49 protein-coding genes, 3 tRNA genes, 1 pseudogene and 1 riboswitch are annotated in these 48022 nt (G+C 71.7%); of the genes and pseudogenes, 27 read left to right on the top strand and 26 right to left on the bottom strand.

What is annotated here, in order from left to right; translation table 11 throughout:
* The first annotated feature begins 194 nt into the window (after positions 1 to 194).
* A complete protein-coding gene (locus tag ACIGXJ_RS05885) occupies positions 195 to 596 on the top strand; it encodes a hypothetical protein (protein ID WP_399641944.1) in 402 nt (133 codons plus the stop codon).
* Positions 597 to 648: 52 nt separating this feature from the next.
* Complete coding sequence (rdgB, locus tag ACIGXJ_RS05880; RefSeq protein WP_399641942.1) at positions 649 to 1254, top strand: RdgB/HAM1 family non-canonical purine NTP pyrophosphatase; 606 nt, start codon at positions 649 to 651, stop codon at positions 1252 to 1254.
* Positions 1255 to 1313: 59 nt separating this feature from the next.
* On the opposite strand, the gene ACIGXJ_RS05875 is transcribed toward rdgB, so the two are convergent.
* The 4 genes from ACIGXJ_RS05875 to bcp all read right to left on the bottom strand — a co-directional run bounded on the left by ACIGXJ_RS05875 (position 1314) and on the right by bcp (position 3425).
* Positions 1314 to 1388: transfer RNA gene (locus ACIGXJ_RS05875), tRNA-Leu, on the bottom strand.
* A gap of 12 nt (positions 1389 to 1400) precedes the next feature.
* Positions 1401 to 2246, bottom strand: coding sequence for an HNH endonuclease (locus ACIGXJ_RS05870; protein ID WP_399641941.1), 846 nt, complete (start codon positions 2244 to 2246; stop codon positions 1401 to 1403).
* Positions 2243 to 2863 carry an HNH endonuclease signature motif containing protein gene (locus tag ACIGXJ_RS05865; protein ID WP_399641939.1) on the bottom strand — a complete coding sequence of 207 codons (621 nt, stop codon included), beginning with the start codon at positions 2861 to 2863 and terminating at the stop codon, positions 2243 to 2245. The genes ACIGXJ_RS05870 and ACIGXJ_RS05865 overlap by 4 nt, the downstream gene beginning before the upstream one ends.
* A 94-nt stretch (positions 2864 to 2957) precedes the next feature.
* Positions 2958 to 3425: a thioredoxin-dependent thiol peroxidase gene (bcp, locus tag ACIGXJ_RS05860; protein WP_399641937.1), complete on the bottom strand. Its 468-nt coding sequence runs from the start codon at positions 3423 to 3425 to the stop codon at positions 2958 to 2960.
* 93 nt (positions 3426 to 3518) lie between these two features.
* On the opposite strand from bcp, the gene ACIGXJ_RS05855 reads away from it, so the two are divergent.
* The 3 genes from ACIGXJ_RS05855 to sugE all read left to right on the top strand — a co-directional run bounded on the left by ACIGXJ_RS05855 (position 3519) and on the right by sugE (position 4732).
* Positions 3519 to 3848: a DUF3618 domain-containing protein gene (locus tag ACIGXJ_RS05855; RefSeq protein WP_399641935.1), complete on the top strand. Its 330-nt coding sequence runs from the start codon at positions 3519 to 3521 to the stop codon at positions 3846 to 3848.
* A gap of 110 nt (positions 3849 to 3958) precedes the next feature.
* The gene (locus ACIGXJ_RS05850) at positions 3959 to 4261 is read left to right on the top strand and encodes a co-chaperone GroES (protein ID WP_203634995.1); all 303 of its coding nucleotides are present in this window, start codon (positions 3959 to 3961) and stop codon (positions 4259 to 4261) included.
* Between the two features lie 49 nt (positions 4262 to 4310).
* Positions 4311 to 4378: riboswitch (guanidine-III (ykkC-III) riboswitch) on the top strand.
* 33 nt (positions 4379 to 4411) lie between these two features.
* Positions 4412 to 4732: a quaternary ammonium compound efflux SMR transporter SugE gene (gene sugE, locus ACIGXJ_RS05845; protein ID WP_399641934.1), complete on the top strand. Its 321-nt coding sequence runs from the start codon at positions 4412 to 4414 to the stop codon at positions 4730 to 4732.
* A gap of 23 nt (positions 4733 to 4755) precedes the next feature.
* Here sugE and ACIGXJ_RS05840 read toward each other — a convergent pair whose 3' ends face one another.
* A complete protein-coding gene (locus tag ACIGXJ_RS05840; protein WP_399641932.1) occupies positions 4756 to 7158 on the bottom strand; it encodes a transglycosylase domain-containing protein in 2403 nt (800 codons plus the stop codon).
* 207 nt (positions 7159 to 7365) lie between these two features.
* Here ACIGXJ_RS05840 and ACIGXJ_RS05835 point away from each other — a divergent pair, with 207 nt between their 5' ends.
* The 4 genes from ACIGXJ_RS05835 to ACIGXJ_RS05820 all read left to right on the top strand — a co-directional run bounded on the left by ACIGXJ_RS05835 (position 7366) and on the right by ACIGXJ_RS05820 (position 10773).
* Positions 7366 to 8166 (top strand): ABC transporter permease, encoded by an 801-nt coding sequence (locus ACIGXJ_RS05835; RefSeq protein ID WP_399641930.1) that lies wholly within the window; start codon positions 7366 to 7368, stop codon positions 8164 to 8166.
* Positions 8167 to 8233: 67 nt separating this feature from the next.
* Positions 8234 to 8998, top strand: coding sequence for an ABC transporter permease (locus tag ACIGXJ_RS05830; RefSeq protein ID WP_399642154.1), 765 nt, complete (start codon positions 8234 to 8236; stop codon positions 8996 to 8998).
* A 6-nt stretch (positions 8999 to 9004) separates the two neighbouring features.
* Positions 9005 to 9982, top strand: a complete 978-nt coding sequence (locus tag ACIGXJ_RS05825) for an ATP-binding cassette domain-containing protein (protein WP_399641928.1) — start codon at positions 9005 to 9007, stop codon at positions 9980 to 9982.
* A 32-nt stretch (positions 9983 to 10014) separates the two neighbouring features.
* Entirely contained in the window at positions 10015 to 10773 is a 759-nt protein-coding gene (locus ACIGXJ_RS05820; RefSeq protein WP_399641926.1) for a DUF1707 domain-containing protein, read from the top strand.
* Positions 10774 to 10813: 40 nt separating this feature from the next.
* Here ACIGXJ_RS05820 and ACIGXJ_RS05815 read toward each other — a convergent pair whose 3' ends face one another.
* Complete coding sequence (locus ACIGXJ_RS05815; RefSeq protein ID WP_399641924.1) at positions 10814 to 12232, bottom strand: GDSL-type esterase/lipase family protein; 1419 nt, start codon at positions 12230 to 12232, stop codon at positions 10814 to 10816.
* 140 nt (positions 12233 to 12372) lie between these two features.
* On the opposite strand from ACIGXJ_RS05815, the gene ACIGXJ_RS05810 reads away from it, so the two are divergent.
* Positions 12373 to 13692 carry a DUF445 domain-containing protein gene (locus ACIGXJ_RS05810; protein WP_399641922.1) on the top strand — a complete coding sequence of 440 codons (1320 nt, stop codon included), beginning with the start codon at positions 12373 to 12375 and terminating at the stop codon, positions 13690 to 13692.
* Positions 13693 to 13767: 75 nt separating this feature from the next.
* A complete protein-coding gene (locus tag ACIGXJ_RS05805) occupies positions 13768 to 15258 on the top strand; it encodes an MFS transporter (RefSeq protein ID WP_399641921.1) in 1491 nt (496 codons plus the stop codon).
* Positions 15259 to 15270: 12 nt separating this feature from the next.
* Here ACIGXJ_RS05805 and ACIGXJ_RS05800 read toward each other — a convergent pair whose 3' ends face one another.
* A complete protein-coding gene (locus ACIGXJ_RS05800; protein ID WP_399641919.1) occupies positions 15271 to 15786 on the bottom strand; it encodes a hypothetical protein in 516 nt (171 codons plus the stop codon).
* Positions 15787 to 15884: 98 nt separating this feature from the next.
* On the opposite strand from ACIGXJ_RS05800, the gene ACIGXJ_RS05795 reads away from it, so the two are divergent.
* A complete protein-coding gene (locus tag ACIGXJ_RS05795) occupies positions 15885 to 16874 on the top strand; it encodes a GlxA family transcriptional regulator (RefSeq protein WP_399642153.1) in 990 nt (329 codons plus the stop codon).
* 436 nt (positions 16875 to 17310) lie between these two features.
* Here ACIGXJ_RS05795 and ACIGXJ_RS05790 read toward each other — a convergent pair whose 3' ends face one another.
* A complete protein-coding gene (locus tag ACIGXJ_RS05790) occupies positions 17311 to 17769 on the bottom strand; it encodes a DUF2267 domain-containing protein (RefSeq protein WP_399641917.1) in 459 nt (152 codons plus the stop codon).
* A 173-nt stretch (positions 17770 to 17942) separates the two neighbouring features.
* Positions 17943 to 18365, bottom strand: coding sequence for an Hsp20/alpha crystallin family protein (locus ACIGXJ_RS05785; RefSeq protein WP_399642152.1), 423 nt, complete (start codon positions 18363 to 18365; stop codon positions 17943 to 17945).
* Between the two features lie 159 nt (positions 18366 to 18524).
* Here ACIGXJ_RS05785 and ACIGXJ_RS05780 point away from each other — a divergent pair, with 159 nt between their 5' ends.
* On the top strand, positions 18525 to 18833 hold the full coding sequence (locus ACIGXJ_RS05780) for a hypothetical protein (protein WP_399641915.1): 309 nt from the start codon (positions 18525 to 18527) through the stop codon (positions 18831 to 18833).
* A gap of 55 nt (positions 18834 to 18888) precedes the next feature.
* Here ACIGXJ_RS05780 and ACIGXJ_RS05775 read toward each other — a convergent pair whose 3' ends face one another.
* The 3 genes and pseudogenes from ACIGXJ_RS05775 to ACIGXJ_RS05765 form a co-directional block, all read right to left on the bottom strand.
* On the bottom strand, positions 18889 to 19089 hold the full coding sequence (locus ACIGXJ_RS05775) for a DUF397 domain-containing protein (protein WP_399641913.1): 201 nt from the start codon (positions 19087 to 19089) through the stop codon (positions 18889 to 18891).
* Positions 19089 to 19862, bottom strand: coding sequence for a helix-turn-helix domain-containing protein (locus ACIGXJ_RS05770; protein WP_399641911.1), 774 nt, complete (start codon positions 19860 to 19862; stop codon positions 19089 to 19091). Before ACIGXJ_RS05770 ends, ACIGXJ_RS05775 begins: the two co-directional genes overlap by 1 nt.
* 484 nt (positions 19863 to 20346) lie before the next feature.
* A pseudogene (locus tag ACIGXJ_RS05765) lies at positions 20347 to 20661 on the bottom strand (DUF3427 domain-containing protein); the annotation flags it as partial.
* On the opposite strand from ACIGXJ_RS05765, the gene ACIGXJ_RS05760 reads away from it, so the two are divergent.
* Positions 20545 to 21615 (top strand): YDG/SRA domain-containing protein, encoded by a 1071-nt coding sequence (locus ACIGXJ_RS05760; protein WP_399641910.1) that lies wholly within the window; start codon positions 20545 to 20547, stop codon positions 21613 to 21615. The pseudogene ACIGXJ_RS05765 and the gene ACIGXJ_RS05760 overlap by 117 nt on opposite strands.
* Positions 21616 to 21654: 39 nt before the next feature.
* On the opposite strand, the gene ACIGXJ_RS05755 is transcribed toward ACIGXJ_RS05760, so the two are convergent.
* Positions 21655 to 22689: an SEC-C domain-containing protein gene (locus tag ACIGXJ_RS05755; protein ID WP_399641909.1), complete on the bottom strand. Its 1035-nt coding sequence runs from the start codon at positions 22687 to 22689 to the stop codon at positions 21655 to 21657.
* 406 nt (positions 22690 to 23095) lie between these two features.
* Here ACIGXJ_RS05755 and ACIGXJ_RS05750 point away from each other — a divergent pair, with 406 nt between their 5' ends.
* The 3 genes from ACIGXJ_RS05750 to ACIGXJ_RS05740 all read left to right on the top strand — a co-directional run bounded on the left by ACIGXJ_RS05750 (position 23096) and on the right by ACIGXJ_RS05740 (position 25157).
* Complete coding sequence (locus ACIGXJ_RS05750; protein ID WP_399641908.1) at positions 23096 to 23398, top strand: DUF6412 domain-containing protein; 303 nt, start codon at positions 23096 to 23098, stop codon at positions 23396 to 23398.
* An 81-nt stretch (positions 23399 to 23479) separates the two neighbouring features.
* On the top strand, positions 23480 to 24178 hold the full coding sequence (locus ACIGXJ_RS05745) for a YidC/Oxa1 family membrane protein insertase (protein WP_399641907.1): 699 nt from the start codon (positions 23480 to 23482) through the stop codon (positions 24176 to 24178).
* 121 nt (positions 24179 to 24299) lie between these two features.
* The gene (locus ACIGXJ_RS05740; protein ID WP_399641905.1) at positions 24300 to 25157 is read left to right on the top strand and encodes a fumarylacetoacetate hydrolase family protein; all 858 of its coding nucleotides are present in this window, start codon (positions 24300 to 24302) and stop codon (positions 25155 to 25157) included.
* Between the two features lie 45 nt (positions 25158 to 25202).
* Here the strand turns inward: ACIGXJ_RS05740 and ACIGXJ_RS05735 are convergent, their stop codons facing one another.
* The 3 genes from ACIGXJ_RS05735 to ACIGXJ_RS05725 all read right to left on the bottom strand — a co-directional run bounded on the left by ACIGXJ_RS05735 (position 25203) and on the right by ACIGXJ_RS05725 (position 27780).
* Positions 25203 to 26060 carry an LLM class F420-dependent oxidoreductase gene (locus ACIGXJ_RS05735; protein ID WP_399641904.1) on the bottom strand — a complete coding sequence of 286 codons (858 nt, stop codon included), beginning with the start codon at positions 26058 to 26060 and terminating at the stop codon, positions 25203 to 25205.
* A 101-nt stretch (positions 26061 to 26161) separates the two neighbouring features.
* The gene (locus ACIGXJ_RS05730) at positions 26162 to 26647 is read right to left on the bottom strand and encodes a heme-degrading domain-containing protein (RefSeq protein WP_399642151.1); all 486 of its coding nucleotides are present in this window, start codon (positions 26645 to 26647) and stop codon (positions 26162 to 26164) included.
* Positions 26648 to 26682: 35 nt separating this feature from the next.
* Positions 26683 to 27780 carry a Gfo/Idh/MocA family oxidoreductase gene (locus tag ACIGXJ_RS05725; protein ID WP_399641902.1) on the bottom strand — a complete coding sequence of 366 codons (1098 nt, stop codon included), beginning with the start codon at positions 27778 to 27780 and terminating at the stop codon, positions 26683 to 26685.
* A gap of 647 nt (positions 27781 to 28427) precedes the next feature.
* Here ACIGXJ_RS05725 and ACIGXJ_RS05720 point away from each other — a divergent pair.
* From ACIGXJ_RS05720 to ACIGXJ_RS05695, 6 genes are all read left to right on the top strand, one after another.
* Positions 28428 to 29516, top strand: a complete 1089-nt coding sequence (locus ACIGXJ_RS05720; RefSeq protein ID WP_399641900.1) for an ROK family transcriptional regulator — start codon at positions 28428 to 28430, stop codon at positions 29514 to 29516.
* 547 nt (positions 29517 to 30063) lie between these two features.
* Positions 30064 to 30915 (top strand): hypothetical protein, encoded by an 852-nt coding sequence (locus ACIGXJ_RS05715; RefSeq protein ID WP_399641898.1) that lies wholly within the window; start codon positions 30064 to 30066, stop codon positions 30913 to 30915.
* Between the two features lie 152 nt (positions 30916 to 31067).
* The gene (locus tag ACIGXJ_RS05710) at positions 31068 to 31847 is read left to right on the top strand and encodes an HAD-IIA family hydrolase (RefSeq protein WP_399641897.1); all 780 of its coding nucleotides are present in this window, start codon (positions 31068 to 31070) and stop codon (positions 31845 to 31847) included.
* 136 nt (positions 31848 to 31983) lie between these two features.
* Positions 31984 to 32547 carry a hypothetical protein gene (locus ACIGXJ_RS05705; protein ID WP_399641895.1) on the top strand — a complete coding sequence of 188 codons (564 nt, stop codon included), beginning with the start codon at positions 31984 to 31986 and terminating at the stop codon, positions 32545 to 32547.
* A 5-nt stretch (positions 32548 to 32552) separates the two neighbouring features.
* Positions 32553 to 33281: a class F sortase gene (locus ACIGXJ_RS05700; protein WP_399641893.1), complete on the top strand. Its 729-nt coding sequence runs from the start codon at positions 32553 to 32555 to the stop codon at positions 33279 to 33281.
* A gap of 83 nt (positions 33282 to 33364) precedes the next feature.
* The gene (locus ACIGXJ_RS05695) at positions 33365 to 34381 is read left to right on the top strand and encodes a glycoside hydrolase family 6 protein (protein WP_399641892.1); all 1017 of its coding nucleotides are present in this window, start codon (positions 33365 to 33367) and stop codon (positions 34379 to 34381) included.
* Positions 34382 to 34469: 88 nt separating this feature from the next.
* Here the strand turns inward: ACIGXJ_RS05695 and ACIGXJ_RS05690 are convergent, their stop codons facing one another.
* The 3 genes from ACIGXJ_RS05690 to ACIGXJ_RS05680 form a co-directional block, all read right to left on the bottom strand.
* Entirely contained in the window at positions 34470 to 36407 is a 1938-nt protein-coding gene (locus ACIGXJ_RS05690; protein ID WP_399641891.1) for a galactose oxidase-like domain-containing protein, read from the bottom strand.
* Positions 36404 to 38389 (bottom strand): glycosyltransferase family 2 protein, encoded by a 1986-nt coding sequence (locus tag ACIGXJ_RS05685; RefSeq protein WP_399641890.1) that lies wholly within the window; start codon positions 38387 to 38389, stop codon positions 36404 to 36406. Before ACIGXJ_RS05685 ends, ACIGXJ_RS05690 begins: the two co-directional genes overlap by 4 nt.
* A gap of 292 nt (positions 38390 to 38681) precedes the next feature.
* Positions 38682 to 38755 (bottom strand) — tRNA-Lys (locus ACIGXJ_RS05680).
* A 186-nt stretch (positions 38756 to 38941) separates the two neighbouring features.
* Between ACIGXJ_RS05680 and ACIGXJ_RS05675 the strand changes: the two genes are divergently transcribed.
* From ACIGXJ_RS05675 to ACIGXJ_RS05660, 4 genes are all read left to right on the top strand, one after another.
* Complete coding sequence (locus ACIGXJ_RS05675; protein WP_399641888.1) at positions 38942 to 40279, top strand: peptidoglycan-binding protein; 1338 nt, start codon at positions 38942 to 38944, stop codon at positions 40277 to 40279.
* Between the two features lie 137 nt (positions 40280 to 40416).
* Positions 40417 to 41520, top strand: a complete 1104-nt coding sequence (locus tag ACIGXJ_RS05670) for an SPFH domain-containing protein (protein ID WP_399641886.1) — start codon at positions 40417 to 40419, stop codon at positions 41518 to 41520.
* Positions 41521 to 41637: 117 nt separating this feature from the next.
* Entirely contained in the window at positions 41638 to 42243 is a 606-nt protein-coding gene (locus ACIGXJ_RS05665; protein ID WP_399641884.1) for a lytic polysaccharide monooxygenase, read from the top strand.
* A gap of 101 nt (positions 42244 to 42344) precedes the next feature.
* On the top strand, positions 42345 to 42800 hold the full coding sequence (locus ACIGXJ_RS05660; protein ID WP_399641882.1) for a hypothetical protein: 456 nt from the start codon (positions 42345 to 42347) through the stop codon (positions 42798 to 42800).
* A 57-nt stretch (positions 42801 to 42857) separates the two neighbouring features.
* Here the strand turns inward: ACIGXJ_RS05660 and ACIGXJ_RS05655 are convergent.
* From ACIGXJ_RS05655 to ACIGXJ_RS05625, 7 genes are all read right to left on the bottom strand, one after another.
* Positions 42858 to 42931 (bottom strand) — tRNA-Lys (locus tag ACIGXJ_RS05655).
* 101 nt (positions 42932 to 43032) lie between these two features.
* Complete coding sequence (locus ACIGXJ_RS05650; RefSeq protein WP_399641880.1) at positions 43033 to 43791, bottom strand: IclR family transcriptional regulator; 759 nt, start codon at positions 43789 to 43791, stop codon at positions 43033 to 43035.
* A gap of 220 nt (positions 43792 to 44011) precedes the next feature.
* On the bottom strand, positions 44012 to 44848 hold the full coding sequence (gene ehuA / locus ACIGXJ_RS05645; protein ID WP_399641878.1) for an ectoine/hydroxyectoine ABC transporter ATP-binding protein EhuA: 837 nt from the start codon (positions 44846 to 44848) through the stop codon (positions 44012 to 44014).
* Positions 44838 to 45482 carry an ectoine/hydroxyectoine ABC transporter permease subunit EhuD gene (ehuD, locus tag ACIGXJ_RS05640; protein WP_399641876.1) on the bottom strand — a complete coding sequence of 215 codons (645 nt, stop codon included), beginning with the start codon at positions 45480 to 45482 and terminating at the stop codon, positions 44838 to 44840. Before ehuD ends, ehuA begins: the two co-directional genes overlap by 11 nt.
* Entirely contained in the window at positions 45479 to 46201 is a 723-nt protein-coding gene (ehuC, locus tag ACIGXJ_RS05635; protein ID WP_399641875.1) for an ectoine/hydroxyectoine ABC transporter permease subunit EhuC, read from the bottom strand. Before ehuC ends, ehuD begins: the two co-directional genes overlap by 4 nt.
* Before the next feature lie 15 nt (positions 46202 to 46216).
* Positions 46217 to 47116 carry an ectoine/hydroxyectoine ABC transporter substrate-binding protein EhuB gene (gene ehuB, locus ACIGXJ_RS05630; RefSeq protein WP_399641873.1) on the bottom strand — a complete coding sequence of 300 codons (900 nt, stop codon included), beginning with the start codon at positions 47114 to 47116 and terminating at the stop codon, positions 46217 to 46219.
* 136 nt (positions 47117 to 47252) lie between these two features.
* The gene (locus ACIGXJ_RS05625) at positions 47253 to 47984 is read right to left on the bottom strand and encodes a decarboxylase (protein WP_399641872.1); all 732 of its coding nucleotides are present in this window, start codon (positions 47982 to 47984) and stop codon (positions 47253 to 47255) included.
* Positions 47985 to 48022: the final 38 nt, after the last annotated feature.

Genomic DNA, 48022 nt, shown 5'->3' with positions numbered 1-48022 from the left:
GCCCCCTCGCCCTGGCGCGCCCCCCCCCCCCGCCCCCCCCCCGGCCCCCCCCCCCCCGCCCCGCCCCGGCGCCCGCCCCCCCCCCCCCCCCCCCCCCCCCCGCCGCCGCGTCACTACGAATACGGGCGCACGGATCAACCCCTGTGCGCCCGGCCGTTGAGGGGCCGCAAGGCCCAGAGGGAGGGACCGTTTCCATGGCCGCGAGCCGCCGACGCCGCCGCACCGCAGCCGTCGCCGCCACCCTGGCGGCCGTCGTGCTGACAGCCGGACTGACCACCGGCTGCGACGCCGTCGGCAAGGCGCTGAACTGCGTCGAGACCGCCGACGCCGTCGCCGACGCCGTGACCGACCTGCAGCAGGCGGTCGAGAGCGCGGCCGACGACCCCGGCAAGACCCAGGAAGCCATCGACGCCGTCGGCGCCAGCCTGGACAAGATAGACAGCGAGACCGGCGACGCCGACCTCGACAAGGCCACCGAGGATCTGCGCGGCGCCCTCGTCGAGGTCACCGACGCCATCGAGAACGGCGACCGGACACCCGACATCAGCGGCGTCACCGACGCGGCCGGCGAACTCACCAAGGTCTGCACGCCGTAGGACACACCGGTCGCCGTCAGCGGGTCATGGCCGTCCCGCGATACTGGACGCCATGACCCGCCTGATCCTCGCCACCCGCAACGCCGGAAAGATCACCGAACTCAGGGCGATCCTCGCCGACGCAGGACTCCCGCACGAACTCGTCGGCGCCGACGCCTTCCCCGACGTCCCCGACGTCAAGGAAACCGGCGTCACCTTCGCCGAGAACGCCCTGCTCAAGGCACACGCCCTCGCCCAGGCCACCGGACTGCCCGCCGTCGCCGACGACTCCGGCCTCTGTGTCGACGTCCTGAACGGCGCCCCCGGCATCTTCTCCGCCCGCTGGGCCGGCCGGCACGGCGACGACAAGGCCAACCTCGACCTGCTCCTCGCCCAGCTCTCCGACATCGCCGACGAGCACCGCGGCGCCCACTTCGCCTGCGCCGCCGCCCTCGCCCTGCCCGACGGCACCGAGCGCGTCGTCGAGGGCCGCCTCCCCGGCACCCTGCGCCACACCTCCGCCGGCACCAACGGCTTCGGCTACGACCCGATCCTCCAGCCCGAGGGCGAGACCCGCACCTGCGCCGAACTCACCCCGGAGGAGAAGAACGCCATCAGCCACCGAGGCAAGGCGTTCCGGGCGCTGGTGCCCGTGGTGCGGGAGTTGCTGGGGGCCTGACCGACAGCGATCCCGGTGGCCGGCTTATGCCGACCGCCGGGATCGTCAAAGAGCGTGGGTGGGCCCGGTGGGACTCGAACCCACGACACACCGGACCTAAACCGGCGCCCTCTGGCCAGCTGGGGTACGGGCCCAACGCCGCTACTTTACTTGTCGCCGGGCGCGCTCACGCGACGTGGGCGGGAGTGCGTCCTCGTCTGGCTGTGGCACGACGGGCAGAGGTGGCGGAGGTTCTCCCGCCGGTCGTCCAGACGGTCGCCGTTGATGTGGTCGATCTCCAGCACCAGACGCCTTCCCTGCCAGCTCTCATCCAGGCCGCACGCTGCGCAGACCCGGGGTGTACCGAGGTCGTCCAGGGCGCGTCGCAGGAGGCTGGTCTTCGTCCGGGGCGAGCCCGGCGGGCGCCGGGCGAGAATCTCCGCAGCGGCCTTCCGCCGAGGTGAGGCGATGCCGCGGCGGTGCCCCTGCCCCGTGAAGTGATCGACAGGGATGCGGTGCTCCGCCAGGCTCTCCTTCACCCGCTTGCGGGTGGTGCCGTTGTCCGGCAGCCCGAGCGCGCCCAGGACGCCCGCCAGACTGGTCGAGCCGGCCGCGGCGGCTCTGAGGGGCTCGGCCGGTATGACCCGTGATCCGCCTCGCACGGCGGTGAAGTGCGAGGTGTCGATCTCCCACTGGGCGAGCTTCTTCTTGATGTGGCTGTAGAGACTGTCGCTGGGCGGAACGCCGAGATGCTCCAGCATCTCGCGGATTCCGGTCGAGCGGGCCGCCGCCTGCGCGAGCACCTCACGGGTGTACGTCCGCCTCTGCCGCGGGGGAAGCGGCTCGTCACGGAAGTGTGAGGTGTCGATCCCGTAATGTGCGAGCCTCGCGCCCACATAGCGCAGCGTCTGGCTGCCCAGGGGTGCGCCCAGGCGCCGCGCCAGGTCGACGACGCTGGTGGACACGGCGGCGGTGGACGCGAGGACGTCCCTGGGGTATCCCCTCCGGCTCATCCCCGCCTCCGCTTGCGGCCGCGGTAAGTGTCGGTCACGGAATGACAGTTCGGGCAGAGCAGCCGCAGGTTCCCCGGGCGGTTGTCCCACCAGTCGCCGTTGACGTGGTCGACTTCCAGGGTCAGGGGACGGCCGTTCCATTCGGTACCGGTGCCGCACATGGCGCATCGCTCGCTCACCCCGGTCCGCAACAGCTCACGCCGAAGGCGCTCGCCGGGCACCCGCCCGGCGTCCGGCGAGCGGAGCGTCAGACAGTCGCCGCGCGAGCCTTTCGGCCGCCTGCGGGACGGTGCGAAGTGCGAGGTGTCGATGCCGAACGCGGCGATCCGGCGGGCGATGTGGGACTGGTTGCCGCCGACCTGGCTGATGCCCAGGTGCCGTACGACATCCCTCATGCTGTTCGATGCGGCGACCGCCGCGCGCAGGCGCTCCTCGGAGTGCCGCACCTGCTTGGTCGCCAGATGGCCGAAGGCTATGCCCGCCTCGGCCATTCGTTGCCGCAGGTACCTGCGTGTGCCGGGTGTCGGAGTACCTCCGCACCACCTGACGGCGTCATCGATGTGCCGTGTCTCGCGGGCTGCTTCCTCCAGCAGCTCGCGGGTGTACCTGGCGCCCATTCCCCCTCCACCCCGACCGGACGTTCCCTTCTCGAACGGAGCAACGATCCGCCGAGCCGATGGTCACGCATGGCCGGGGCAGGGAGGTGCGGGGTCAGATACCCAGATCCTTGATGATCTTGGCGACGTGGCCGGTGGCGCGGACGTTGTAGAGGGCTCGTTCGACCTTGCCCTCCTCGTCCACGACGATCGTGGAGCGGATGACGCCCAAGTAGGTCTTGCCGTAGTTCTTCTTCTCGCCGTAGGCGCCGTAGGCCTCGGTGACCGTCTTCTCCGGGTCGGCGAGCAGCGTGACCCGCAGGGATTCCTTGTCGCGGAACCTGGCCAGCTTCTCGGGGGCGTCGGGGGAGATGCCGATGACGTCGTAGCCGGCGCCGGCCAGGAGGTCGAGGTTGTCGGTGAAGTCGCAGGCCTGCTTGGTGCAGCCGGGGGTGAGGGCGGCCGGGTAGAAGTAGACGATGACCTTGCGGCCCTTGTGGTCCGACAGGGAGACCTCGTTGCCGTCGGCGTCGGGGAGGGTGAAGGCGGGGGCCACGTCCCCGGGCTGAAGTCGTTCGCTCATGGCAACGAGACTAACCGGGGGTCCTGACAGTGCGGCCGGGGAAAGAGCTGACAGACTGTCCGGAACAGCATCAGCAGACACGGAGGCCGTACGGTGGCGGACACGTCGGACACCAGAACCCCGGCGCAGATCGAGGCGGACATCAGGCGCCGCCGTGAAGTGCTGGCCGAGACGCTCGACGAGATCGGTGTGCGGGTGCACCCCAAAACCATCGTCGGCGACGCCAAGGCCAAGGTCGTCGCCCATGTCGATCACACTCTCGGCAAGGCGTATGTGCAGGTCAACAAGGTCGTTACCGAGGTCAGGGAGCAGTTCGTGGACGACGAGGGAGCGCCGCGCCTCGAGCGTGTCCTGCCCGTCGCGCTCCTCGCCGTCGGGGTCGTCGGGCTCCTCGCCCTCGGCACCCGGCGCCGCAAGGGCTGACCCCGCGACCCCGCGACCCTCCCGTGCATCCGCGCGCTGAAGGCAGGTAGGTTCGAGGCGTGAGCGCCAACAGAAACGACAGCACCCATCACGACAAGCTGCCCATCCGCATGCTGCACGACCGGGTCCTCGTGCGGCAGGACACCAGCGAGGGCGAGCGGCGTTCCGGCGGCGGCATCCTGATCCCCGCCACGGCCGCCGTGGGCCGTCGGCTGGCGTGGGCGGAGGTCGTCGCGGTGGGGCAGAACGTACGGACCGTGGAGCCCGGGGACCGTGTCCTGTACGACCCGGAGGACCGTGCCGAGGTCGAGGTGCGCGGCACCGCGTACGTGCTGATGCGCGAGCGCGATCTGCACGCCGTCGCAGCCGACCGGTTCGAGGGGTCCGAGGACTCGACCGGGCTGTACCTGTAATTCAGTGGCCGAAAGGGGCAGGTGACCGCTGTCACCGGCCCCTTTCGCGGTGTTTCTGCTAGTTTTGAAGGAACCCGACGAGACGCGCCGTACCGGGACCCGCAAAGACGACGCACCCCCGTTCAGAAGTGGTCTTCCGGAGGTGCTCCCATGGCCTGGGTTCTGCTCGTCGTCGCCGGTCTGCTCGAGGTCGGCTGGTCGGTCGGGATGAAGTACACCGACGGCTTCACCCGTCTCGTCCCCAGTCTGCTCACCGGCGCCGGCATCGTCGCGAGCATGGTCCTGCTGTCCTACGCGGCCCGTACGCTGCCCATCGGCACCGCCTACGGGGTCTGGGTCGGCATCGGCGCGGCCGGTGCGGCGGTGCTCGGCATGGTGGTGCTCGGTGAGCCGGCCACCGCCGCCCGGATCTTCTTCATCTGTCTGCTGCTGGTCGCCGTGGTGGGACTGAAGGCGACCTCGGGTCACTGACCTCCCGGGTCAGCGCCCCCGGGTCACCCGTCCCCCAGGTCCCCGCCGCCCGTGACCAGGCCGCCGTCCCCGGTGGTGCCGCCGTCGGCCGTCCCGCCGTCCGTGGCGCCCCCGTCCCCGGTGGTGCCGCCGTCCGTCGTGCCGCCGTCGGTGGTGCCCCCGTCCCCGGTGGTGCCGCCGTCCGTCGTGCCGCCGGTGACGACGCCCCCGCCGCCGGTGATCAGGCCGCCGTCCCCGGTGGTCCCGCCGTCCGTGGGCGTACCGCTGGTCGTGTCACCCTGCGACGGCTCGTCGGAGGGCTCCTCGGTCGGCGCCTGCGTGGACGGCTCGTCCGTGGGCTCCTCCTCGGAGGGGTCGGGCGTGGGCAGGTCCCAGGTGCCCTCCTCCTCCTGCACCCACAGGTCGAAGTCGGTGACCGGGGTGCCCTCCAGGGCGTCCCGGGTGAACTGCGCCCAGATGTCGCCGGGCGGCCCGCCGCCGTTGATGCGGTCCAGCCCGAGCGCGTTGTACAGCGGCTCGTGCTCGGCCGTCTCCGGGTTCTGGCCCATCACGGCGACCACGGTGGCCAGCTCGGGGGTGTAGCCCGCGAACCAGGCGGCCTTGTCGTCCTCCGCCGTGCCGGTCTTGCCGGCGGCGGGGCGGCCCGCCTCCTGGGCGGCGTGCGCGGTGCCGTTCTCGACCACGCTCTGCAGGATCGAGGTGGTGGTGTCGGCGGCCTCCCGGCTGACGGCCTGCCTGGTGCTGCGGGCGGGCAGCAGGACCTCTTCGGTGCCGTCCTTGGTGATCTTCTCGACCAGGGTGTACGTGCCGTGCTTGCCGTGGTTGGCGAGCGTCGCGTACGCCTCCGCCATGTCCAGCACGCTGGCCTGGGCGACGCCGAGCGCGATGGAGGGCCCGGCCTCCTGCAGTTCGGGGGTGTCGGCGGGCAGGCCGAGGCCGATGGCGGTCTTCCTGACCCTGTCGACGCCGACGTCGACCGCCATCTGCGCGAACACGGAGTTCACGGACTTGTCGGTGGCCTCGCGGACGGTGATGTCGCCGTAGTCGACGTAGTCCTCGTTCTCGGGGGCGTAGTGGCCGCCGTCCCAGCCCTCGACGGGGCGCTCGTTGGTGCCGTCGTACACCGTGTTCGGGGTGATCGGGCGGCCGTCCTGGGTGGTGGACCCGTTCTGCGCGGCCGCGGTGAACACGAACGGCTTGAAGGTGGAGCCGACCTGGAAGTCCCGGCGGGTGGCGCCGTTGGTGTACTGCTTGACGTAGTCGATGCCGCCGTACATCGCGACGACCTCGCCGGTCTTGGGGTCGACGGAGGCGCCGCCCGCGCGGACGTAGTTGTCGACCTCGCGGTTCTTCTTGTCCAGCTTGGACATCAGCTGGTCGTTGACGGCCTTCACGAAGGCGTTCTGCTTGCTCTTCTGGAGCGTGGTGGTGATGCGGTAGCCGCCCCGCTCCAGCTCCTCGGTGGTGAGGATGTCGTGCTCGGCCAGGTACTGCTTGACCGCGTCGACGACGTACCCGCGCTGCCCGGACAGGCCGGTGGAGACGGTGGCCTCCTTCGGGGCGGGGAACTTCATGCCCTGCCGTTCGGCGGCGGACAGCCAGCCCTCGCCGACCATGCCGTCCAGGACGTAGTTCCAGCGGGCCTCGGCGGCCCGGCGGTTCTCCGGGTGCGCGACCACGTCGTACTCGCTGGGCGCGTTGAGCAGGGCCGCGAGGTAGGCGCCCTTCGCGGCGTCGAGTTCGGTGGCGTCGACGCCGTAGTAGGCCTGCGCGGCGGCCTGGATGCCGTAGGCGTTGCGGCCGAAGTAGCTGGTGTTGAGGTAGCCCTGGAGGATCTCGTCCTTGGACGTCTCGCGGTCCAGCTTGATCGCGATGAAGAACTCCTTCGCCTTGCGGGTGACCGTCTGCTCCTGGGCGAGGTAGTAGTTCTTCACGTACTGCTGGGTGATCGTCGAGCCGGACTGCTTGCCCTTGCCGGTGGCGGTGTTCCAGGCCGCGCGGACCATCGCCTTGGGGTCGACGGCCGACTCGGAGTAGAAGTCGCGGTCCTCGGCGGCCAGGACGGCGTGCTGGGCGTCCCTGGAGATCTGCGCGAGGGTCACGTTCTCCCGGTTGACCTCGCCGTCGCGGGCGAGCTGGCTGCCGTCGGCGTAGAGGTAGACGTTGCTCTGCTTGGTCGCGAGCGCGTTCGCCGGCGGGATCTTGACCAGGGAGTAGCCGAGGAAGAACAGCCCGGCGAGCAGGATGACGCCGACGACGAAGGTGCCCAGCACCATCCGCCAGGTCGGCACCAGCCGGCGCCATCCGGTGCGCTTGGGCCGCTTGGGCTTGCCCGCGTCGCCCGGCACCTCCCCCTGCGGAGCCCCCGGCTCGGTTCTCTGTGCCCCGCCCTCGGCCGGTCGCTGCGGCTGCGGCTCGTCGCTCATCTCGTGCACGGACTCCTGTGTCGCGTCGTACGTTCGTTCCCGTACGCCCTCGTACGCCTTCTTCGCCCCCAGATGAAGACTCTCGCACCGCGCGTTCCGTTCCCGGCGAGCGGCACGCGTTCGCCGAAAACTGCGTGGCAGGCCGCCGCGCACCCCCGCTAGGCTCCTGCGTTTCGCGTGGGCAGGCGGCCCGGAGGGAGGTGCGGTGTGGGCACGGCACGGTTGTACGCGACCGTTGCGGCGGGGGGATTCCGACGGTACGCCACTTATCGGGCGGCGACGGCCGCAGGGGTGTTCACGAACACCGTGTTCGGCGTGATCATCGTCTCCACCTATCTGGCGCTGTGGGACGAGAGACCTCACCTCGGAGGGTACGACCAGTCACAGGCGGTCACCTACGCGTGGCTGGGGCAGGCGCTGTACTCGACGCTGGCGATCCAGGGCGGGGGTGTCGAGAAGGACCTGATGGCGCGTATCCGCACGGGCGAGATCGCGATCGACCTCTACCGTCCGGTGGATCTCCAACTGTGGTGGCTGGCGACGGACTTGGGCCGGTCGCTGTTCCAGATGATCGGGCGCGGGGTGCTCCCGTTCGCCTTCGGTGCGCTGGTCTTCGACATGGCGCTGCCCACGGACGTCACCGTCTGGGCGGCGTTCCTCGTGGCGCTGCTGCTGGCGATGGTCGTCAGCTTCGGCATCCGCTACCTGGCCGCGCTGGGTGTGTTCTGGCTCATGGACGACCGGGGTATCTCCCAGGCGGTGATGGTCACGGGCGTCTTCTTCTCCGGGATGCTGCTGCCGCTGAACGCCTTCCCGGGCGTGCTCGGCGATGTGGCGCGGGCGCTGCCGTGGGCGGCGCAGCTGCAGATGCCGGCCGATGTGCTGATGGGTACGACGGGGGCGTTCGGGGCGTACGTCTTCCAGGCCGCGTGGGCGGTGGCGCTGCTGGCGGCGGGCCGGCTGGTGCAGCGGGCGGCGACCCGGCGGGTGGTGGTCCAGGGTGGCTGAGCGCACCCTCGGGGCGTCCGCCCTGCGGTTCGGGGAGGGGCTGCGGGCCTACCGGCTGATCGCCGGGATGTGGATCCGCTCCACCGTGACCTACCGCTCCTCCTTCCTGCTCACGGTGGTCGGCAACCTGCTGCTGACCGGGCTGGACTTCGTCGGGATCCTGCTGATGTTCTCGCAGGTCGACTCGCTGGGCGGCTGGAGTCTGCCGGAGGTGGCCTTCCTGTACGGGCTGTCGGCGACCGCGTTCGGCCTCGCCGATCTGACGCTGGGCTCGATGGACGGCCTGGGCGCCCGGATCCGCGACGGCTCCTTCGACACGCTCCTCGTGCGGCCCGTGCCGGTGCTCGCGCAGGTGGCCGCCGACCGGTTCGCGCTGCGCCGGCTGGGCCGGATCACGCAGGGCGTGCTGGTGCTGGCGTTGGGGCTGGCGTCGGTGGAGGTCGACTGGAGCCCGCCGAAGGTGCTGCTGGTGCCGGTGATGCTGGTCAGCGGCGCGGTGATCTTCGGGGCGGTCTTCGTCGGGGGCGCGGCCTTCCAGTTCCTGGCGCAGGACGCGGCGGAGGTGCAGAACGCCTTCACCTACGGCGGCACGACCCTGCTGCAGTACCCGCCGGGGGTGTTCGGCAAGGAGCTGGTGCGCGGGGTGACCTTCCTGCTGCCGCTGGCCTTCGTCAACTGGGTGCCCGCCGCCTATCTGCTGGACCGGCCCTACCCGGTGGGTCTGCCGCAGTGGGCGGCGTTCTGTCCGCCGCTGGTCGCGGTGGCGTTCTGCGTGCCGGCCGGGCTGGCGTGGCGGGCGGGGCTGAGGTCGTATCGGAGCACGGGGAGTTGAGGGCGGATGACTGAGGGCGACGGCGTGGGCTTCATCGAGGTGGACGGTGTCGAGAAGGTCTTCGACGTCCGCCGCAGGGCCGGCTTCCTGAAGCGGGAGCGCAGACAGGTGCGGGCGGTCGACGGGCTCTCCTTCACCGTCGGCCGGGGCGAGATGGTCGGTTACATCGGCCCCAACGGCGCCGGGAAGTCGACCACGATCAAGATGCTGACCGGCATCCTCACGCCCAGCGGAGGCCGGCTGCGGGTGGCCGGCATCGAGCCCGCCCGTGACCGGGTGCGCCTCGCGCACCGCATCGGTGTGGTCTTCGGTCAGCGCACGACCCTGTGGTGGGACCTGCCGCTGATCGACTCCTACCGGCTGATGCACCGCATGTACCGCATCCCCGACGCCCGTTACCGCGCGAACCTCGACCGGCTCGTCGGACTGCTGGACCTCACCGACCTGCTGGAGGTCCCCGTACGGCAGCTGTCCCTCGGCCAGCGCATGCGCGGCGACATCGCGGCGGCGCTGCTGCACGACCCCGAGGTGCTCTACCTCGACGAGCCGACGATCGGCCTGGACGTCGTCTCCAAGGCGAAGGTCCGCGAGTTCCTGCGGGAGCTGAACACCGAGCGCGGCACGACCGTGCTGCTGACCACGCACGACCTCCAGGACATCGAGCAGCTCTGCTCCCGGGTGATGGTCATCGACCACGGCCGGCTGGTGTACGACGGCGCCCTCGCGGGCCTGCACGAGGCGGGGGAGAGCGAGCGGACGCTGGTGGTGGACCTGGAGCGGGAGGTCCCGCCGATCGATGCCGCCACCGCGCGGGTGGTCCGGGTGGAGGGGCCGCGGCAGTGGCTGGCCTTCCCGGCCTCGCAGTCGGCGGCGCCGCTGGTCGCCGAGATCGCGGCCCGCTATCCGCTGGTGGACCTGTCGGTGCGGGAGCCGGACATCGAGGCGGTGATCGCGAGAATGTACGAGGGCAGGGCGACCGCATAGTGCGCGCGGCCCGTTCCTCGTAGGCTGCTCGTATGACCGACGATGCCCCGGAGCTGCGGGCCTCCGACGCCGACCGCGAGCGGGTCGCCGAGATCCTTCGGGACGCCCTCGCGGAGGGCCGGCTCGACATGGCGGAGTTCGAGGAGCGGCTGGAGGCCACCTACCAGGCCCGTACCTACGGCGAGTTGACCCCGATCACCCGCGACCTGCCGGCCCCTGGAGCCGTGTCCCTCGGCAAGGCGCCCGCGGAGCCCGGCAGTTGGGCGGCGCGGATCGTCGGCGGGGAGGGCTCGTCCACGGGCGCGTTCGCGGTGCTGGGCGGGTTCCAGCGCAAGGGGCGCTGGACCGTGCCGCGGAAGTTCACCTGCTTCGCCTTCTGGGGCGGCGGCGAACTCGACCTGCGCGAGGCCGACTTCGCAGACCGCGAGGTCGAGATCAAGTGCGTGGCCGTCATGGGCGGCATGCAGGTGGTGGTGCCGCCCGGCGTCGAGGTCGTCGTGCGCGGCGTCGGGATCATGGGCGGCTTCGACCACCGCGAGGAGGGCGTGCCGGGCGAGCCGGGCGCTCCGCGCGTGGTCGTCACCGGGTTCGCGTTCTGGGGCGGTGTCGGCGTGGAGCGCAAGCCGACGCGGGCCGAGCGGGAGCGGCGCCGGCTGGAGAGGCGTCAGGAGAGGCTGGACCGCAAGGCCGCGCGGCGGGAGCTGCACGAGGGCTTCCGCGAGGACATCGAAAGGGCCCACCGCAGGATGCTGGACGGGCACCGGGAGCTGCGCCGGCGGGAGGACGACTAGGTCCTTTCGCGGGATCGGGTCGGCCGAAAGGGACTTCGTTTCACCGGGCGCCGTGCCGCGTCACGCCGTCGTCCGGCTGCTGCCGGTTCGTCGTGGTTGCTCGCGCGGTTCCCCGTGCCCCTCGGACGGCGTTGCCCCCGAGGTCGGCCAGATCCACGGCCTCCGCCATGCGCGCGTACCCCCGGTCGCTGGGGTGGAGGTGGTCGCCGCAGTCGTAGTCGAAGCGCAGGCGGCGCGGGTCGTACGGGTCGCGCAGGGCCTCGTCGAAGTCGGCGACGGCGTCGAAGACGCGGCCCGCGCGGATCTCGGCGTTGATGCGTCGCCGTACCTCCTCGCGGGCGTCCGTGTAGCCGGGGTGCCCCTTGAAGGGCATGAGGGTGGCGCCGACGGCCCTGACGCCCCGGGCGTGCGCGCGGGCCACCAGGGCGCGCAGGCCGGCGAGGATGCGGTCGGGGTCGGCGAGGGCGGGGTCGCGCAGGATGTCGTTGACGCCGAGGTCCACGACGACGACCTCGACGCCGGGGGTGCCCAGCACGTCCCGCGAGAAGCGCCTGAGCCCACTGGGGTTCTGCGGCCTGACCGTGCGGGCCAGGGGGCGGAGGTAGCCGTCGGCGAGGAGGCGGTTGCCGCTGATGCCCTGGTTGACGACGCCGTGGCGCGGCACGTCCCGGCCGTCCTCGGCGGCCGCCCGCAGCCGCCGGGCGAGCGCGTCGGGCCAGCGGCGGTTCTCGTCCGTGCTGGAGGAGGAGCCGTCGGTGAGGGAGTCACCGAGGACGACGACCGTGCCGTCGGCCTCGGAGCCGAGCACGTCCAGCGCGGTCACGTACCGCCAGGCCTCCGTCCGCTCGGTGTAGGCGGTGCCGGCGAGGTCCTCGGTGTGCTGCCCGACGGCGGCGTAGCTGGTCTGCCGGGCGCGCGGGTGGATGGTGACCGGGCCGGACGGGGTGGGGGAGTAGGTGGTGATCAGCACGTCCGCGTCGGCCGGCACGGGCAGCGCGACCGGGTCGCTGACGGTCTGCCGCCCGGGCGGTACGACGACTGCGGTGCGGCCGCCGAAGGTCAGCCGGCGCATGGTCCCGGGCGCGGCGGCCGGCCCCTCGTCCTCGGCGGCCAGGGCTATCGAGGCGTGGGTGAGCCTGAGGGGGCGTGAACCGAGGAGATTGGACAGCGTGACCCGGGCACTCGTGCCCCCGACGCTGGTGTGCACGACGTTGCGCAGCGAGCGCCCGGCCGTCCCCCGGGCCCCGGTGCCGGGCTCGGCGGCCGCCGGGGACGCCGACCAGGTGCCCACCCACCGGCCGGCGGAGCCCGGGCCGGCGCCGTGGGGGCGGCCGGCGGCGAGCGTACGGCGGGCGGTGCCGTCGTGGGCGGCGACGGTGACGTAGAGGGCGGCGGACAGGACCACGACCAGCGCGGTGATCGCGGCCAGCAGTGCGTGGCCCTGACGGCGCCTGGTCATGCGGTGTGTCGCTCCCTCGGTAGCCGGATGTGATCACTCGATGTGATCACTCGGACCAACGCCGGGAACTCCTGTTCCGTTCCAGGAGTCGGACGGGAAGGGACAATGTCGATGTCGGGGACTGCGAACGGGTGGAGTGCATGGAACGTACGAAACCGGACCGAGCGGGTGTGAAGGACGTCCGTGCCGCTCGCGCGATGGACGTCTTCAGCGCCGCCGACGAGGAGAAGCAGCGCGGCGTCCGCCGGATGAAGCTCACCGCGACGGGCCTGCTGCTGTTCGTCGCGCTCGTCTACGTCCTCGCGAAATGGGGCGTGAACGCGGGCGCGGGCGCCTGGGCGGGCTATGTCGCCGCGGCCGCCGAGGCGGGCATGGTGGGCGCGCTGGCCGACTGGTTCGCCGTCACCGCGCTGTTCCGGCACCCCCTGGGCCTGCCCATCCCGCACACCGCGATCATCCCCACCAAGAAGGACCAGCTGGGCGTCTCGCTGGGCGAGTTCGTCGGCGAGAACTTCCTGTCCGAGGACGTCGTCAGGCGCCGGCTGAGGGCCGTCGGCATCAGCAGCCGTCTCGGCGCCTGGCTCGCCGAGCCCGCCAACGCCGACCGGGTCACCGCCGAGCTGGCCACCGCGCTGCGCGGCGCGCTGACCGTGCTGCGCGACTCCGACGTCCAGGCGGTCGTCGGCGAGGCGATCACCCGGCGGGCCGACGCCCAGGAGGTCGCGCCCGGCATAGGCAAGATGCTGGAGAAGGTCGTCGCCGACGGCGGCCACAAGCGGGTCGTGGACCTGGTGGTGACCCGCGCCCACGACTGGCTGGTGCTGCACGGCGACTCGGTCATGGACGCCGTGCAGGGCGGCGCGCCCGGCTGGACGCCGCGTTTCGTCGACAGGAAGGTCGGCGAGCGCGTCTACAAGGAGCTGCTGCGGTTCTGCGCGGAGATGCGGGACATGCCGACCCATCCCGCGCGCGGCGCCCTGGACCGCTTCCTCACCGACTTCGCCACCGACCTGCAGTCCGACACCGACACCCGCGCGCGTGTGGAGCGGCTCAAGGGCGAGGTGCTGGGGCGCGGCGAGGTCCAGGACCTGATCGCGTCGGCCTGGACCGCCGTACGGTCGATGATCGTCGCCGCGGCCGACGACGAGCGCAGCGAACTGCGCCTGCGGGTGCGGGCCTCGCTGCTGTCGCTGGGCGCGCGGATGGCGACGGAGCCGCGGCTGCAGGAGAAGGTCGACCGCTGGGTGGAGGGCGCGGCCGTGCACGTCGTGACGACCTACCGCAAGGAGATCACCTCCCTGATCACCGACACCGTGGCGAGCTGGGACGCCGAGCACACCACCCGCAAGATCGAGGCGAACATCGGCCGCGACCTGCAGTTCATCCGGATCAACGGCACGGTGGTCGGCTCGCTCGCGGGCCTGCTGATCTACACGGTGTCACGGGCGCTCGGGGCGTAGTTGTCCGCATCCAAGGCGTGAAGGGGGCGGTCGGGGGCAAGCGTCGGGGTGGTTTGCCCGACGAGGAGGGAGCCCATGACCGCTTCAGGAGTCCCGGCCGAGACCGGCGACACCGTCACCACGAACATCCCCGCCCGACTCGACCGTCTCCCGTGGTCCCGCTGGCACTGGACGATCGTCATCGGCCTCGGCACCGTATGGATCCTGGACGGCCTGGAGGTCACGGTCGTCGGCAACATCGCCGGCCGGCTCTCCGAGTCCGGCAGCGGACTGCCGATCAGCTCCGGCCAGGTCACCGGCATCGCGGCGGCCCTCTACGTCGCCGGCGCCTGCTTCGGCGCCCTGTTCTGGGGACGGCTGACCGACCGCTTCGGCCGCAAGAAGCTCTTCATGATCACCCTCGCGGTGTACCTCGCGGCGACGGCCCTGACCTCGGTGTCCTTCGACGCCTGGTGGTTCTTCCTGTTCCGCTTCCTGACCGGCTTCGGCATCGGCGGCGAGTACGCGGCCATCAACTCCGCGATCGACGAGCTGATCCCGGCCCAGTACCGCGGCCGCGTCGACCTGATCATCAACGGCAGCTTCTGGCTCGGCGCGGTCGGCGGCTCGCTGCTGTCGATCCTCGCCCTGGACACCGACATCTTCCCCATGGACGTCGGCTGGCGCCTGACCTTCGCCCTCGGCGCGGTCCTGGCCCTGGTCATCCTTCTCGTACGGCGTCACGTCCCGGAAAGCCCGCGCTGGCTGCTGATCCACGGCAGGGACCGGGAGGCCGAGGAGATCGTGTCAGGCATCGAGCGGCAGGTGGAGGCGGAGAAGGGCGAGCCGCTGCCGCGCCCCGAGGGCGAGCTCACCATCCACCAGCGCGGCAGCGTGACCTTCATGGAGATCGCCCGGACGGTGTTCGGTCGCTACCGCCGCCGCGCGGTCCTCGGCTTCTCCCTCTTCATCGGCCAGGCGTTCCTCTACAACGCGATCACGTTCGGCTTCGGCGCGATCCTCACCAAGTTCTACGACGTGCCGACCGGCGACACCGGCTACTACTTCGCGGTCATCGCCGTCGGCAACTTCTGCGGCCCGCTGCTGCTGGGCAAGCTCTTCGACACGGTCGGCCGCCGGGTGATGATCTCCTCGACCTACCTGCTCTCCGGGCTGCTCCTGTTCGGCACGGCCTGGCTCTTCGACCGGGGTTCCCTGAGCGCGGGCACCCTGACCGCCTGCTGGTGCGCGGTCCTGTTCTTCGCCTCGGCCGGCGCCTCCAGCGCGTACCTGACCGTCTCCGAGGTCTTCCCCATGGAGACCCGCGCGATGTCCATCGCCTTCTTCTACGCCCTCGGCACCGCGGCCGGCGGCATCAGCGGGCCGCTGCTGTTCGCGGACCTCACGGAGACGGGCAAGGTCGCGGACACGGTGCTCGCCTTCCAGATCGGGGCGGGGCTGATGTGCGCGGCGGGACTGGTGGCGGTGCTGCTGGCGGTGAAGGCGGAGCGGAGGTCGCTGGAGGACATCGCCGAGCCGCTGACGGCGTCGGCGACGGGGGCGCGGCCGACGGGCGTGCGGGCGTAGCGGCCGCCGTCCCTAGGCGCCGGTGGTCGAGCCGGGCCGGACGATCATCAGCACGGTCACCGTCGCCCACAGCAGGTTGAAGACACCGGTCAGCATGGCGAGCCGGACGGTGGCCTCACGTCCGCCGGTGCCGGTGAGGGTGCCGGCGTGGGCGCCGATGCCGGCGCCGGCATGGCTGCCGGTCCGGGCGTCGATCCCCTCGACGAGGGCCTCCTGACGGGGCAGGACCAGGGTGCCGAGGACCAGGGCGGCGAGCACGGTCAGCGCGATGGACACGATCAGCCAGGCGTCACCGAGGACGCCCATCGCGCTGCCCGTGGCGAACCCGAAGACCGGGACGACCACGCCGACGACGGCGTACACGCGGCAGACGCGGTGCAGCAGCCGTACGGTCTCCGCGGCCCGCTCGTCCCCGGGGGCGGCCAGCACCCTGCGGGCGGCGGGCGGGAACATGCTGGCGGCGACGGTGACGGGGCCGATCGCGACGATGGCGGCCAGGACGTGGACGGCGAGCAGGAACTTGGTCACGGAGGTGACGCTAGGCGGCGCCGTGATCATGGAGAAGGGGCGAGAATGCCAGGGTCCGACGGATTCTCGCCAGGTGGAGGTGTGGGGTGGGCAGGCACATGGTGGCCGTGCTGGCGCTGGACGGGGTGATCCCGTTCGACCTCTCCGCGCCGATCGACGCGTTCGGCTGGGCCCGGCTGCCGGACGGCCGGGCGCCGTACGACGTCCGGGTCTGCTCGGCGGGGGAGGGCGAGGAGGTGCGCGCGGGCGCGTTCACGATCCGCGCCCCCTACGGCCCGGACCTGCTGGCCGAGGCCGACACGATCGTCCTGCCGGGCGTCCAGGACCCTCCGGCCGAGCTGCCTCCGGGCGTCGCGGAGGCCCTGCGCGCTGCGGCGGCGAACGGCACGCGCATCGCGTCGGTGTGCGTGGGGGCGTTCCTGCTTGCGGCGACGGGCCTGCTGGACGGCCTGCGCGCGACGACCCACTGGCTGGCGGCGCCGGACCTCTCCGCGCGCTACCCGAGGGTGACGGTCGACCCGAACGTCCTCTACGTCGACAACGGCCAGTTCCTCACCTCGGCGGGCGCGGCCGCCGCCCTCGACATGTGCCTGCACATGATCCGCAAGGACCACGGCTCGGCGGTCGCCGCCCACACGGCACGCATGTCGGTCATGCCGCTGGAACGCGAGGGCGGCCAGGCCCAGTTCATCACCCACGACCTGCCACCGGCCCCCGCGGGAGCGGCCCTGGAACCCCTCCTGCACTGGCTGGAGCAGCACTGCGACCGCGCCCTGACCCTGGACGACATCGCCCACCGGGCCGGCATGAGCACCCGCACCCTCAACCGCCGCTTCCGCGACCAGACCGGCACGACCCCGCTCCAGTGGCTCCACCTGGCCCGCATCCGCCGCGCCCAGCACCTCCTGGAAACCACGGCCGACCCGGTGGAACACATCGCCGCCCGGACCGGCTTCGGATCTCCCACGGCCTTCCGCGAACGGTTCCGGAGGGTGGTCGGGACGAGCCCACTGGCTTATCGGAGGTCGTTCCGGGCGGGGGGAAGCCAGGGGACGAAGGCGGCGGGGACGAGGGTGCGTTCGGCGTAGACGCCGTGGCCGTTGTGGGAGAAGCCCGGGAGGATGCTGACCGGTTGGCCGGTCCGCAGGCCGGTGCCGCCGTCGCCCAGGGGCCTCGACCACGCCGCCCGCCTCGTTGCCCAGGCGGGCGGGCAGGTGCTTCACGGGTTCGATGCAGCGGCCGGCGTGAAAGAGGGCCTCGGCCCGGTTGACCGCAATCGCGTCCACCCGGATGCGCACCTCGCCGGGGCCCGGCTCGCCCGGGCCGAGGTCCTCCAGGCGCAGCACGTCAGGGCCGCCGTACTCGTGGAACCGCACGCGTTCCCCGGGCTGCTCGACGCGGTCACGCGCGCCCAGGACACCGTCACGCGCCCAAGACGCCGGCGGCGGCCGCCCGGCACCTGCCTGACGCGCCGCCGCATCGCTCTCGCTCCGACCGTCGGACCGTACGTCTACTGCCGTACGGTCACAGCCGCGGCCCAAGGTCCGCGTGGCCGAACAGCAGGGCGTAGCCGGGCGGGAGCGCCTTCAGGATCCGGTCGGTCAGGGCGTCCCCGATCAGGGGCGGCAGCGCGCTCAGCACCGAGCTGACGTCCCAGCGGGCGGTCGCCGGGGTCGCGCCTTCGACGCGGGCCGCCACCGAGTCGACGAACCCGGGAGCCGTGAGGGGGCGGGTGACCGGTATCTGGCCGGCGATCAGCCGGGCCGCCTCCTCGGGGAGGGCCCGGGCCAGGTCGACGCGTTCCTCGCCGGTCACATGGCCGCCGAGGGTGGACAGGACGATACGGGTGACGCGCTCCGCCTCGGCTCTGGTCGGGTACTGGCCGGACTCCCGTACGGATTCGACCAGCCGGTCCCAGTCGGCCCGGTCGGTGGAGGTCCGTTCCTCCGGGGCTGCGTAGCGCTCCTGCGTCGTCACGGTCATGGTGCGGGCTCCTCCTCGCCAACGGTCGGTCCCCGGACAGGCATCGGGCCGCGGGGCAACGGGCACGGGCGAGCGCCCCGCGGGCATGCGGGCCCACGGGGCGCCTCCCGGAATGCGGTGGGGCAGTCGGCCGGGTCGGCCGCTCAGCCGCCGAGTGGCCGGAACGCGGCCGCTCAGCCGCTCAGCTGCTTGCGGTCACTGCCGCCGCTGATCTCGATGCGGCGGGGCTTGGCGGCCTCCGCCACGGGGATGCGCAGGGTGAGGACGCCGGAGTCGTACGAGGCGTCGATGCGGTCCGCGTCGAGGGTGTCGCCGAGGAAGAGCTGGCGCGTGAAGGTGCCGGTCGGCCGCTCGGCGGCGATCAGCTCCGCGTCCTCGGGGGCGGGAGAGCCGCGCTCGGCACGGACGTTCAGGACGTTGCGCTCGACGTCGAGCTCGATCGTCTCCGGGTCCACGCCCGGGATGTCGAAGTGGACGACGAATTCGTCGCCGGCTCGGTAGGCGTCCATCGCCATCGCGGCCGGGCGGGCCGCGGAGCCGAAGACCTGCTGCGCGAGCCGGTCGAACTCACGGAACGGGTCGGTACGCATGAGCATCACGGGTCACTCCTTTGCTGAGGCGCTGCTGTGCGATGCCCTACGGCTTCTTATATAGCTCGCAGACAGAAACTTGACAAGCCTCGACTCATGTCTGAGTGGGGGGAGAGCGTCGGCGTAACTTTGGGGTGAGATCGACCCTCACCCATGGAGGTGGTCATGGACCGCATCCCCAGCGCGGCCGTCGCCGCGACCGGGCTCGTCGGCGGGTACGCCGTGGCCCGCTGGACCAAGAAGCGCCAGCTCGGCGGCGTCGTCCTGGCCGCCGCGGGAGCTGCCGCGGCCCGGCAGTGGCGCACCCGGGCGGGCGGCCCCGCGGCCGGCGCCCTGACCGCGGCCTACGTCGCCGCCTTCGCCGGGTCGCATCCGCTGGCGAAGAAGGTGGGGGCGTGGCCTTCGGTGTTCGGGGTCGCGGGGGCGGTGGCCCTGGCGTCCTGGGCCGTGGCGGACCGGCGCTCCCAGGGCTGACGGGCCTGACGGGCTGACTCGCCTCTGCCGCACGTCCAGGCTCGTCGGCGTTGCCTTACAGGTGGCGCCGGAAGCGCCTTGCCTCCGCGAGGAAGGCGGTCCAAGCGGGCGTGGAGATCGTCAGCTGGGACTCGGTCGGCTGCTTGGAGTCCCGGACGAGGACGCCGTGGGGGGTGAGGGCGGCCTCCACGCACTCGGTTCCGCTGCCACCGCTGTAGGAGGACTTGAACCACTTGCGCGTCGAGGGCGCCGTCATCACAGCTCCTTGCTTATGCGGTCGACCGTCTCGGCCGAGGACTCCAGATCGAGTGCCTGTGCGCTGAGGTACTCGAACGCCAACCTATAGCGCTCCAGTTCCTTCGGCTTCTCCATAAACAGGCCACCGCCCAGCAGGTCTACATAGACCACGTCCAGTTCCGGCGCCGGACCTCTGAGCATGGCGAAACTGCCAACAGCGGCTGCGTGGGCTCCTGTTGAGAAGGGCAGGACCTGCACAGTGATGTGCGGGCGTTGAGCCATTGCGAGCAGGTGTCGTAGCTGGTCCCGCATGACCTGTCGACCGCCCACGCGTCGATGCAGTGCCGCTTCGTCGACCACACACCAGAGGTGCGGTGGTTGAGGGCGCTCCAGCAACTCCTGGCGTTTCATGCGAATGTCGACCATGTGCTGAACTTCGCGTTCCGGGCACTGGACTTCGGAGGCTCGATGAACAGCCTCGGCGTATGCGCGCGTCTGGAGGAGCCCCGGGATGTACATGCATGCAAAGTGGTCCTCGCGTACAACCTCGTCCTCGAGCGTCAGCATCAGGTTCATGGAGTCGGGGATGGGATCGGCGAGAGAACGCCACCAGCCCTGGATCTTGGCTCCCTTGGCGAGCTCGACCATGGCCAGGCGCTCCTGATCGGATGCGTCGTACTCACGACACAGGGCATCCACGGCAGGCCACTTGACCGCGCCCTCCTTGGTTTCATAGCGGCTGAGCGTGGCCTTTGAGATGCCGACGCGTGCACCCGCCTCTTCAAGGGTCAACCCCTTGGCCTCGCGGAGTCTGCGCAGTCGGCGCCCAGTTGGACACGCGAGCTCTCCCCGTTCTGACTGACCCTGCTCTTGACGCAGAGCAAGGCCGCGGGATCGCCCTCGTCGACGCCGTGGCCGACCGCTGGGGAGTCCAGCTTCACCGTGGCCGAAAGATCACATGGTGTGAGCTGGCCACAGGTTTCACCGCTGCTCATGGTCACCTGGACGACCCTCGCGTTACCCGCGCTGAGAGCGTCCTCGGCCTGTACGCGCAGGCTTGGCCCCACTGCCCCTCCTCCCCAAGCCGACTTGGCGCAACCGTTGCCAAGGAGGCCGTGATCGACGCGGTGACGGACTTCCTCCACTGGCTCCGCGCCCACGGCTGGGACGGGGACGAAGTCCTCGATCTGGCACAGACGCGGTTTGAGGGGGACGTCGCGGGATAGCAGGCGAGACCCGGTGGGTGAGGCTAGTTCGGCCAGGCCTGAAGGTGCGATCAGCCGGCTGCGATCGCCGAATATGACCACACATCGGCGGGGATCTTGTGCTTCAGCCGCCAAGTGACGGCCATTGGCTTACTGCCGGTGTGACCGTCGTAGTCGGCAGGGCCCAGGAGCATCCATGGCTGTGCTCCACCGATGTCGGTGTTCTTATAGCGCCGCACGAAGAGAAGCACATGGCTGCCCGCCGTCGCATGCCGCTGATAGCGGAGGCCAGTGCGAGATGTCTCCGACGTCTGATTCTGGGACTCCCAGTGGAACCGGGTCTCACTCAGCGCGTAATCGTGATAGCGCGTCTGCTCAAAGGCGTCGCTGTGGGGGACCAGTTCGGCAGCATGGACGTCAAGCGTGCGATGTTGCACCAGACCAACCAGAAGGGCATCTCCTGGCTGAAGGATGAGGAAGATGGCCTCCCGGTCGCGGATGCCATCGTTCTCAACGGTGGATACGTCGACGATGACGACCACTGGACCTGGATGCGGTACACGGGTGCATCAAAGGGTGAGGACAGGGACTCGAACACAGGACGACTTCTGCGCAGTCAGTCGTGGTCTTATGTGGACAATGCGGCCCTGAAGCGCAGTTATGAGCGTCATTACCCGATTCGGGTCCTTAGAGGCTATGAAGGTGATGAGCGGTACTCACCGCCCAAAGGGTACCGATATGACGGCCTGTACCGGATAACGGCTGTTCGCACTGCTATATCGCAGTTTCAGGCGGCCGACGGCAGTGACATCGAGATCTGCCAGTTCGACCTGGAGCGCCTGCCTGAATCACGGCAAGGGCATACGACCGTCGAAGCGCATGTGGCAGAGGCCCTTGAAGAGTTGGAGGACCTGTACGAGCAACCAGGAGGCGAGGAGAAGTACCCGGAGGTTCGCACCACCGTCGTTCAACGTCTCATACGCAGCGTCGCCACCTCACGCCGTGTCAAGGAGCTTTACAACGGTGAGTGCCAGCTCTGCGGGCGGCGTCTGCTCGGCCCCGATGGTCAGCCGCACAGCCAGGGCGCTCACATGAGACCCCTGGGGAAGCCCCACAACGGCCCCGATGTCGAACAGAACATCCTGTGTGTCTGCCCCAACTGCCATGTCCGGCTGGACGTCGGGGCAGTGGTCGTGGATACGGATTGGTCCATCATCGTGCGCGCCAAGTTGTTCGGTGACGTGCTCCTACCCAAGCTCAGGACCAAGGCCTGGCATCGAATCCACCCTGACTATGTGCGTTACCACCGGGAGTGGTGGCTGAGGCGACCGACTCGCTGAGCGGCGGGCCATGCCCGGCCCAGCCCGTTTCGGCCCTCGTCAGGCTGTCGGCGCCCCATGACACTCCCCATAACCCCGCCCCGACCCGCACCAGCACCCCGAGTCCCGCCCCGGAGGCCAAGCCACGGCTCGCCCCCGCGCAGCCAGAGTCGTTGCGTACTGCGGCAGCAGCGTCGCGTCGGACGGCGAGGCGCTCTCCGAGGCTGCGAAGGCCTCGTAGGAGGGGACCGTGCCGGTGACGATGCCGAGGTTGCCCGTGCCGGAGGCGGCGAGTTCCCGGAGGGCGGACTCCGTGCGCGCGAGGTGTTCCTCGTAGGAGGGGTACTCCGTGGCGAGGGCCGGGTACGCCTCCAGGAGTTCCTGGAACTCCGCGGCCGGCCAGTGGAGGATCGCCACCGGGAAGGGACGGGACAGCGCCTCCCGGTAGGTGCCCAGTTCCGCGCGCAGGCGGGTGATCTCCGCCTCCAGTTCCGCCGGGTTGCTGGACCCCAGGGACCAGACGCGCTTGGGGTCGTGGAGTTCGTCCAGGGACACCGGGGACGTGTGGAGCGTGTCCGCCAGGGTGTCCCACTCGTCGTGCGGCACGCCCAGCATGCGCCGCACCCGGTGGCGGCCGAACAGCAGCGGGTGCGCCGGCTGGGGAGGGGTGTCCTGCCCGGACGGGATCAGCAGGCGCGCGGCCTCCGTGAAGGTCGCCTCCGCCGCCTCCAGCTCGTCGTGGGACTCCAGGGCCTCCGCGACGATCACCCAGGGCGCGGGATCGCGCGGGGCCGACGCGCGGATGCCGTCGATGATCGCCCTGGCCTCCGCCTCGTGGCCGTACTCCCACAGGTTCGACGCCTTCAGGGCCCGGACCAGGGCCGGGTTGTCCAGGCCCCCTCCCGGACCCTCTCCCGACGCCAGCAGGCGGTCGTAGAGCGCTGTCGCCTCGGGGCGGGCGCCGGACAGTTCCAGGTGGGCCGCGGCGCGCAGCAGGAGGGCCTCGGCGTCCTCGGGGTACAGGCCGGCGGTCCGTTCCAGGCGTGCCGCTTCGGCGGAGTGGTCGACGTTCTCGGCAGGCGTGTCGGGGCGCATGGTCCACACCGTACTGCCGGGCGCCGGCAAAGGAGAGGGATCCTCGCGTCCCGGCCCTGGTGACCTCCGCCTCTTCCTCTCGTCGTGCCGCCGGTCCCTGTCGAGGGAGGCCCCACACACGCGCGTGCCCGTCCTCCCGCACCGCATCCCGCTCCCGCACCGCATCCCGCTCCCGCACCGCACCCTCCGCCGCGCACGGCGCCCCTCGTGCCGTCCGGGCCGGCGGTGAGCTCCCCGTCGTCCACCCATCTGTGCTGGACAAGACCTTCGTCCACCCACGCCGGGCGCCGCCCCGGCCCCCAACAGCCCGCCCGGACCGGGGACTTCGCGCTCGCCGCGCATCGGCACACCCCCGCACGCTCGTCGAGGCCGCCCGGTAGGGTGGGGGAAACGAAGGGAGCAGCCGATGATCCGTCGCCATGCCGGCGTGCTGCTGCTCCTGGTGCTCTCCCTCGCCGCCGCCCTCCTGGACTCCGGCGGCCTCTACGCCACCGTCGCGCTCGCCGCGACCGCCGCTGCCGGGGCCGCGCTCGCCGTCTGCGCGGTGATCGCGGCGCGCTGCACGCCGTCCGTGCCGCCCACGCGCGTGCGTACCGCGATCCGCGACCGTGACCGGCGTACGGCCTTCCTGCCGCAACGCGACCCCGACGCGCGGGGCCGCCGCAGGCCGCGAGCGCCCGGGTACGCCCTCCCGGCGACCCCCGCGTAGAGGCCCCTCCCACGCCCTTCCGCGCGGGTCGTCATGCCGCCATGTCCGCATCCGGCACGACCTGCCCCGGAGGGCCCCCGCATGTCCGTTTTCGCCAGTCTCGTCGAGCAGCTCGCCGATCTGCTCCAGCCCCTGTTCCACGGGTCCGCGGCCGCCGCCGCGATCGTCCTGTTCACCGCTCTCGTACGACTTCTCGTCCACCCCCTGTCCCGGGCCGCGGCGCGTGGTGCGCGGGCGCGGGCCGCGCTCCAGCCGCGGATCGCAGAGCTGCGCGAGAAGCACGCGAAGAGCCCCGAGAAGCTGCAGCGGGCCGTGCTGGAGCTGCACGCCGAGGAGAAGGTGTCGCCGCTGTCGGGCTGTCTGCCGAGCCTGCTGCAGGCACCCGCGTTCTTCCTGCTCTACCACCTGTTCTCCAGCTCGGACATCGGCGGCGAGCCCAACGCGCTGCTCGCGCACCGGCTGCTGGCCGCGCCCCTCGGTGACCGGTGGGCCGACGCGCTGGCCGCCGGCGGGGTCCTCGGGGGCGCCGGGCTGGTCTACCTCGTCCTGTTCGCGGTCGTCGCGGGCGTCGCCGTCTTCAACTTCCGGCGGGCGCGGACGACCCTCGCGGGCGGCATGCCGCTGGACACCCCCGGCGCCGGGGGCGTCGCCAAGGTCATGCCGTTCCTGTCCTTCTTCACGCTCGTCACCGTCGCCGTCGTACCGCTCGCGGCCGCGCTGTACGTGGTGACCAGCGCGGCCTGGAGCGCGGTGGAGCGCGCCGTGCTGTACCCCGCGTGAGCCTACGGTCCAGTACGTGAACCGGGTCTTGCGGAGTGGACGGCGAACTTGGAGGATCGGCCAAGTCCTGAGATGACCGCACACATCGGCGGGGCGCACGCGATCGAGGGAGATTGTGATCATGAAGCTGCTGCGTGTCGGGACGGCCGGAGCGGAGCGCCCCGCTCTGCTGGACGCCGAAGGGACCCTGCGGGACCTGTCGGGGATCGTCCCGGACATCGACGGGCCGCTGCTCGCCGACGACGCCGCGCTGGGCCGGGTCCGCGCCGCCGCCGACTCCGGTGAGCTGCCCGTGCTGGACCCGGCCGGCCTGCGGATCGGGCCGCCCGTGGGCCGGATCGGCAAGATCGTGTGCATCGGGCTGAACTACCACGACCACGCCCGCGAGACCGGGGCCGAGCCGCCCGCCGAGCCGGTCGTCTTCTTCAAGGCGCCGGACACGGTGGTGGGGCCGTACGACACCGTCCTCGTACCGAGGGAATCGGCCAAGACCGACTGGGAGGTCGAACTCGCGGTCGTCATCGGGCGTACGGCCCGCTACCTAGACTCCGCCGAGGAGGGGCTCGCGCATGTCGCCGGGTACGCCGTCGCGCACGACGTGTCCGAGCGGGAATTCCAGATCGAGCGGGGCGGGACGTGGGACAAGGGGAAGAACTGCGAGACGTTCAACCCCCTGGGGCCGTGGCTGGTGACCGCGGACGAGGTCCCCGACCCGCAGGCGCTGTCGCTGAAGCTGTGGGTGAACGGCGAGCTGAAGCAGGACGGGACGACCGCCGACCAGATCTTCCCCGTGGGCGAAGTCGTTCGGTACGTCAGCCGGTTCATGACGCTGTACCCCGGCGACGTCATCAACACCGGGACGCCCGCGGGGGTCGCCATGGGGCGGCCCGAGCCCAAGCCGTACCTGCGGTCCGGGGACGTGGTGGAGCTGGAGGTCGAGGGGCTCGGACGGCAGCGGCAGGAGCTGAAGGACGCCTGACCTGCCGGGAGCCGGGGACGGCCTCGCCTCCGTGGGGCGAGTCCGTCAGCCCAGCAGCACCGCCGCCAGGTGCCGCCACGTCTCCCTCGGCAGACCCTCCCTCGGGTTGCCGTCCACCACCTGAAGGGCCACATGGTCCGCGCCCGCGTCCAGGAAGGAGTTGACGCGGTCGCGGATCGCGTCGTCCGTGCCCCAGGCGAAGACCGAGTCGACCAGCCGGTCGCTGCCGCCGCCGCGGAAATCGTCCTCGGTGAAGCCGTGGCGCAGGAAGTTGGACGTGTAGTTGGGCAGGGTGAGGTACGGGGCGAGGAAGGCGCGGGCGAGAGTGCGGGCCCGGGCCGGGTCCGGCTCGGGGACGACCTTCAGCTCGGGGGCGAGCAGGGGGCCCTCGCCCAGCGTCTCGCGGGCGGCGGCCGTGTACTCCGGCGTGACGAGGTACGGGACCGTACCGGCGGCGCGTTCGCGGACCAGGCGCAGGGCGCGCGGGCCGATGGCGGCGACGACCCTGCGGTCGGCGGGGACGCCCGCCGCGTCGAGGCCGTCGAGGTAGGCGGCCAGGGCGGACACCGGACCCCGGAACGGCTCCGGGGCGCGGCCGTGGCCCACGCCGAGGCCCAGCACGAACCGGCCCGGGTGGGCGGCGTCGACCTCGGCGAAGGCGGCGGCCGAGACGGGGGCCTCGAACTGCCAGATGTTCTGGATGCTGGTGCCCACGGTGATGCGCCGCGTCGCCGCGAGCAGGGGTGCGGCGTGGTGGGCGGTGCTGTTCATGCCCAGCCACAGCGCGCCGTAGCCGAGCTCCTCCAGCTCGGCGGCCGTCTCGGCGCGTTCGGAGCGGCGCGCCGGGTCCTCCGCGCGCAGGCCGATGCTCCAGATTCCGTACCGTCCAACGTGTCGCTTCATCGGGCGCGGTCCCTCCGGGGTGGCGGTGAGGTGGGGAGTGGTACTCCGTCAACTCACCCGCACCCCGGGGGATTCCGGCCCGCTGCGGACTTCCGGAGGTCTCAGACCTTCAGGAACTCCTCCAGCGCCTCGACCACGAACCGGTGGTCCTGGAGCTGCGGCAGGCCCGAGACCGTCACCGCTCCGATCACGCCGACGCCCTCGACGTTGATCGGGAAGGAGCCGCCGTGCGCCGCGTACTCGTCCGGGTGCAGACGGGAGGAGTCCTCGAAGCTGGTGCCCTTGGCGCGGAAGCGGGCGCCGACGAGGTAGGAGGAGGATTGGTAGCGCTCCACGACCCGGCGCTTGCGGGCGATCCAGGCGTCGTTGTCGGGCGTGGCGCCCGGCAGCGCGGCGTGGAACAGCTGCTGGCCGGCCCGGTGGATGTCGATCGCGACCGGCGCCTGCCGCTCGCGGGCCAGCTCCACCAGCAGCGAGCCGAGGCGCCAGGCGTCGTCGGCGGTGAACTCCCGGAAGACCAGGCGGCGTTCCTGGGCCTCCAGCTCCTCCACGCTGGGGGTGAGCTCCGGGGCGATCTTCGGGGTCATGGCCGGCTTGTGCGAGCCGTGCGCGCTGTGCGTGTTCACAGGGACACCACCACTCCGTCTCGGGCCGAACGGCGGGCCGCTTCCAGTACGTCGAGGGCGGCGGCCGCCTCCAGAGCGGTCACCGGGTTCGGGGCGCCGTCGCGCAGGGCGGCGGCTACGGCAGCGTAGTACGCCGGGTAGTCGCCGGGCAGCGTCGGCACGGGGCGGCCGCCGCCGGTCAGCGGGGAGTCGCCGGAGCCGAGGCCGCCCCACATCTCCTCCGGCTCCACGCCCCACTCGGTGCCGTCGCCGGGCCGGGCACCGTCGCGGAGGGCCGCCTCCTGCGGGTCGAGGCCGTACTTGACGTAACCGGCCTGCGAGCCGAGGACCCGGAAGCGGGGGCCGAGCTGGGCGGTGGTCGCCGAGACGTACAGGTGGGAGCGGACGCCGCCGGCGTGCGTGATCGCGATGAAGGTGTCGTCGTCGGCCTGCGCGCCCGCACGCCGGACGTCCGACTCGGCGTACACCTGGGTCGCCGGGCCGAACAGGACCAGGGCCTGGTCGACGACATGGCTGCCGAGGTCGTACAGCAGGCCGCCGATCTCCGCCGGGTCGCCGGACTCGCGCCAGCCGCCCTTCAGCTGCGGGCGCCAGCGCTCGAAGCGGGACTCGAAGCGCCACACGTCGCCCAGCTCGCCCTTGTCGAGCAGGGCCCGCAGGGTGAGGAAGTCGTTGTCCCAGCGGCGGTTCTGGAACACGGACAGCAGCAGGCCGCGCTCCTCGGCGAGGGCCGCCAGCTCGCGCGCCTCGGCCGCGGTGCCGGCGATCGGCTTGTCGACGACGACCGGGAGGCCCGCCCGGAGCGCGGCCGTGGCGAGCGGGACGTGCGTCTTGTTGGGCGAGGCGATCACGACGAGGTCCAGCTCGCCGGCGCGGCCGAGCAGCTCGTCCGAGCTCGCCACGACCCGTACGTCCGGGAACTCGGCCCGGGCCTGCTCCTGCCGCTCGGGGTTCGCGGTGACGACCGTGTCGAGGGCCAGGCCCTCCGTGGCGGCGATCAGCGGGGCGTGGAACACGGAACCGGCCAGACCGTATCCGACGAGCCCCACACGCAGGGGGCCGGACGAGCTGCCGAGGGGAGGAGTGCCAGTCATGCAGCCCACTTTCGCAACGCTGTTGCCAAAGTGCAAGCGCGGGAGAGAATGGGGGTGTGACGAGGGCGGAGGCGAACGTGGGCGGAGGGGCGGCGGGAAGGGGGGCCGCGGGCGGCGCGCCCGACGGGCCGGGCCTGCCAGGCGTGCCCGGCGGGTCCGGCGGGTCGGGGGTGCCCGGCGTGCACGGCGTGCACGGCGGGTCGGTGGTGGCCGGCGGTGCGGGGGGCTCGCTGAGCGCGGGTGCGGCGGAGACCCCGGGCGGGGCCCCTGGCCGGAGTGCGGGCGCGGCGGTCCCGGGTGGGGGCGAGGCCCTGGACTGGTCCTGTGGCCGGGGTGCGGAGGTGTCGGAGGCCCCGGGTGGGTCCGGTGGCGGGACGGCGGGCGCGGCGGAGGCCGCGAGTGAGTCGCGTGAGGGGGCTGCGGACGTGGCGGAGACCCCTGGCTGGTCCTGTGGCCGGGGTGCGGATGTGTCGGAGGCCCCGGGTGGGTCCGGTGGCGGGACGGCGGGCGCGGCCGAGACCCCCGTCGGGTCCCGTGACCCGAGCGCGGACCCGGCCGGCGCCCCCCGCGGCTCCCGTCCGTCCGGCCCCTCCGATGCGCGCAGGAACCCCGGGGCGGTCGGGCGGGTCGGTGGGGCCCGGGGGGTCGTGGGGGTGAATCTGCCCGCCCTGCGCAGTCACAACACCGCGCTCGTGCTCGGGCTCCTGCGTGCTGCCGGGAGCGACGGGATCAGCCGGCTGGAGCTCGCCGAGCGGACCGGGCTGACCCCGCAGGCCGTCAGCAAGATCACCGCGCGGTTGCGCGCGGACGGGCTGGCCGAGGAGGCGGGGCGCCGGGCCTCCACGGGAGGCAAACCCCGTACCGTCCTGCGGCTCGTACCGGGCGCCGGGCACGCGATCGGCGTCCACCTCGACCGCGACGAGCTGCGCGCGGTGCTGGTCGACCTGTCCGGCGCGGTCGTGGGGGAGCGGCGTACGCCCCTGGACCTGGGCGCGGGCGCCGAGGCGGTCCTCGCGGCGGTGGGCCGGGAGGCGACGGCGCTGGCCGGCGTCGAGTCCCTCCCCGGGAGGCCGACCCTCCTCGGGCTCGGCATCGCCCTGCCAGGACCGCTCGATCACGCCCACGGGGTGCTCCGCCGGGTCACCGGGTTCCCGGAGTGGGACGGGTTCCCGCTGCGGGACGCGCTCGCCGCGCGGCTGGGGGTGCCGGTGGTCGTGGACAAGGACACCAACGCGGCCGCCCTCGGGCTCGCCGCGGCCGGTGAGGGCGGGTCGTTCGCCTATCTGCACCTCGGTACGGGGCTCGGGGCCGGCCTGGTGATCGGCGGGGCCGTGCACCGGGGCGCCCGCACCGGCGCGGGGGAGTTCGGGCACCAGGTCGTCGCCCTCGACGGTCCGCCCTGCCCCTGCGGCAACCGCGGCTGTGTCGAGGCGCTGTGCCTGGCGGCCGTCGCCCGCGGCGAGGCCGCCGAGGCGGCCCGGGTGCTCGGGGTCGGCGCCGCCAACGTCGTCGGGCTGCTGGACATCGACCTGGTGCTCCTCGGCGGCCGCACCGTCGCCGCGGCGCCCGACACCTTCGTACGAGGTGTCGGCGCGGTACTCGACGCCCACGCCCGGCGCGGCGGCGGCCCCGGCTCCCCGGTCCCGGTCCGCCTCGCCCCGGGCGGCGCCCGCGCTGTGGCGGAGGGCGCGGCCCAGCTGCTGCTGGCCCCGCTGTTCGGCCGGGCCGACGGCTGAGGGCGCCGCCCCGGGGGCGCAGGGGGGCGCCCGACGGCGCTAAAGCCACCCCGGTGGGCGCAGGGCGCCCGACGGCTAAAGGCACCGCCCCTGCGGGCGCTGGGCACGCCCGACGGCTATGGGCACCGCCCCGGCTGGTGCAGGGGGCGCCCGACGGCTGAGGGCACGACCCCGCGGGCGCTGAGGGTGCCCGACGGCCGAGAGCGCCACCCCGAGGGCACCACCCCGAGGGCGCAGGGCACGCCCTACCGGTGAAGGGCCCCCCTCGCACCCCACGGCCGGACCACGGCCCCCCTGCCGGACCACGGCCCCCCGCCGGACCACGGCCCCCCTGCCGGACCACGGCCCCCCGCCGGACCACGGCCCCCCCGCCGGACCACGGCCCCCCGCCACACCCCCGCCACCCCACCCCCCGCCACCCCACCCCCCGCCACCCCACCCCCCGCCACCCCACCCCCCGCCCACTCCACCAACCGAGCGCACTTCCCCGCCCCCCACGGTGTGCCACCCGCTCCCGCCCCATCCCTCCCGACATGCTCATGTGTTCATGCGACTGTTCCAACCCGCCCCCCTCGCCGTCACCCTCGCCGCAGCCGCCGCCGGCCTCCTCGGTCCTCCGCCCCCCGCGCACGCCGCCGAGCCGGGTCCGGCCTGTGCCGCGCAGGACGGCCGCGCCTTCCCCCTCACCACCCGGATCCACGGCGGCCCCGACACCTACGCGCCGGGCGGGGGACCCGCTGTCTGGTATCTCGACCTGACCAACACCACCGACCGCGCATGCACCGGCATCCACCCGGTCGTCGTGTTCGCGGACGAGGAACGCGCGCTGCGCCCCGCCCAGCCGCGGCTGGACTTCTACACCGACGACGGCCGCCCGCACCCGGTGCGGTTCGAGGCGACCGACGAGGACGAGCTGGTCGGAGCCTTCGCCGACGACGCCGCGCGGTTCCCCGGGTTCAGCGTGGGCCCGGGAAAGACACTCACCGTCAAGGTGCGGCTCGCGCTCGCCGAGGACGCCGTGCCCAACGAGGTGACCGCCACCGCGGCCGTCGTACAGCGTCGGGACGACGACGGGGCCTGGGTCGGCCATTCGAACGACTACCGCTTCGCCGTCGCCGCCGGCCCCGGCCCGGACCCGGACCCGGACCCGGCGGAGTCCGCGGACGCGGAGGACCCGGCCCCCGCCACCGGCTCCGCCGACCCCGCCGGCCCCACCCCGCGGCCCGTCGGCACGGCCGACCCCGCCGAGCCCCACCCGCCCCGCTCCGACCGCCTGCCCTTCGTGGGCGAACTCGCCCGCACCGGCCCCGCCGGGGTGCCCGCGGCGCTCACGGCCGCCGCCCTGCTGCTGGCCGCGGGAGCCGTCCTGCGGGCCCGCGGGAGCGGGAGCCGCCGCTGAGAAGTGGGCTTGTGCCGCACCTGCGGCGACAACGGGTACCGCGTGATCGACGGGGTACGAATCAGCGGCTGCTGACTAGTCTTGGGGCGTCGGTACGCCGTGGTTCCGGCGCCCCCTGTTCCGCTCGTTCGCACGCCAGGAGACCCAAGCACATGGCAGACCGCAGGCCCATCGACTCGTGGCTCACCGACATGGACGGCGTCCTCATCCACGAGGGCGTGCCGATCCCCGGCGCCGACGCCTTCCTGAAGAGGCTCCGCGAGTCCGGCAAGCCCTTCCTGGTGCTGACCAACAACTCCATCTACACCCCGCGCGACCTGCACGCCCGCCTGAAGCGCATGGGCCTGGACGTGCCGGTGGAGAACATCTGGACCTCGGCGCTGGCCACCGCCAAGTTCCTCGACGACCAGCGCCCCGGCGGCACCGCCTACGTCATCGGCGAGGCGGGCCTGACCACCGCGCTGCACGACATCGGGTACGTCCTCACCGACCACGACCCCGACTACGTCGTCCTAGGCGAGACCCGCACCTACTCCTTCGAGGCCATGACCAAGGCGGTCCGCCTCATCAACGACGGCGCCCGCTTCATCTGCACCAACCCCGACGAGACCGGCCCCTCCACCGAGGGCCCGCTCCCGGCGACCGGGGCGGTGGCCGCGCTGATCACCAAGGCGACCGGCAAGCAGCCGTACTTCGCGGGCAAGCCCAACCCGCTGATGATGCGCACCGGCCTGAACGCCATCGGCGCCCACTCCGAGACCAGCGCCATGATCGGCGACCGCATGGACACCGACGTCCTGGCCGGCATGGAGGCGGGCATGCAGACGTTCCTGGTGCTCACCGGACTGACCCGGCCGGACCAGGTCGAGAACTTCCCGTACCGGCCGTCGAAGATCGTCGACTCGATCGCGGACCTCGTCGAGCGGGTCTGAGCCGGATCCCCGGGGGAACCGGGCGGAGCTGAAACGTCTCTGCCGCGAAAAGTGACCCGTACGGAGCAACCGGACCCCGCCCGAGGATGCGGGGCCCGGCCGGACGGGGGAGGCTCCAGGTGACTGGAGGTTCACGATGGGTTCCCTACGGGTCACTCTCTGCACAGCGGTCCTCGCCGTTACCGCCCTCACCGTCCCGGCGGCCCACGCGGCGGACCCGGGTGTCTCGGTCCGGCCCCAGGCACCGGCACCCGGCGGCGAGGTCTCCCTCAAGGTCACCGGATGTCCGGGCCGCACCGCCACGATCGCCTCACCGGCCTTCGTCTCCGACGCCCGCCTCGCCGGCACCGAAGGCACCCTCACCGGCGAGACCCGGGTGCGCACGAGCGCCGAGCCCGGCTCCTACGCCCTCACGGTCAGCTGCGGCGACCTGCGCGGCAAGGGCTCGCTGACCGTCACCGCGCACCCGTCCGCCCCCGCTTCCCCGATCGCGCCGGTCCGCGCGGGCGGCGGCGGTGCGGCGCCTTACCTCGCCTCACCCGTCGACGCCCGCACCACCGGCCCCGGCACCGCCCAGGCCGTGACCGGCCTGGTCCTCGCCGGCGCAGCCGCCCTGGCCGTCGTCCTGCTGCCCCGCGCCCTCGGCTTCGCGCGCTCCGGCAGGACCTCCGGGGCCCGGCGGAGCCGCACGCGGAAGTGACCGCCATGTCCGGTCACGACCACCCGTCCGGCACAGGCCGGCTGCTGACCGGCCTGGCCTGGACGGTCCTGCTGCTCGGCCTGTGGCTGTGGGGCCACGAGATCACCGACGGCCACCCCGCGGCCACCCCCGCCACCGGCGACATGGCCGCGGTCGGCCGCCCGCCGAACGACCGGCTGCCGCCCGCGGTGAAACCCCTCGGCGACGCGCTCCCGCAGCGCGTCGACATCCCCGGCCTCGGCATCCAGGCCCCCGTCCTCGCCCGCGGCCTGGACCGCGAGGGGGCAATCGACCCGCCGCCGTACGACCAGCCCGGCGTCGTCGGCTGGTACGCGGCCGGCGCCGCACCCGGCGCGCCCGGTGCGGCCCTGCTCGTCGGCCATGTCGACACCGAGACCCGCCCGGCCGTGTTCTACGAGGTCAGCGCCCTGGAGCCGGGCGAGACGGTCTCGGTGTTCCGGGACGACGGCAAGGTCGCCGAGTTCACCGTCGACGACGTCGACGTCATCGCCCGCGACCGCTTCGACGCCCACCAGGCCTACGGCCCCCGTAAGGCCGGTCGCGCCGAACTCCGCCTGATCACCTGCGGCGGCACCTTCGACCGGGCCAGCCGCAGCTACACCGCCAACGTGGTCGTCTCGGCGTACCTCTCCGGCACCGGCGTCCGGGCGGGCCAGGGCCTGGCGGCGCCGGGCCGATCCGGACGACAGGCCGCAGGTGTTACAGGTCTCTGACGGGGAAGCGGACGACCTCGAAGGCGTCCTCGCGCCTATGTCAGGATTGAGCCTTGAAACACTGCACTCCGAGGGGGAGCTGGATGTACGGCAGCAGGGGGGCGGCCGGAGCACGGGCGAGCGCGGCGGTGCTGGGGGCGGCACTGGTGCTCGCGGGTTGCTCCTCCGGCGACGGCGGCTCGGACGAGCCCGACAAGGCCGGCCCAGGCATCACCCAACAGCCCAAGAACATCGCGCCGTTCTGGGTCAACCCCGACGGCCACGCGGCCGACCAGGTCGCCGCGTACGAGAAGGACGGCAAGAAGGCCGAGGCCGCGCAGATCCGCAAGATCGCGCAGCAGCCGACCGGCGAGTGGATCGGCCCCGAGGACCCCGAGAAGGAGGCCCGCGGCTTCACCGAGGCCGCCGCGAAGGCCGACCGCACGGCCCTCCTCGTCCTCTACAACATCCCGCACCGCGACTGCGGGCAGTACTCCGGCGGCGGTGCCGCCGACGGTGACACCTACCGCGCCTGGATCGACGGCGTCGCCCAGGGCATCGAGGACCGCGCCGCGACGGTCGTCCTCGAACCGGACGCCGTCCTGCACCTGGTCGACGGCTGCACCCCGGACGAGTTCCACGAGGAGCGCTACGACCTCCTCGAGTACGCCATCGGCAAGCTCAAGTCCCTGCCCGGCACCAAGGTCTACCTCGACGCGGGCAACGCCGGCTGGGGCCACCCGGACCAGATCCACGAGCCGCTGAAGTGGGCCGGCATCGACAAGGCCGACGGCTTCGCCGTGAACGTCTCGAACTTCTACACCACCGAGGACTCCATCGCCTACGGCAAGCAGCTGTCCGCCAAGGTCGGCGGCAAGCCCTTCGTCATCGACACCAGCCGCAACGGCAACGGCCCCTACAGCGAGGGCGACGAGTCGGAACGCTGGTGCAACCCTCCGGGCCGCGCCCTGGGCGAGACCCCGACGGCCAAGACGGCCGACCCTCTCGTGGACGCCTACCTGTGGATCAAGCGTCCGGGAGAGTCGGACGGCGAGTGCAAGGGCGGCCCGAAGGCGGGCGAGTGGTGGGCCGACTACGCGTTGAAGCTGGCCGGGGGCTGACGCCCCAGGGGCGCGGGGCTGTGCCGATGTGCGGCTCCGCCGGGTGGGCGCGGGCACCCTGGCACTTCCCCGCGCCCATCGGTGGAGGTCAGGGCACCCGGACCCACTGCGCCTCGGACGGGACGCCTTCACCGTCGGTGACGAACAGCATGTACCAACCGGCCTGAACCAGATTCCGGTTCTTCGGCACGGTGACCTTCACCTTGTCCCCCTCCACGCCGAAGTCCAGCTCGATGGACCGCTGATCGACATCGGTGACGTGGGTGGAGGCCGAAGGACGGATCAGCCGCACCTTCCTGATGGAGGAGGCTTCCGCGGAGGTGAACGTCCCCGAAGCGCCGCGGGCGATCGTCTGCGGTCCGCCGGCCAGCGACGGCCGAGCCCCCCGGTAGAGGTAGGGCGGTGTGTAGATCTCCACCCGCTGCTCGAACTTCCCCGGCTTCGTGTTCGCCTTGTCCGCGTACAGCGAGTCCGAGCCGAAGAACATCACGCGCCCGTCGGGCAGCAGAATCGACCCGGAGTGGTAGTTGCGCCCGACCAGCGGATCGGCGACCTGGTCGAAGGAGTTGGAGTCCGGGTGGTAGATCCGGGCCTGGAGGATGTCGGAGTCCCCGCGCCCGCGATAGTCCTCGGAACCGCCCGACACCAGCACGGTGTCGTCCGGCAGGATCGACGTCTGCGGATACCGGGTCCCCTTCTCCAGCGAAGGCCCGTCCACGAACTCGGGCCGGTCGGCCTTGAGATCGACGATCCGGGTCTTGTTGCTGGACTCCTTGGACTCACCGACCCCGCCGCCACCGACGACCATGTACTTCTCGTCCTGCGCCGGAGGCAGCAGCACCGTGCCGGACGTCTCCATCAGGTCGGCGTCGCCGAGCCCGGGGATCCGGGTGAACTTGTTGGTGTCCACGTCCCAGACGCCGGGCTCACGGCCCACGTCGTCCGGCCCGTAGCCGGCGTTGGACCCCGAGTAGAAGATCTTGCCGTTCTGCATCAGGAACAGCGCCGGATACGTCGGGAACTGACGCATCTTCTCGGTGTAGGTCCACTTCTTGGTCTTCGGGTCGAACACCTCGTTCTTGCCCGGCACCAACTGCCCGATGTCGTCGAGCCCGGACACACTGAGGACCTTCCCGTCGCTCAGCGTGGTGAGCGTCGGATACCAGCGGGCCTCGTTCATCGGGTCGACCTTGATGTACTTCTCGGCGACCGGGTCGAACTCGTAGGCGTCCCTGATGCCTTGGAAGTCCTTCTTGTCCAGGGCGAGCTTCTGCGCGATGCCGTAGGTGTTGCGCGCGTCCGCCCCGGAGAGGCCCTGCACGCGGTAGTTGTCCTGGGTGCCCGTCTCGTACTCGGCGCCGCTCTTCTGCGCCTCGACGTAAATGCGCCCGAGGCCCGGGTCGTTGTGCAGGAACTCACCCGTCACCGGGTCGAAGACCTTCTTGGCGCGCGGCACCAGCACCGGGTCCTTGGAGACGAACGTCTTGCCGTTGCGCTTGCCGGTGAACTTGGTTCCGGCGGGCAGTGTGATCGGCTTGTCCGGGTTCTCGTTGTGGACGATCATCAGGCCGCCGGCCTTGGTGACATCGCCCTTGAGCTTCTCGTACCGCTTGGTGCCGCCCGCGATCAGCAGATTGCCGTTGGCGAGCTGGGTGTGGCCCGTGCAGAACAGGTCGCTCGGCGTGTCCACCTTCTTGATCGTGCCCTTGACCGGGTCCCAGATACGGGTGTCGAACTTCTTCGCGTCGAAGTTGTCCTGGTTGTTCCCGGAGCCCGCGACCAGAAGGATCTTGCCGGTGTGCAGCAGCGCCGCGTGAATGGTGTTCTGCCGGTACTCCTCGGGGAACTCGATGATCTCCCAGTGGCCGTTCTCGGCTTTGTACTCCGGCTTGTTGATCTGGTACTGGTGGTACTTCTCGGTGCTGAAGCGGTAGAGCCACGGCCCGTTCGTCCCGGCCAGCGCGAGTACCACCGCCGTGCCTATCGCGAGTCGACGAGCCCGACGGCGGCCTGCACGGTCGTTCATTCCTTACGTCCCCCAAGGGCGATCTGCATGGTCTGGTCGGTGCCTCCACCGGAGGCGGCCCACGGCTGCTGCTGGTACGGCGATCCGTGCGCCGGTGCCGGAGCGGGCACGGAGTCCTGTACGGCGGGGCCGGCGGCCGCGTTCACGGTGTTCTTCTTCCGGCCCCGGCCGCCCCGGCCCTTGGCCCGGTTCTCGTCCTGGCGCAGTTCGTAGCGCCAGACGAAGATCGGCGTGGCGGTGATCAGCAGCGCGAAGCACGCCCAGATGATCATCGCGGGGTGGGAGTGGCCGAAGACGAAGCCGGCGGCGATCGAGCCACCGAAGATCAGGATGAAGTACCAGTGGTAACGGAAGGTCCCGAACCAGCGGTCCGGGCTCGCCGAGTCGCCCTTGGGCGTGACCACGAACTTGCTCTTGCGGCGCAGCAGCGAATCGATCAGCGCCTTGGCGTACAGCGGCGCCGACAGCGCGGACATCACCATGCCGGCCACACCACCGGAGCCCTCCGGCTCGTGCGGGGAGACGTTGTGCCGCCGGTTCCAGATGTACAGGCCGATCTGCAGCGCCGAGGCGTTGCCGTACAGCATCAGCCACACGGTCGGGTCGATGTTCACACCCGAGGCGCCCAGGCCCAGGAACAGCGCACAACTCAGCGCGGCCAGGATCCAGTTGAGGGCCGAGATCGGGTAGAAGATGATCATCATCGTGTAGTTGAAGAGCTTGCCCGCGGGCAGCGTGCCCCAGCCCCTCCAGTACTGCTTGAGGATCGTCTCGTACGTCCCTCGCGACCAGCGCATCTGCTGGGTGAAGAAGTCGGTCCAGGCGCTCGGGCCCTCACCGACGGCGAGCACGTCCGGCGTGTACACCGAGCGCCACTTGTTGCCCGTCGCCGGGTTCTTGTGGCGGTGGATCTCGAAGCCGGTCGCCATGTCCTCGGTGATCGAGTCGTACAGGCCGCCGATCTGCTTGAGCGCCTTGATGCGCACGGCGTTGGAGGTGCCGACGAACATCGGGGCGCCGTAGCGGTTGCCCGCGCGCTGGATCAGGGCGTGGAAGAGGAACTGCTGCGACTCGGCGGCCTTGGTGACGAAGGTGTCGTAGTTGCCGTACACCTGCGGGCCGATGACGAAGCCGACGTCCGGGTCGCGGAAGAAGCCCAGCATCCGCTCCAGGTAGTTGGGCATGGGCACGTGGTCGGTGTCGACGGAGGCGAAGAAGTCGTAGTCGTCGCCGTGCGCCTCCAGCCAGGCGTTGTAGTTGCCGTGCTTGGTCTTGGCGCGGTGCGGGCCCTTGGCCTGGTTCCACCTGGCGACGCCCTTGCGGGAGAAGTGGCGTACGCCGAGCCGGGCGCACACCTCCTTGACCTCCGGGTCGTCGCCCTCGTCGAGCAGCCAGACGTGCATCAGGCCCCGGTGGCGGATCTTGACCGCCGCCTGAAGGGTCTTGGTCACCATCTCCAGCGGCTCCTTGCCGGGCACGAAGGAGGTGAGGAAGGCGACCCGGGTGCCGGTCTCGGGGACCACGGGGATCGGATCGCGGGCGACCAGGGTGGCGTGCGCGTTCGAGAGAACGTTCATGCAGCGGAAGAACTCGATCAGACCGATCGAGACGAGCATGACGACGTCGAGCGCGGGCAGGAAGTCGTAGGCCGGGTAGTCGCGTTCGGTCCAGTGCTCCGGCTGCAGCAGCCAGAACAGCAGCACCAGCGACAGCACGGGGGCGGCGGCCAGCATCAGGGCCACGCGGATGCGGTGCGGCTCCTGGGATATGAGGGAGCGGTACTGCACCCGGTACGGCTTGTTCGGGTCCGGCTGGGTGAGGGGGCCCGCGAGCCGGCTGTAGTGCTCGTAGTCGTATCGCGGCAGGGTCTTCTTGATCCGGCGGAAGGCGCCGGTGTTGCCCATGCGATGCGAAGGCACCCTCAGCTGGGTGGTCTGTGACGGGTCGGAGTTCTGCCCGGCGCCCGTCGGCGTCGACGTCATGAGTCATCCCCCCACACGCGAGTCACCGCGTGTATGTCGGTCCTTTCGCCTGGTGACGGTCCCCCTCGACCTGCACAAGGCGTGTTTGTGGTGGGCCTGGGTCACCACGTCATGCACACCTTATAGACATGGAATGCGGCCCTTCCGGTTGCATGATGCCCCCCGTGGCATCCCTTCCGGAACGGGCCCCCCTTCCCCGGTCGCGCCAGGGTTCTACGGGGTTCGGCATGATCGCAAGACGCCCAGCAGAAGAAGGCCCCCCGCTGCTGCGAGGGGCCTTCTTCGGTGTCTGTGCGCCGCCAGGGACTCGAACCCCGGACCCGCTGATTAAGAGTCAGCTGCTCTAACCAACTGAGCTAGCGGCGCCTGCTGACGTCGATAACTCTACATGACCTCGGGGAGTGCTTCCGACCACCCGGAACCAGGGCTCCTACCCCCACTGGGGCCGCGTACACCATTCGGACCGTCAACATGCGCACTCATAAGCCAGTTGGGAAACTGATCAATGTGCACAGGCCTGGACATTTCCACCTGGAGTGTGAGGGGAATCGCATGGAGACTCCGGAGACTCCGGTTTTCGAGGAATTCGATCCCACGAGCGATTGCGACTGCCCCGGCTGCGCCCTCGCCCGCCGACAGCTCCCCGCGCGGTCCCCGGCGGGAGGCCGCCCCGCCGCCCACCGGGTGCTCGCGGTCACGGCGGTCACCACGGCCGCCACGGCCGCCTTCGGCGGGGCCCACACCCTGCCCGCCGCCGCGACCGAGACCGCCCCCGACATCACCTCCGACATCGCTCGCCCCAGCGTTCCCGCAGGTGACGAGCCCGAGACCCCGCAGGGCACCGCCGCCCCGCTGCACGGGCCGGGAGGCCGGCCCGCCACGGGGACGAGCGTGCCACGGACGCCCTCGACGACCCGCGCGGAGATCATCAACCGCGCCAGGGCATGGGTGGCGGCGAAGGTGCCGTACAGCATGACCGCCTACTGGTCCGACGGATACCGGCAGGACTGCTCCGGCTTCGTGTCCATGGCCTGGAGCCTGCCCGGCAACGAATGGACCGGCAGCCTCGGCCGCTACGCCGACCGCATCGCCAAGGAGGACCTGCAGCCCGGCGACATCCTGCTGTTCCACAACCCGGTCAGTCCGCAGAACGGCTCCCACGTCACCCTCTTCGGCGGCTGGACGGACTACACGCACAGCTACTACATCGCCTACGAGGCGACCCGCCCGCACGCCCGCCGGCAGGCCACCCCGTACCCCTACTGGAGCCACGCCGACGGGTATCTCGCCTACCGGTACAAGGGGCTGATCGCGGGCACGGGCGGCTCCGAGCCGGAGCCGGGGACCGGGGCGCAGACGCCGTACCCGGGAGCGGCGTTCTTCGGCCCCGGCGCGGACAACGAGTACGTCACGCTCCTGGGCCGCATGCTCGTGGCACGCGGAGCGGCCTCCTACTACACCTCCGGGCCGGGCCCGCGCTGGTCGGACGCCGACCTCCGGGCGACCCGCGCCTTCCAGCTGGCCCAGGGCTGGACCGGCGTCGAGGCCGACGGCCTGCCCGGCCCGCGCACCTGGTCCCTCCTGGTCACCGGCCAGGGCCGCGACATCACGGCCGGCACGGCGGGGCCGCCCGCGCCCTCCTCGCCGGCGGTGCCGGCGTTCCCGGGCCGGGGCATGTTCCGGCCGGGGGCGGTCAACTCCCACGTCACGCTGCTCGGGCGGCAGCTGGTGAAGAAGGGGTTCGGCAGGTTCTACACCAAGGGCCCGACCCCGAGGTGGGGCGAGGCGGACCGCAGGGCGGTGGAGGCGTTCCAGCGGTCCCAGGGCTGGAGGGGAGCCGAGGCGGACGGCTACCCGGGTCCGCAGACATGGCGGCGCCTGTTCTCGTAGGGCGCCCGAGCTGGTCCGACCCCACGGGGGCTGTGCCGACACGCGGCTCACCCGCGCGGGAGCGACCAGCCCATCCGGCCGCACGCCGCGGGCCGGACACATCCATGACGCATCTGGCGCGGAGGCTGGAGGCAAGCATGACCACGACCACTCCACAGACCCCGGAATCGGAAGGCCCGTCCCGACCCGCTCGTCTCATCCAGAACGAGTCGACGACCGAGATCCCCGTCCATCTCCTCTTCCGGGACGACCCGGACCCGGAACCCGTACCGCTGAGGCCGGCTATCGTCGCGCGCCGCGAGGGCACCGGCGAACAGCCCCGGGTCCGCAGGCCCGCCGCGACGCAGGCGCGGCCCGTGCCGCAGGTCGACCCGGAGCTGGTGGAGCGGCGGGCCCGGGTCCTGCCCGGTGCGGCGGGCGTCCTGGCCGGGGCCTGCGGGGCGGCGGGCTGCGCGGCGACGTCCTGGTGGTCGGGCGTGCTGCCGGGCCCCGCGCTGGAGGCCCTCGGTCTGCCCCTGCCGGTCGCGGCGGGCCTGGGTCCGGCCCAGTGGGCGGCGTACGCGGGGGCGGGTGCGCTGACCCTGTTCGGCTGGGGCGGCCTGGCGCGCGGCCGCACGGGCGGGGCGTGGGTGCTGGGCCTGTTCGGCCGCTATCGCGGCACGGTCCGCCGGACCGGTCTGATGTGGGTCAACCCCCTTCTGCTGCGCCGGCGCGTGGACGTGCGGCTGCGGCACTGGCGCAGCGAGCCGATGCCCGCGGCCGACGCGAGCGGGGTCGCGCTGCGGGCGGTGGTGCTGGTGGTGTGGCGGGTGAGGGACACCGCGCGGGCGACGCTCGGCGTGGAGGACCACGAGGCGTACCTGCGCGAGTGCGTGGAGGCCGCGCTGGCCCGGGTGCCGGTGGAGACGCCGGGGGAGGGGCCGGTCGCGGCGGCCGGGGAGGCGCTGACCCGGATGGTGGCGGCGGAGGCGGCGCCGGTGGGTCTGGAGGTGTTCTCGGTGCAGCCGGTGCGGGTTGAGTACGCGCCGGAGGTGGCGGCCGCGATGCACCGCCGCCGGATCGCCGCGCTGGACGCCCGGCACCGGGCGAGTGTGCTGACGTCGGTGGTCGACTCGGTGGAGGACACCGTGACCCGGCTGACCATGCGCGGCCTGGTCGAGCTGGACGACTACGAGCGCAAGGCGCTGGTGAAGGATCTGACGGTGGCGTTCTGCGCGGGGCGCGGCGAAGCCGGTCCCTGAGGAGCGAGGGCGTGTCGTTGATATGGACACGGCCAACCAACGGCAATAACCTCGAACTTGGTCTAGACCTACCCTGCACGGCTCACTGAACTCCTCACGTTCTCCAGGAGCGGCAGTATGCGCAAAAAGACCAAGTTCTACGCCGCCGCGGTGGGCCTCGCCACCACCGGGGCGCTCGTGCTCTCCTCGGGCGGGGCCAGCGGTCACGGCTACACCGATCTCCCCATCAGCAGGCAGAAGCTGTGCCAGAACGGCACGGTGACCGGCTGCGGGTCGATCCAGTGGGAGCCGCAGAGCGTCGAGGGCCCGAAGGGCTTCCCCGCCTCGGGCCCCGCCGACGGACAGATCTGCAACGCGGGACTGGGGCAGTTCGCCCCGCTCAGCTCGCCGCGCACGCCGTCCGGCAGCGCGTGGCCGGCCACCAAGGTCACCGGCGGACAGAGCTACACCTTCCGGTGGCAGTTCACCGCCATGCACGCCACGACCGACTTCAAGTACTACATCACCAAGCCGGGCTGGAACCAGAACCACAACCTCGCCCGGTCCGACCTCAACCTCACCCCGTTCCTGACCGTCCCCTACGGCGGTCAGCGGCCCCCGTCCACCCTCTCGCACAGCGGAACCCTGCCGTCCGGGCTCAGCGGTCGGCATGTGATCCTCGCGGTCTGGACGATCGCCGACACGGGCAACGCGTTCTACGCCTGCTCGGACGTCACGTTCTGAGCAAGGCTTGAGCGAAAGCGCCTTTCCCCGCGGGTAGGTTCCCCTTGCGCCGTCTCGACCAGGGCGGCGCAAGGGGGAACACCGACTTCGGGGGAAGCGCGATGGACGTCATCTTCTATCTGGCGCCCGGCCTGATCATGGCCATGGCGCTCGGCATGGGCTACGTCGTCGTACGCCGCTGGCTGCGGCTGCGCGCGGCGTGGAACAGCGGGCTGACCGCGGAGGCCCGCTGCCTGCGCATGTACACGACCACCCATGGCGGCAGGGGCGACAGCTCCGTACGTACGGTGCTGCACCATGTCTACGAGTTCACCGCACGCGACGGACGTGTGGTGCGGTTCGAGGAGCAGGGCGGTTCCGGCACCGTCATCGAGGGCGACTTCGTCACCGTCCGCTACGCCGAGGGTCCGCGGGTGTCGGCCACGGCGCTCGCTCCGCGGCGGGGCCTCGCGACGGCGGCCACGATCGGGGTCCTGGCGTTCCTCGGGGTGATCGTCGTGTTCTGCGCCGGCTTCATGGTGGCGTACGCGTCGATCGCCTCGTATCTGCCGCTGTGACCTCACCGCGGCCGAACGCCGAAGGGCCCCTCGCTCTCGCGAGGGGCCCTTCCAGTGTGCGCCGCCAGGGACTCGAACCCCGGACCCGCTGATTAAGAGTCAGCTGCTCTAACCAACTGAGCTAGCGGCGCATGACCCTCGCCTTCCGCTTCTCGCGGCCGGCGACGGAGAAAATATTACCTGGTCCCGGGGGGTGCTCGTGACCACCGGCCCCGGGACCAGGCAGGGGCCCCTAGATCGCCAGGGACAGCAGCACCGGCGCGGCGTTCCGGTTGAGGGTGTCGGCGGCCTGGCGCAGCCGGTGGGCGTGCTCGACCGGGAGGGAGAGCGCGAGGCAGCCGACCGAGTTTCCCGCGGTGATCGGGACGGCCGCGCAGACCGTGCCGACGGCGTACTCCTGGAGGTCCAGGACGGGCACGGTCGGCGGCTGGGACTCCAGCCGGGACAGCAGCAGTTTGTCGCTGGTGATCGTGCGCGAGGTGAGACGGGCCATCTTGTGGCGGGAGAGGTGGTCGCGCCGGCCGTTGTGGTCGAGCTGGCCCAGCAGGCTCTTGCCGACCGCGGTGGCGTGCGCCGAGTAGCGGAAGTCCACCCACTCGTTGACCGCGGGCGTGGCCGGGCTGTCGGCGTACTGCGTGACCTTGACCTCGCCGTCGACGTAGCGGCTGATGTACACCGCGGCGCCGACCGAGTCGCGCAGCCGGTTCAGCGTCTGCTGGAGCTTCTCCCGCAGGACCTCCTCGTGGTGGTGGGCCGAGCTGAGGCGGGCGAGCGCGTCACCGGTGACGTACGCGCCGTCGGCGACCTGCTCGACGTAGCCCTCGCGGCGCAGCATCAGCAGGAGGCTGGTCAGGCGCTCCGTGTCGAGGCTGGTCTCGCGGGCGAGATCGGCGTCGGTGACGCCGGTGGTGTGCCGTGCCACGGTCTCCAGGACGCGCAGGGCGTCCTGTGCCGAGTGGTACGGCGCGGTCGGCTCGTGCTTGAGCGCCACGGTTTCCCCCTGCGGTCGCTTCCTTGGGCCGTGATCCGAGGCTCGGACCCACTCAACGATAACGGTCAAACGGCTTGTAGTGAGCGGGGGTTGACGAGATTTGAGCCCCTCTGGCAGCGAATACCCCGCTGGCATATGCCAACCGAATACGGATGAGGTGTGAAGGAGGTGTGGATGTATGGAGCAGGGGCGCCGCCCGCCGCGGGCGGCGCCCCCGGGCTCACAGCACCGCGCCGAGGAACTCGCGTGTGCGCTCCTGCTCCGGCTCGCCGAACAGCTTCTCCGGCGGGCCCGACTCGATGACCCTGCCACCGTCGAACATCATCACGCGGTCGGAGACGTCCCGGGCGAAGTTCATCTCGTGGGTCACGCACAGCAGGGTGATGTCGGTGGTGAGCGCGATCTCCCGCAGCAGGTCCAGCACTCCGGCCACCAGTTCCGGGTCGAGGGCCGAGGTGACCTCGTCGAGCAGCAGGATCTCCGGCCGCATGGCGAGGGCCCGGGCGATCGCCACCCGCTGCTGCTGTCCGCCGGACAGCTGGGTGGGATGCGCGGTGACCTTGTCCGCGAGCCCGACCATCCCCAGCAGGTCACGGGCCCGCTCCTCGGCCTCGGCACGGTCCATGCCGAGCACGTTGACCGGCGCCTCGGTGATGTTCTGCAGCACGTTCATATTGGGGAAGAGGTTGAAGTGCTGGAAGACCATGCCGATCTTCTTGCGGATCTCGCGCTGGTACTTCTCGTTCGCCGGCCTCAGGGAGCCGTCCGGCCCCGGCATGTGGGTGAGCGGCCGGCCGTCCACCGTGATCACGCCGTCGCTGACCCGCTCCAGCGTCATCAGCAGCCGCAGGATCGTCGTCTTGCCCGAGCCGCTCGGCCCGATCAGGGTGACGTGCTGGCCGCGCTCGACGGTGAAGTCCAGCTGGTCGAGGACGACATGGTCGCCGTAGCGCTTGACCACCCGGTCGAAGGCGACCAGCCGGCCCGCCGCCGCCCCCGGGAGGCGCTCGCCGCGCTCGTCGTCGGGACTCGTCTTCGTCAGGGGATCAGTGGCCAAGGCGCCTCTCCAGCTTTCTCGTCAGCAGCGACGTCGGATAGCTCGCCGCGAGGAAGATCAGGCCCGCGAGCGTGAAGGTCTCGGCGTGGACGAAGTGGTCCGCGCCGTACTCCCGGGCCTCCGCGACCATCTCCGTGACCGTGATCACGGCCAGGAAGGGGGTCTCCTTGAACATGGCGATGCCGTAGTTGCCGAGCGCGGGCAGCACCTTGCGGACCGCCTGCGGCAGGATCACCGCCTGCCAGGTGCGCCGCGGCGACATCGACAGCGCCCGGCAGGCCTCCCACTGCCCCTTCGGCACGGCGTCGATGCCCGCCCGGTACACCTCCGACAGATAGGCGGCGTAGTGGATGCCGAGCACCGCGATGCCGATGGTCAGCGGCTCCACGGTGGAGAAGAGCGCGTACGCGCCGACCAGCTGCACCAGCAGCGGCGTGGACCGCACGAACTCGGTGGCCGCCCGCACCGGCCAGGTCACCAGCCGGGTCGGGGCCCGCCCGGCCATCGCGACCACCAGTCCCAGGACGGCGGCCACCAGCGTGCCGAGCACCGTGGCCAGCAGCGTCGTACGGAAGCCCTCCAGCAGGATCGGCAGCGCGTCGCGGAAGGCGTCCCAGTCCCAGTCGTAGGTCACCGGACACCTCCCGCCACGGGAGCCTTCACCGCGGAGGCGCCGCGGGCGTCCGCGGGCCGGCCGAGCCGGGCCTTCGCGTGCCGCTCCAGGGCGTTCATCGCGAGGGTCAGGGCGTAGGCGATGACGAAGTACATGACCAGCAGCGTCAGGAACGCCCAGGCCGACTCGCCGGTGCGGTCACGCATCTGCTGCACGACCGTCGTCAGGTCGCTCGCCGTGATCAGCCACAGCAGCGGCGTGGACTTCAGCAGCTGGATCAGCAGGTTCGTGAACGACGGGATCATCTGCACCCACGCCTGCGGCAGCACCACCCGGCGCAAGCGCTGCAGCGGAGTCATGCTCAGCGCGATCGCCGCCTCCCACTGCCCCTTCGGTACGGCGTTCAGCGCGCCGCGCACCACTTCGGAGCCGTACGCCCCGTAGTTCATGCCGAAGGCCAGCACCCCGCAGAACAGCGGCGTGAGCTCGTAGCCGAACAGCAGCGGGAAGGCGTAGTAGAGCCAGAAGAGCTGGACGTACAGCGAGGTGCCGCGGAAGAACTCCACGACGACCCGTGACAGTCCCCGCGCGAGCACGGGCCGGCTGCTCGCCATGAGGCCGAGGACGAAGGACAGCACGAGCGCGACGAGCGCGCCCAGCACCGTGGCCTCGATCGTCACCCACAGCCCGGAGCCGACGTCCGGGAGATGACCGAAGAAGTACGTGTAGAAATCACCCATGGGCCGGTGTCCCCGTCAGGCCTTGCACAGGTCGGCGGTGCGCAGGTTCGCCGGCGGGATGGTCTCCTTGCCGAAGCCGTACTCGCCGAGGAGGCGCACATAGCGCCCGGCGTCGGAGGTGATCTTCTTCAGCTCGCCGTTGAAGGCGTCCCGCAGCTCCTCCTGGCCCTCGCGGAAGACCGCGCCGCCCGGGCTGTACTGCTTCACCCCGTCCAGCTCGGGGACGAACGGATCGGTCACCTCAAGGCCGCTGTTGTTCTTCGCGAGCCACTTCAGCGAGATGCTGGTCAGCAGGAACGCGTCGATCCGGCCGCTCCTGACGGCGTCCGCGCCGTCCTGCGGCTTCTGCAGCGTCCTCAGGTCGTCCTCGGCGATCCCGGCGGCCGTGGCGTACGTCTTCTCCACCGCCCCGGCCATCACGCCGATGCCCGCCCCGGCCCGCTTCACAGACCTCAGGTCGGTCAGCTTCTCCGGGTTGCCCCGCTTCACCAGCAGCGCGGTGGGGGAGACGAACTCGGGCTCCGAGAACAGGGCCTTCTCGCAGCGTTCCGGGACGATGGCCATGCCCGCGCTGATCACGTCGTACTTGCCGGCCTGCAGCCCCGGTATCAGCCCGTCCCACTCGGAGAAGGCCGGGCGCAGCTCGCCGATGCCGAGCGCCTTGAAGATCTCCCGGTGCAGCGTGGGCGCCTCACCCTTGAGCTGCCCGTCCTCCTCGTAGCCGTACGGGGCCTCGTTCGCGTACGCCACCCGCACATAGCCCTGCTTCCTCAAGCGCTCCAGGCTCGAGCCCCCTCCGTCGGCGCCGGCGGTCCTGCTGCAGGCGGCCAGCAGACCGGGGACGGTGAGCAGGCCGCCGACAGCCGCGGTTCTGGTGAGGAAGCCCCGGCGGGACGGGTTCGGGAACTCGGACATGGACACGCGACCTCCAAGAGCCTTGCCTGATCTGCCCGTACGCAGACCGGTGGTGGCACCTGCCCGATCCCCGGCAGCTATGCGGACCCACGGAGGGACGTTATGCAACGGTGATATGCGCGTGACCTGGCCGTGTTCACACCTGGACGATCGGCTCCCGCGTGAACAGCGCCCCCAGCGCGGGCGCGTTGACCCGCCGGTCGGTCAGCCGCAGCGCCTCCCAGACCGTCACCTGGCCGGCCGTCAGGACCGGCTTGCCCAGGGCCTCCTCCAGTGCGGGCAGATGGGCGGCCGTGTGCAGGGCCGTGTCCGGGACGAGGAGCGCCTCCGCCTCACCGGTGTCCGCCTGCTCGGCCAGCGCGAACAGCTCAGGCGCGTCCCAGGCCCCGGCCTCCGCCGCGCTGCCCACCCCGGCGGCGCGCACCGAGACCACCTCCAGGCCCGCCGACCGCAGGAACTGCGCGAACAGCCCGGCCACGTCGTCGGGGTAGGTGGCCGCGACCGCCACCCGCCGCACCCCGATCTCCTGCGCCGCGTGCACGAAGGCGAACGACGTGGCGGACGCGGGCATCCCGGCGGCGAGGGCCAGTGACCGCACCTGCTCGTGGGCGCCCTCCCAGCCGTGCACGAAGCTGCCGCTCGTGGAGGCCCACACCACCGCCTCGGCCCCCGCCAGCCGCAGCGCCTCGACATCGGCGGTGAGCCGGTCCACGGACCCCGTCCGCCGCAGCACCTCCACCCGGCGCGCGTCCTCGTCGGTGGCCGTCCCGATCACATCCACCCGGATGTCGCTCGCGAGGAGCTGCTCGATCCGCGGATAGTCGTCCTTCGGGTGGTCGCCCGGGCAGAGGAATCCGAGTGCGGTCATGTCGCCCCTTCCGGCTGTTCTTCCTGGCGTGTCGAGCA

This window comes from Streptomyces sp. NPDC053367 (genome assembly GCF_044545925.1).
Lineage (GTDB): Bacteria > Actinomycetota > Actinomycetes > Streptomycetales > Streptomycetaceae > Streptomyces.
This window is presented reverse-complemented; position numbering and strand designations above follow the sequence as displayed.

Bases quoted from the DNA above. Each gene is read 5' to 3' on its own strand.
- ACIGXJ_RS05830 (WP_399642154.1), top strand. From the start codon at position 8,234: ATGTGGATCCGCTCCACCGTGACCTACCGCTCCTCCTTCCTGCTCACG.
- ACIGXJ_RS05725 (WP_399641902.1), bottom strand. From the start codon at position 27,780: ATGACTGGCACTCCTCCCCTCGGCAGCTCGTCCGGCCCCCTGCGTGTG.
- ACIGXJ_RS05865 (WP_399641939.1), bottom strand. From the start codon at position 2,863: ATGGGCGCCAGGTACACCCGCGAGCTGCTGGAGGAAGCAGCCCGCGAG.
- ACIGXJ_RS05790 (WP_399641917.1), bottom strand. From the start codon at position 17,769: ATGACCGTGACGACGCAGGAGCGCTACGCAGCCCCGGAGGAACGGACC.
- ACIGXJ_RS05745 (WP_399641907.1), top strand. From the start codon at position 23,480: ATGTCCGTTTTCGCCAGTCTCGTCGAGCAGCTCGCCGATCTGCTCCAG.
- ehuB (WP_399641873.1), bottom strand. From the start codon at position 47,116: ATGTCCGAGTTCCCGAACCCGTCCCGCCGGGGCTTCCTCACCAGAACC.
- ACIGXJ_RS05805 (WP_399641921.1), top strand. From the start codon at position 13,768: ATGACCGCTTCAGGAGTCCCGGCCGAGACCGGCGACACCGTCACCACG.
- ACIGXJ_RS05885 (WP_399641944.1), top strand. From the start codon at position 195: ATGGCCGCGAGCCGCCGACGCCGCCGCACCGCAGCCGTCGCCGCCACC.
- ACIGXJ_RS05670 (WP_399641886.1), top strand. From the start codon at position 40,417: ATGACCACGACCACTCCACAGACCCCGGAATCGGAAGGCCCGTCCCGA.
- ACIGXJ_RS05665 (WP_399641884.1), top strand. From the start codon at position 41,638: ATGCGCAAAAAGACCAAGTTCTACGCCGCCGCGGTGGGCCTCGCCACC.
- rdgB (WP_399641942.1), top strand. From the start codon at position 649: ATGACCCGCCTGATCCTCGCCACCCGCAACGCCGGAAAGATCACCGAA.
- ACIGXJ_RS05685 (WP_399641890.1), bottom strand. From the start codon at position 38,389: ATGACGTCGACGCCGACGGGCGCCGGGCAGAACTCCGACCCGTCACAG.
- ACIGXJ_RS05740 (WP_399641905.1), top strand. From the start codon at position 24,300: ATGAAGCTGCTGCGTGTCGGGACGGCCGGAGCGGAGCGCCCCGCTCTG.
- ACIGXJ_RS05730 (WP_399642151.1), bottom strand. From the start codon at position 26,647: ATGACCCCGAAGATCGCCCCGGAGCTCACCCCCAGCGTGGAGGAGCTG.
- ACIGXJ_RS05870 (WP_399641941.1), bottom strand. From the start codon at position 2,246: ATGAGCCGGAGGGGATACCCCAGGGACGTCCTCGCGTCCACCGCCGCC.
- ACIGXJ_RS05820 (WP_399641926.1), top strand. From the start codon at position 10,015: ATGACCGACGATGCCCCGGAGCTGCGGGCCTCCGACGCCGACCGCGAG.
- ACIGXJ_RS05775 (WP_399641913.1), bottom strand. From the start codon at position 19,089: ATGACGGCGCCCTCGACGCGCAAGTGGTTCAAGTCCTCCTACAGCGGT.
- ACIGXJ_RS05735 (WP_399641904.1), bottom strand. From the start codon at position 26,060: ATGAAGCGACACGTTGGACGGTACGGAATCTGGAGCATCGGCCTGCGC.
- ACIGXJ_RS05755 (WP_399641909.1), bottom strand. From the start codon at position 22,689: ATGCGCCCCGACACGCCTGCCGAGAACGTCGACCACTCCGCCGAAGCG.
- ACIGXJ_RS05625 (WP_399641872.1), bottom strand. From the start codon at position 47,984: ATGACCGCACTCGGATTCCTCTGCCCGGGCGACCACCCGAAGGACGAC.
- ACIGXJ_RS05695 (WP_399641892.1), top strand. From the start codon at position 33,365: ATGTACGGCAGCAGGGGGGCGGCCGGAGCACGGGCGAGCGCGGCGGTG.
- bcp (WP_399641937.1), bottom strand. From the start codon at position 3,425: ATGAGCGAACGACTTCAGCCCGGGGACGTGGCCCCCGCCTTCACCCTC.
- ACIGXJ_RS05700 (WP_399641893.1), top strand. From the start codon at position 32,553: ATGTCCGGTCACGACCACCCGTCCGGCACAGGCCGGCTGCTGACCGGC.
- ACIGXJ_RS05850 (WP_203634995.1), top strand. From the start codon at position 3,959: ATGCTGCACGACCGGGTCCTCGTGCGGCAGGACACCAGCGAGGGCGAG.
- ACIGXJ_RS05690 (WP_399641891.1), bottom strand. From the start codon at position 36,407: ATGAACGACCGTGCAGGCCGCCGTCGGGCTCGTCGACTCGCGATAGGC.
- ACIGXJ_RS05785 (WP_399642152.1), bottom strand. From the start codon at position 18,365: ATGCTCATGCGTACCGACCCGTTCCGTGAGTTCGACCGGCTCGCGCAG.
- ACIGXJ_RS05795 (WP_399642153.1), top strand. From the start codon at position 15,885: ATGGTGGCCGTGCTGGCGCTGGACGGGGTGATCCCGTTCGACCTCTCC.
- ACIGXJ_RS05710 (WP_399641897.1), top strand. From the start codon at position 31,068: ATGGCAGACCGCAGGCCCATCGACTCGTGGCTCACCGACATGGACGGC.
- ACIGXJ_RS05750 (WP_399641908.1), top strand. From the start codon at position 23,096: ATGATCCGTCGCCATGCCGGCGTGCTGCTGCTCCTGGTGCTCTCCCTC.
- sugE (WP_399641934.1), top strand. From the start codon at position 4,412: ATGGCCTGGGTTCTGCTCGTCGTCGCCGGTCTGCTCGAGGTCGGCTGG.
- ACIGXJ_RS05675 (WP_399641888.1), top strand. From the start codon at position 38,942: ATGGAGACTCCGGAGACTCCGGTTTTCGAGGAATTCGATCCCACGAGC.
- ACIGXJ_RS05840 (WP_399641932.1), bottom strand. From the start codon at position 7,158: ATGAGCGACGAGCCGCAGCCGCAGCGACCGGCCGAGGGCGGGGCACAG.
- ACIGXJ_RS05810 (WP_399641922.1), top strand. From the start codon at position 12,373: ATGGAACGTACGAAACCGGACCGAGCGGGTGTGAAGGACGTCCGTGCC.
- ACIGXJ_RS05815 (WP_399641924.1), bottom strand. From the start codon at position 12,232: ATGACCAGGCGCCGTCAGGGCCACGCACTGCTGGCCGCGATCACCGCG.
- ACIGXJ_RS05780 (WP_399641915.1), top strand. From the start codon at position 18,525: ATGGACCGCATCCCCAGCGCGGCCGTCGCCGCGACCGGGCTCGTCGGC.
- ACIGXJ_RS05825 (WP_399641928.1), top strand. From the start codon at position 9,005: ATGACTGAGGGCGACGGCGTGGGCTTCATCGAGGTGGACGGTGTCGAG.
- ehuC (WP_399641875.1), bottom strand. From the start codon at position 46,201: ATGGGTGATTTCTACACGTACTTCTTCGGTCATCTCCCGGACGTCGGC.
- ACIGXJ_RS05705 (WP_399641895.1), top strand. From the start codon at position 31,984: ATGGGTTCCCTACGGGTCACTCTCTGCACAGCGGTCCTCGCCGTTACC.
- ACIGXJ_RS05660 (WP_399641882.1), top strand. From the start codon at position 42,345: ATGGACGTCATCTTCTATCTGGCGCCCGGCCTGATCATGGCCATGGCG.
- ACIGXJ_RS05760 (WP_399641910.1), top strand. From the start codon at position 20,545: ATGCCGCTGATAGCGGAGGCCAGTGCGAGATGTCTCCGACGTCTGATT.
- ACIGXJ_RS05715 (WP_399641898.1), top strand. From the start codon at position 30,064: ATGCGACTGTTCCAACCCGCCCCCCTCGCCGTCACCCTCGCCGCAGCC.